This window comes from Serratia sp. 2C06 (assembly GCF_050037615.1).
GTDB lineage: Bacteria > Pseudomonadota > Gammaproteobacteria > Enterobacterales > Enterobacteriaceae > Serratia > Serratia ureilytica.
This window is the reverse complement of the sequence record NZ_CP188299.1, coordinates 1,484,771-1,540,572: the sequence shown is the minus strand read 5'-3', so window position 1 is coordinate 1,540,572 and position 55,802 is coordinate 1,484,771. Positions and strand designations below refer to the sequence as shown.

Here is a 55,802-nt window from a genome sequence, read left to right as displayed (position 1 = left end):
GGCAATAGTGGGCAAAGTCATTTTTGGAAATTACTTGGGTATTTTTTAGGAAATTTAATGGTATTCTTGTTTCCGAATAAGCGTTTCACGTTGTTCAAACGCCTAACCCTGATCCGTTAGTTATACCACTAACGCAACTTTGGCTAATCAGAAAAGGAATGTAAACATGAATTCAAGGAACCCAGATTGGCATCCGGCAGATATCATCGCGGCGTTACGCAAACAGGGCACCACGCTGGCGGCGGTGTCGCGCAAGGCCGGATTAAGCTCATCAACGCTGGCCAACGCGCTGTCGCGTCCCTGGCCGAAGGGGGAATGGCTGATCGCCGAAGCAATCGGCATCCACCCATCGGAGATCTGGCCAAGCCGCTATTATGATCCGCACAGCGATTGCCTGCTAGATCGAAAAGCCCGCATCAAATCGTGAACGCGGGGCAAAAAAAACCGCCGGAACAGCGTCCGGCGGCGTTTATCGGCTGACTATCGGCGACGATCAGTTATTGATGAACTTCTCGCCCAGTTCGATATCTTTGTGCAGCACGTCCAGCATCTCATTCAGCGCTTTCTGTTCGAAGGCGCTCAGCGTGCCGATATCCTTGCGTTCTTCAACGCCGTTTTTACCCAGCACCAGCGGCTGTGCGAAGAAGCGAGCGTATTTGCCGTCGCCTTCAACGTAAGCGCATTCCACAACGCCTTTCTCGCCCTGCAGTGCGCGCACCAGAGACAGACCGAAACGCGCGGCCGCCTGGCCCATGGACAGCGTAGCAGACCCGCCACCGGCTTTGGCTTCCACCACTTCGGTGCCGGCGTTCTGAATGCGTTTGGTCAGATCCGCCACTTCCTGATCGGTGAAGCTCACGCCAGGGATCTGCGACAGCAGAGGCAGGATAGTCACGCCAGAGTGGCCGCCGATGACCGGCACGTTCAACTCTTCCGGCTGCTTGCCTTTCAGCTCGGCCACGAAGGTGTTGGAACGGATGATATCCAGCGAAGTCACGCCGAACAGTTTGTTCTTGTCGTAAACGCCGGCTTTTTTCAACACTTCCGCCGCGATGGCGACCGTGGTGTTAACCGGGTTGGTGATGATGCCGATGCAGGCTTTCGGGCAGGTTTTCGCCACTTGCTCAATCAGGTTACGCACGATGCCGGCGTTAACGTTGAACAGGTCAGAGCGATCCATGCCTGGCTTACGGGCCACGCCGGCGGAAATCAGCACCACGTCCGCACCCTGCAGAGCCGGGGTCGCGTCTTCGCCGCTGAAGCCTTTGATTTTAACTGCGGTTGGGATGTGGCTTAAGTCGACGGCAACGCCTGGGGTAACGGGGGCAATGTCGTAGAGAGAGAGTTCAGAACCTGAAGGAAGCTGGGTTTTGAGTAGAAGGGCGAGGGCCTGGCCGATACCGCCAGCAGCACCGAGAACTGCAACTTTCATCCTATACTCCTTTATTGTCTTAAATATATAAAGCGCCGTGAATGTGTTGGTGACGGACCTTAAATTATTACACCTTTAAAAACAATAAATTAGCTAATTGTTGCCTGCAGGTGCAATAAAATGACCGCTGTCGCGCCCATTTTAGATTAAATCGCTTACGCATGAAGGGCATAGCGCACACTAATCAAAAATAGTGCGAGGTTATTCACGAGCAAGTTAACCGGCCGTTACATTACACCCTTACGCAACATCAGAACAACATCATTTTAATAACATTTTATTTACCAGCGCAGGCCGATTTTCCGACGTCAAAAGGGCATATTCATCACGGCCGGATTTTGTTAAAATGCCGCCCTTTCCTCGCCGCCCGGTCATGTTTATTTTCTTTGGGTCGGCCTTTGTTGCATAAAAATTCATCTATATGCATAATCATGACTTCCATTATCAACATTCCACGGTGCAAAATGCGTAATCCCGCAAAACAGGAAGATCTGATCAAGACGTTCAAAGCGTTATTGAAAGAAGAAAAATTCAGTTCTCAAGGCGAGATCGTTTTGGCGCTGCAAGAAGAAGGCTTCGAAAACATTAACCAATCCAAAGTATCGCGCATGCTGACCAAGTTCGGTGCGGTACGTACGCGCAATGCCAAAATGGAAATGGTGTATTGCCTTCCTGCCGAACTCGGCGTGCCGACCACCACCAGCCCGCTGAAGAACCTGGTGCTGGACGTCGACCATAACGACGCCGTCGTGGTGATCCACACCAGTCCGGGCGCCGCACAGCTGATCGCCCGCCTGCTTGACTCCTTGGGCAAATCCCAGGGCATCCTCGGCACTATCGCCGGCGACGACACGATTTTCGTCACGCCGTCCAGCGGCTTTACCGCTCAGAAGCTGCATGAAGCGATCCTGGGCGTGTTCGAGCAAGAGCTGTGAAACCTGGCGCTAACAAAGTGCGGCTACCGCCCGCATTTTGTTAGCGCTTCTTTAACCCTCGCGTTACCTTTCCGGCCTTCAACCGCGTTTAACACTGCTTTTTTATCCCGCAACAACACATTTCCATGACATATCCATGTAACCAGCAGTACCCACTGTGATCTTCCGCACTTTTGGTCAAAAGCACTTACCTTATTGAAATTACATAAATTTAACATCGAAAGATCGTTTTATGAGCGTTTTTTATTCCTTGTAGTTATAAAAAATAAGGTTCATCGGTTTAAAGTTTCACTAGCAACTGTTAGCGAACTATTAATTTTTCACGTTACTAGCTGTATACTCATTTCCGTGAACTGAATCACAGTTCGTTGGAACTGATAAAAGAATACGATGAGGTGAGATGATGAAAATTAAAGCTACCGTTGCAACCCTGAGCGTTCTGTCCATGCTTTCCTTTGGCGCATTCGCAGCACAATCTGTTGACGCAACCCAGGCCGCAAAACTGCAGCCCGCCGGTGTGATCACCGTGAGCGGCGTCGCCGCTGCGCCTTCCGACATTCGTCAGGCGCTGTCCGATAAAGCCGACGCCAAAGGGGCAACCGCTTACCGCGTGATCGAAGCGCGCAACGACGGCAACTTCCACGCAACCGCTGAAATCTACAAATAAGTACCGGCATTACCCGGCAACGGGCAATACATCTCTGGAATCAAACGCTGTCATAACGGCCTTCAAGAATAAAAATCGCTGCCAAGCCCTTCCAGGCTGTTATGACCAAGGATCGCTATCATGAACATGAAAACTACTCTCGCTGCACTCGGTTTGCTGTCTGTCATCTCCTTTGGCGCGTCTGCCGCCCAGTTGGTGACTAACGATCAGACCGCCAATCTGCAATCTATCGGCACCATTACCGTCAGCGGTATCGACGGCGCACCGACCGACATTCGCCAGGCGCTGTCGGAGAAAGCAGATGCTAAAGGCGCGACCGCCTACCGCGTGATCGAAGCGCGTAACGAAGGCAACTACCACGCCACCGCCGAGATTTACAAATAACAACTCTGGGAACGGCTTTGCAGAGCTGATTACCCTCGTCACTGCCACTGCCGAGTTCTGACGCAAACGCCGATTTCCCAGAGACCCTCTCGTCGTCCTATCCGACGAACCCCGTTGCCCTCGCTCGCGAGGGCTTTTTTATGGGCGTAAAAAAGGCCGCGAATGCGGCCCTTAGGTTGGCTTATGCGGCTGAACAATCAGTAGGTCACCTTCGGTTCCTGCTTTTTCGCCAACGCGTCCAACAGGCGATCGTGAATGCCGCCGAAACCGCCGTTGCTCATCACCAGAATGTGGTCGCCCGGCTGTGCGGTTTTCACCACCATCTCCACCAGCGTGTCGAGATCCGCGCTCCAGTGCGCCGGCTGCACGCAGGCATCCGCCACTTCCGCAACCTGCCACGGAATGTGATGCGGCTGGAACAGGAACACTTCATCGGCACGGCCGAGCGAAGGCGCCAGATCGTTTTTGCTGATGCCCATTTTCATGGTGTTGGATCGCGGCTCCAGCACCGCCAGAATGCGCGCCGTGCCGCCTACCTTGCCGCGCAGCGCGGCCAGAGTGGCCAGGATCGCCGTCGGGTGGTGCGCGAAATCGTCGTAGACCGTGACGCCGTTGGCTTCGCCACGCAGCTCCAGGCGGCGACGGGCGTTGATGAAGTCGCCCAAGGCGCGGCAGGCGTCCGCCGGCTGCACGCCAACGTGACGGGTCGCCGCGATGGCCATCAGGCCGTTATGCATGTTGTGCTCGCCCACCAGCGCCCAGTTCACTTCGCCGACCTGCTCGCCGTCGAGGAACACCGCGTAATGACTGGCGTCCGGCGTCAGCTTCTGCGCGCGCCAGGTGCCCTCTTCGCCCACCAGCTCCTGTTCGCTCCAGCAGCCCATCGCCATCACCTGCTTCAGGTGGCTGTCGTTGTCCGGCAGGATGATCTTGCCTTTGCCCGGCACCAGGCGCACCAGGTGGTGGAATTGTTTCTGAATGGCTTTCAGATCGTCGAAGATATCGGCGTGGTCGAACTCCAGGTTGTTCATGATCAGCGTGCGCGGGCTGTAGTGCACGAACTTGGAGCGCTTGTCGAAGAACGCGCAGTCATACTCGTCGGCCTCGATCACGAAGAACGGGCTGCCGCCGAGGCGAGCCGAGACGTCGAAGTTGCCCGGCACGCCGCCGATGACGAAGCCCGGCTGGTAGCCGCAGGCTTCGAGGATCCAGGTCGCCATGCCGGCGGTGGTGGTTTTGCCGTGGGTGCCGGCGACCGCCAGTACCCAGCGATCGCGCAACACGGCGTCGTGCAGCCACTGCGGGCCGGAAACGTAAGGGATACCACGCTCCAGCACCGCCTCCACGCACGGGTTGCCGCGCGTCATGGCGTTGCCGATGATCACCAGATCCGGCGCCGGATCCAGCTGGGCCGGATCATAACCCTGAATAAGATCGATCCCCTGGTTCTCCAGCAGCGTGCTCATCGGCGGATAGACGTTGGCGTCCGAACCGGTGACGTCATGCCCCAGTGAGCGCGCCAGCATCGCCAGCCCGCCCATAAAGGTGCCACAGATCCCAAGAATGTGAATGCGCATAGGTTTCTCATGTGAGTGCATCGAATGTCGGCATATTCTAACGCTCAGAATCGTCCAGAAGAAATGGATTTGCCTATGAATGGCGCGCATCTTTGGGCTACACTGCTCGCGAAAACGTTGGCGGTTTGTTAACAGGCCGCTATCCATCCGTAGATTCAGGGATTGTGTCATGAAAACGTTAGGCGAATTTATCGTCGAGAAACAGCACGACTTCTCGCACGCCACCGGCGAGCTGACCGCGTTACTTTCTGCCATTAAACTGGGCGCCAAAATCATTCACCGCGACATCAACAAGGCCGGCCTGGTTGATATTCTGGGGACCAGCGGGGTGTCCAACGTACAGGGCGAAGTTCAGATGAAACTGGACCTGTACGCGAACGAAAAACTGAAAGCGGCGTTGAAAGCGCGTGGTGAAGTTGCGGGTATCGCTTCCGAAGAAGAAGATGAAATCGTGATATTCGACGGCGAGCGAGCTGAAAATGCCAAGTATGTCGTATTGATGGATCCGTTGGACGGTTCGTCCAACATCGATGTCAACGTCTCGGTCGGTACGATTTTCTCTATCTATCGTCGCATCACGCCGGTCGGCACGCCGGTGACCGAAGAAGACTTCCTGCAGCCGGGCAGCGCCCAGGTCGCAGCGGGTTACGTGGTTTACGGTTCGTCCACCATGCTGGTGTACACCACCGGTTACGGCGTCCACGCCTTCACGTACGATCCGTCTCTGGGCGTGTTCTGTCTCTCTCACGAGAAAGTGCGTTTCCCGGCGAGCGGCAACATGTATTCCATCAACGAAGGCAACTACATCAAGTTCCCTCTCGGCGTGAAGAAATACATCAAGTACTGCCAGGAGCAGGATGAAGCGACACAGCGCCCTTACACCTCGCGCTACATCGGTTCTCTGGTGGCGGACTTCCACCGCAACCTGCTGAAAGGCGGCATCTACATCTACCCAAGCACCGCCAGCCACCCGCAAGGCAAGCTGCGCCTGCTGTACGAATGCAACCCGATGGCGTTCCTGGCCGAACAGGCCGGCGGCAAGGCCAGCGACGGCAAAAACCGCATTCTGGACATCACGCCGGTGAAACTGCACCAGCGCGCGCCATTCTTCGTCGGCACCAAGTCGATGGTGGAAGACGCAGAACGCTTCATCGCCGAAAACCCGGACGAGTAACGCGTTCTTTGCCAGGGTTCGGCGCCTTGCCGAACCCTTATTGCCTTACAGCTTGAACGCCGCCATGCTCTGCGCCAGCAGCTGAGCCTGATCTTCCAGCGAGCGCGTCGCCGCCGCAGACTCCTCCACCAGCGCCGCATTCTGTTGCGCCACCTGATCCATCTGCGCCACCGCCAGGTTCACCTGTTCGATACCGCTGCTTTGTTCGCGCGTCGCCGCCGAGATCTCACGCATCAACGCCGTCACCCGGCCCACTTCACCGGTGATGCCGCTCATGGTCTGCGCCGCCGACTCCACCATCTGTTCGCCTTCCTGCACCCGGTTTTGCGACGCTTCGATCAGCCCTTTGATCTCTTTCGCCGACTGGGCGCTGCGCTGCGCCAGGTTGCGCACTTCACCGGCCACCACCGCGAAACCGCGGCCCTGTTCGCCGGCGCGCGCGGCTTCCACCGCCGCGTTCAGCGCCAGGATGTTGGTCTGGAAGGCGATGCCGTCCATCACGCTGATGATATCGGCGATGCGGCGCGAGCTGTCGGTGATCGCCTGCATCTTGCTCATCACCTGGCTGACCACCTCACTGCCCTGGTTGGCGATATCGGACACGCTCAGCGCCAGCTGGTTGGCCTGTTCACAGTTCTCGGCGTTCATTTTCACCGTCGAGGTCAGCTGTTCCATGCTGGCGGCGGTCTCTTCCAGCGACGCGGCCGATTCTTCGGTGCGCTGCGCCAGATGCAGGTTGCCGGCCGCCAGTTCGCGCGAACCGGTGTCGATCTGGCTGCTGGCGTCGCGCACTTTGCTGACCGAACTGGCCAGCGCCTGCTGCATGCGCTGCATCGCCCGCACCAGGCGCCCCATCTCGGTATCGCCCTCGCCGCGGATCTCGTGGGTCAGATCGCCGCCGGCGATGTGTTCCAGCTGCGCGATGGACTCATCCAGCGGACGCAAAATGATCACGCGCAGCGCGAACCAGGCCAGCAACGCCAACAGCACGCTGAGCAGGCCCGCCACCACGATCAGCGAGATCTTGGTGCTGGCGTTGCTTTCCGCCTCATACACCTGCTTCTCGCCGAGCTTCATGGCGAAGCTGCGGAAATCGGTGAGATCCTTTTCAAACGCGATGCTCAAGGCGGAAATGCGCGTCTCCTGGATATGGTAATACTCATCGATCTTGCCGGCCTTGATGGCGGCGGCCATCGGCTTCACGCCCTGCTCCAGATAGGCGCGATAGCTGTTTTGCAGGCGGCTGGAGAGTTCGCGGCCGCGCTCGGTCACGGTGCCGACGCCGACAAAGCGCGCCATTTCCTTGTTCGACTGCTCGAGGTAGCCGTAGATGCGGCCCACGGTGGCGTCGGAGACATCAGTCTGGCCGATCTCCCGTTGGCGCACCGCCAGCGAGGCGGCGGTGCGGGCGCGCAGCGTCAGGTTGGAGCTGTTGGCCAGCGAGCCCAGCTCTTCGCCGAGGATCTGGTTTAAGGTATGGATCGAGCGCGATCCTTCGTTAATCGCGTTGACGCCAATAACGCTGACCATGATCAGCAGCATGGTCATCAGGCTCAGCAGGGCGATCAGCCCAGCCTTCACCGTAATCTTTTTTAGCATGAGTTCTTCCCGGCTTCAGAATAGTGAGATCAGACGTAGTAGGGGTGGCAAAACGCGGAGCCAGCTTTGCTGGCTCATTATTGTTAGTTGAAGTTATCGGCAGGCGGAGGCAAAACTTCATGCCGCGGCGGGATTAATCTGGAAATTATCCCTGCGCCGGCACGCTGGGTTTTCAACGATGAAAAGGGCAGGAAATCGCAAAAGAGTCCGCTATAATAGCCGCCACTCCATTTCTGGTTTGATGATTAAAGGAAACCGACATGAGCTTGAATCTGGTCCCTGCTGGCAAAGACCTGCCGGAAGACATCTACGTAGTAATCGAAATCCCGGCCAACGCCGATCCAATCAAATACGAAATCGACAAAGAAACCGGCGCGCTGTTCGTTGACCGTTTCATGTCCACCGCGATGTTCTACCCGTGCAACTACGGCTACATCAACCACACCCTCTCTCTGGACGGTGACCCGGTTGACGTGCTGGTTCCAACCCCATACCCGCTGCAGCCGGGCTCCGTGATCCGCTGCCGTCCGGTTGGCGTGCTGAAAATGACCGACGAAGCCGGTGAAGACGCCAAGCTGGTTGCGGTGCCGCACAGCAAGCTGACCAAAGAGTACGATCACGTGAAAGACGTGAACGACCTGCCGGAACTGCTGAAAGCCCAGATCGCTCACTTCTTCGAGCACTACAAAGATCTGGAAAAAGGCAAATGGGTGAAAGTGGAAGGCTGGGCAGACGCTGCCGCGGCTAAAGCGGAAATCATCGCCTCCTTCGAACGCGCTGCCAAGAAGTAATTCCAGCCGCCGTCCGATGAAAAAACACCGCTCATTGAGCGGTGTTTTTTTTCTTACTGTTCTTCGAGACGCTTCAGCCAGTCACCGCTGGTAATTCGCGGGTAACCGTCCACGCTGTGTTTGTACAGGTAGATCCACGCACTCCCATAAGGCGTCTGAATCAGCTCGCGCTTATAGTCCTTGGTGTTGCTTTTCAGTTCGTCCAGCTCTGCCAGAATCGATGAGTTAATACGATACACCTCGCAATGTATCGTGCCCTCTCCAGGGATCGCCGCCGGGTAATGGCCCAGATTGTAAATCTGATAGCCTTCGAGCTCGTGCTCGCCGAGCCATTGGGCGTTGGTCATCCAATGGCTGTTTCCCTGTTTGCGTCGTAAACTGCCGTAGACAATTATTCGCATCGCTAAAACTCAAACTGATAGAGCAAATCTAATGCCTGGTCGAGACCAGACACCGCTTCAAGATACAACTTAGGCATCAGGCGATAACGCAACGTCAGCGTGGCCAGCGAGTCGAAAATGCCCACCCCATATTTTACTTGTAAGCCTGGGAGGACATAGCCGCTCACGACAACCTGGGAATTGTCGCCAACCCCTTGAGTGTCCAGAGCCAAATTACTCACGCCGAATGCCTCGCCGATTTTACCCACAAGTTGACCACTTTGTGCAACCCCCATGCCGATTAACATCGACGTCATGGCGTTGCCGTCGGCGCCTGAGCTGTTCAAGCCCTGGCCGCGCAGCAGATAAGACAGGGCTTCCTGTTGCGATTTGGCCGGATCGGAGAACACTTCCAGCTTCGGCGCATCCGCCAGGCCGGTCACGCGCACGCCGGCGGTCACGTCGTCCTCGGTGGATTCCGGGTTGCGGATCGCTTCGATATTGAGCAGCGGCTGATCCGGCGGGCCGGAGAACATCAGCTGCCCTTTACGCACGATCAAATCCTGACCATAAGCATGGAAGCGACCGGAAGGGATGTCAATCTGGCCGTTGAGGCCCAGCCCTTTCTTGTCCTGCACCACTTTCAAATCACCCTTCAAGCGGGCTTTGAGGCCGAAGGCGTCCAGCCGCACGTCATTGCCGACGTGGATCATCAGGTTGCTGTTGATCGGAATCGAGGCGGTCTTCGGTTGAATCGGCTTCAGCTGGTCGTCCAGCATCACTTCGTCGGAAGAGACGCCCACCGCGCTTTCCGGCAGCTCCTGCACCGTGATGCGCGCCCAAGGGATGTCGACCTTGCCGTTGAGCGAGAACAGCTGCGGCGTGGCTTCGAACACCAGATCCGGCGACACGTCGATGCGGATCATCGGCGGCACCGTCACCCGCAGCTTGTCGCCCTTGGCGGCAATGCGCGCACGCCAGGCGTTGATGTCACGCCAGTCGGCATCGCCCGCCAGATTCAGCTGGCCGCGCGTGGTGCTGAGCAGCCCTTCCAGCGTCGAGGTCATGCCATTGAAATTCACCGCCAGCCGCGCGTCGGTCATATCGAACGGCATCCAGTGGCCCTGCACCTTCGCCCGATCCAACGCCAGACGCCCGAACACCAGCGGCTTCTGCGCGCTGCCGCCCAGACGCAGGTTGGCGTTCAGCATGCCCGCCGCGCTTTCGCCCTTCATCAGCGCTGGGTTGATCAGCGCCAACGAAATGTTGGTGATATTGACGTTGCCGCTGATGGTGCGCCGCACCTGCGGATCCGCCACCTGGATATTGCCGTCGAACTGGCCGTTGTTGGTCAGTTTGATCCGCCAGTCGGCCTGCGCGCGGCCGTTGTTCAGACCGGCGTTGAGGGTCAGCGTATCGAAGGCGATCGGCAGCGCGTTGCCCTGCACCTGCTGCACCACCTTGACGCCGTTGCCGGCCAACGTGACCTTCGCCTCCGGCAGCGCGCCGCCCGGTTTCCAGCTGACGTCGGCCCGGCCGGTGAACACGCCGCTCAGGGCGGTCTCCGGGCCGAGGAACGGCTTGATCATCGCCAGATCGAACCGGTTGAGCACCACGCTGGCCTGGCCGCTCTGGCCGGCTTCGATGGTCTTCGGCACGCACAGCTCGGCATTCGGGTTCTGCCAACAGTGCGGCCCGATGCTGATTTTCTGCGCGGTGTTCAGGTAGTCCAGCGCGATGGCGCGCGTCAGGCGCCACTCCCCCACCGGCGTATCGAAGCGGGTATTGTTCAGATTGCCGCGCCAGCGCTGCTGCTGACGATCGAAGCTGCCCTGCAGCGCCAGCTGGCCGGAGACCGGCTTACCGTCGATCTTCAACTGCAGCTGATGCTGCTTCTCGCTGCCTTTGGCGTCCAGGGTCAGCAGGCTGACTTCCAGCGCGTCCTGCTTCAGCTGCTCGACGCGAACCGCCAACTGCCCCTGGATCTGATCCGTGGAGCGCACGTCACCGTCGATCTTCACCCGGTTGATGCGCAGCGCCTGCCACTGCAAACCGGAGGCGGTCAAATCCGCCAGCAGCTGAGGCGCCTGCAGATTGCCGCGCAGCTTCAGCAGCCCTTTGGCGGTGCCGCCCAGGCCCGGCAGCGCGCCGTCCAGACGCGGCGCGTCGATGTTGGCGTCCAGGTTCCAGCTCTTCTCGTCCAGCTGTCCTTTGACGTTCAGCTGGTTGCGCCCCAACGTCAGATCGATGCCGGGGATTTTCCACTGCCCGGCGGCGTTGCCGCTCAGCGTGCCGCGCGCCGTGACCTTGTTCTGCTTCACGTTGCCGTCCAGCTGCAGCACCGGCACCTGCAGCTGCCAGCTGCCGCCGTGCAGGCTGCCGCGCGTGGTGATCTTGCCGTCGAGTTTCGCCGGCCATTCCGGCCACTGCTTGGCGGTATTGATGCCGCTCAGCGTCAATTGCGAGTTCCAGCTGATGGCCTTGCTCCAGTCCACCAGCGCGGTGAGATCGGTATTACCCTGCAGCGCCGCCAGCCGCAGGCGCTCCAGCTTGAACTGCTCGACGTTGCCTTTGCCGTCCAGCGTCAGCACCGCCGGCGGCAGATCCTGACCTTTCAGATTAGCGCGCGTCGACAACGCATAGTCGGTCGCCTTGCCGTTAAAGCGCAGGCGGAAATCGTTAACCTGGTACTGCGCCTCGCCGCTCAGCGGCCATTTCAGCTGTTTGCTCTGCAGCGTCAGCGCCAGCGGCAGGCCGGCTTCGGCCAGCCGGGTTTGCACATCAAGCTGGGCACCGACCGGGCCGGACAGGTTCAGCGCGACCTTCAGCTCATCACGCAACCCGCCGCCGATGTTCAGCTTCACCTTCTCGCCCTTCAACGGGTCGATGTTCAACGCGCTGTTGGCGGTCAGGGCCACCGGCCAATCGCCGGTCAGGGTCGCCTGCCCCTGCACCGACAGCGTACCCTGCGGCGACTTCACGTCGAAGTTGTCCAGCTGGATATGCTGATCCTGCGTGCTGGCCTGCAGCAACAGACTCGTGATCAGCACGTCGGTATCGCCGGTCAAGCGCAGCTGTTCGCCGCTGATCTCTTTCACGGTGATATCCAGCGGCAGGCGGATGTCCGGCAGATCCGGCAACAGCGGTTTGGCGAACAGTTCCTTCAGCGTTTCGCCAAGCGGCTTCTCTTCCGGCTGCGGCGCCGGTTTCGCCGCGTCGGTAACCTGCTCACCGACCTTTTTCGCCACCTCGACCGCCGGTTGCACCGCTTCCGGCAACGGATTTTGCGGCGTTTTCGGCAAGGCGATCAGCAACGAGCCGATCTTGGTCGGCATCAGCGTCAGCGCACGCTCTTGCCACTGTGCGCCGGTGCGGAACTCGGCCAGAGAAATGGCGGTGTCGTCGACGGTGACCTTGACGTTGTTCAGCGCCAACAGGCGCAGGGTGATCGGATAAGGCGTACTGAGATTGGTGGTCGGCTCGCTGCTCTCCTCCACCGGCGCGGAGGGCGCCATCTCTTTGGTGTTCACCGCCACGTCCACGTCCTGAGCAGTCAAGGCGTTGACGCACAGCGAGCTGCGTTTAAAGCAGGAGAGATCGAGGGACAGATGGAATTGCCCGGCGTTGACCGTCACGCCCGGCATCTGATACTTCACGCCCTTCAGCGTCAGATCGCGCCAGCCGCCGCTGACGCCGGCGATCTCCAGCCCCGGCACCCAGCGCGCCGCGCCGTTGATGACCATATGCAAACCGGTGGTGGTCCCCACCAGAAAGGCCAGTCCGCCGATCAGCAGCAGCAGAACGACCAGAAATCCGAGACAAATCTTTTTAACCAGGCTCATAGTTCAGGCCCCAAACCGATGTAGAACTGCATCCCGTGAGTGTCCTTGTCTCCCACGGGCGCGGCGATATCCAGCTTCACCGGCCCCACCGGCGACTGCCAGCGCACGCCTACGCCGGCGCCGGTCTTGAAGTTGCTCTGCTTGATATCGTTCACCGCTTCACCGGAATCGACGAACATCGCCCCCCACCATTTGCCGGTCACGTTGTATTGATACTCCAGCGAGCCGGTCAGCATCTTGGAGGCGCCGGTCAGCTTGCCGTCGTCGCCGCGCGGAGAAATGTCTTTGTACTTGTAGCCGCGAATGCTGCGGTCACCGCCGGCGAAGAAGCGCAAATCCGGCGGCACCTTGTCGAAGTCGTTGGTTTCTATCCATCCCACCTGCCCGCGCGCCACGAAACGATGCTTGTCGGCGAGCGTGCGGATCCAGACGTTCTGCGCCTGCATCAGCGCGAAGTCCACGCCCGAGCCCCAGGTGGTGTCGGATACGTCGATGGAGTAGCGCTGGCTGTCGCCCCAGGTCGGCATCAGGCCGCCGCGCGAGCGGGTGCGGTTGAAGCTGACGCCGGGGTACAGCAGCATGGTGGTGTTGCTGACGTTGCCCTGGGTAAAGTTATCCCAGCGCCAGGTCAGGTTGATCGCCCGCTGCCAGCCGCTGGAGAGATCCCAGTTGCGCGAAGCCACCACTTTGGAGGTCACGGATTTGGTGTCGTTAAGGTCGACGTTCTTGAGCCCGCCCTGCAGCAGGTAATACTGCTCCAGCGGATTCTTCAGCAGCGGGATCTTATAGGTCAGATCCAGCTGCTGCTCCGGCGCCGACACGCTGGCGCTGGTTTCCAGGCTGTGGCCGCGATCGTTGAGCCAGGGCTTTTTCCAGGTGCCTTTCACCCGCGGGCCGACGTCGGTGGAGTAACCGATACCGGTTTCGATGGTATTGCGCGTACGCGGCGTTACCAGCGCGTCCAACGGCAAAATCTTGTTCTCTTTGGCATCGTTGAAATCAGGGGACACCACCACCGAGTTGAACCAGTTGGTGGCGGACAAACGGCGGTTCAGCTCGGCCAAATCCTCCGAACTGTAGTAATCCCCCTGATGAAAGGGCACCAGATTTTGCAGATAGTCTTCGCGGATTTGCGAACCGGTGAATTTCACCTTGCCGAAGCGGTAACGTTCGCCGCTGTTGAAATCGATATCCCAAAACGCCTTGTGCAGATCTTCTGCCACGCCGAGTTGGCTTTTGGTCATATCGGCGTCGAAGTAACCCTTGCGCAGCGCCAGGCCGGTCAGCGAGCCTTTGAAACTGTCATACTTGCCGTGGTTGAGGATCTCGCCGATGGTCGGCCGATCCTTCTTTACCAGCGCCAGGTAGTCCTCATCGGTCTTCGCACCGCCTTCCAGCACGATGTTGGCGCCGGCGATGCGCACCGGTTCGCCCGGATTGACCTTGGCATGCAGCACCGGACGCGACATCCCCGGCCGATCGTCCAGCGTAAACTCGATGGTCGGCTGGTAATAGCCGAGCGCGCGCAGCCCCTGGCGCACCGCCTCATCCACCCGTGCGCGGAAGCGACCGTCGGTGCCGACCTCTTCAGGCGTGATCGACGACAGCCGCACCCGGACGTTTTTTTCCAACTCTCCGCTTAACCCCTCCACCTGCAGCCGCACGTTGGCCGCATAGGCTGCAGGTGCCGCAAGCAACACAGATATCAAGCACATGACCGGGTACTTTGGCACGTGTTCTCCTTATTGATTTTACTTTCCTGTTATGGTGTTCGCTCCGGGGCCAGGGCAGACTCCGCGCTATCATGACGGCAGCCCTCTTCAACCTTCTTCCGGACGCCGCCCGCCGCGCTTTGCCGCCGCGCAACAGGCGAATTCTTCACTTTTGGCGCTCAAAATACTGCGTTAAGCTTATACAAAATCCCACTTGCCGCTTATTGTGGGCAAAGACGCGGTGAGATACAACCGAACCGCCGCCATGTAGGGTCAATTCTTACTGTGACAACAGGAGTCAACCGTGGTGCCATTTTTTGATAAATCACAAACCGTCGATAAGGCAAGCGCGCTGCCTGGCCGCACCACGCCAATGCCTGTCGCAACGCTCAACGTCGTCACCGAACACTCGATGACTCAGGTGCCGGCCGGCATGGAAGTGGCGATCTTCGCCATGGGCTGTTTCTGGGGCGTTGAGCGTCTGTTCTGGCAACAGCCGGGCGTCTACAGCACCGCCGCCGGCTACAGCGGCGGCTACACGCCGAACCCGACCTACCGCGAAGTGTGCAGCGGCCAGACCGGCCACGCCGAAGTGGTGCGCGTGGTGTTCGATCCGCAGGTCGTCAGCTACAAGCAGCTGCTGCAGGTGTTCTGGGAAAATCACGATCCGGCGCAGGGCATGCGCCAGGGCGGCGACGTCGGCACGCAGTACCGCTCGGCGATTTACACGCTGAGCCCAGAGCAGCAGGCCGAGGCGGAAAGCAGCCTGCAACGCTTCCAGCAGGCGATGGCGGCGGCGGGCGACAAGCGCGTCATCACCACCGAGATCGCGCCGGCGCTGCCGTTCTATTATGCGGAAGACGATCACCAGCAGTACCTGTTCAAAAACCCGGAAGGTTACTGCGGGCTGGGCGGCATCGGCGTTTGCCTGCCGCCGCAGGGCTGATCCGATGCCGGCCGGCGGCACTTTTTTAACCGCTGGCGGCCCCTGTGGGGCAACTGCTATACTGTACGGGCCGCTTCTGCGGCCCGATAGCTTCTCTTCTGGTTGTTATCGCTGCTTTTTTTACTATGTACTACCCTTCCTCAAGAGCGCCGGCATCCCGTCGGCACGTATGGATAGATTATGTTAAACAGTATTTTACTGATTCTTTTTCTGATCGCGGTGAGTGCGTTTTTCTCACTGTCGGAAATCTCTCTGGCCGCCTCGCGCAAGATCAAACTGAAGCTGATGGCGGACGAAGGCAACATCAACGCCGCCAGAGTGCTTAAACTGCAAGAAACCCCAGGCATCTTCTTCACCGTGGTGCAGATCGGCCTGAACGCCGTGGCCATCCTCGGCGGTATCGTCGGCGACGCGGCGTTTTCCGGCACCTTCCAACAGTTCTTTATTCGCTTCCTGTCGCCCGAACTGGCGGAACAGGTCAGCTTCATCTGCTCCTTCGTGCTGGTGACCAGCCTGTTTATCCTGTTCGCCGATTTGACCCCGAAGCGCATCGGTATGATTGCACCAGAGACGGTCGCCGTCCGGATCATCAACCCGATGCGTTTCTCCATCATGATCTTCCGCCCGCTGGTGTGGTTCTTCAACGGCATGGCCAACCTGATCTTCCGCATGTTCAAGCTGCCGATGGTGCGTAAAGACGACATCACCTCCGATGACATCTACGCGGTGGTAGAAGCCGGCGCCCTGGCGGGCGTGCTGCGCAAGCAGGAGCACGAGCTGATTGAAAACGTGTTCGAACTGGAATCGCGCACCGTGCCGTCTTCGATGACCTCGCGCGAAAGCGTGGTGTACTTCGATCTGCGCGAAAGCGAAGAGAGCATCAAGGAGAAGGTCTCGACCCATCCGCACTCCAAGTTCCTGGTGTGCGACGGCCATATCGATCAGGTGGTGGGTTACGTCGATTCCAAAGACCTGCTGAACCGCGTGCTGGGCAACCAGAGCCTGGTGCTGAGCAGCGGCGTGCAGATCCGCTCGGCGCTGATCGTGCCGGACACGTTGACGCTGTCCGAAGCGCTGGAAAGCTTCAAAACCGCCGGCGAAGACTTCGCGGTGATCCTCAATGAATATGCGTTGGTGGTGGGCATCATCACCCTTAACGACGTGATGACCACGCTGATGGGCGATCTGGTCGGCCAGGGCCAGGAAGAGCAGATCGTGGCGCGCGACGAAAGCTCATGGCTGATTGAAGGCGGCACGCCGATCGACGACGTGATGCGCGTGCTGGATATCGACGAGTTCCCGCAGGCGGGCAACTACGAAACCATTGGCGGCTTTATGATGTACATGCTGCGCAAGATCCCGAAACGCACCGACTTCGTCAAATACGCCGGCTACAAGTTCGAAGTGGTGGATATCGACAGCTACAAGATAGATCAGCTGCTGGTCACCCGACTGAGCGACAAACCGGCGGCGGTGCTGCCGAAAGCGCCGGACGACACGCCTGCGGCCTGACGGCGCGAAGGACAAAAACATCAGCGGCCCCATCGGGGCCGCATTTTTTTACCGCTGTCAGCGCCGTGTTCAGCCGACCTCGGCCTGCAGCAGCAGCACCTGGCGGTTCACTTCGGACATCACGCTGAAATGGCGCTTGTCGCGAATCTTCGGCGGCAGGATTTTCCCCTCGTCGAATTCAAATGCGCCCACGTCCTTGATATACAGCCTTCCGCGAAACAGGGTCTTAACGTACTTCGCCACTTTCAAAGGGTTATAACGCTGGAAGATTCTCATTCTTTTACGCTCCTCCCGTTGATCCATGCGCTCAGCGAGCCGCCAAAGGTGGCAGCCTCGAAATTCAGAACGCAACTTGATTGCATGTAGTAGACCCAGTAAAGACCAGATCGTTCACTTCCGCCCGGTGATCTGCACTGGATTTACACTTTTTGACAGAATTGTATATGATGATTTATAACGTTTTCAGGATATCCCTTCAAAATCTGATGATTAGCGAACCAAGGGAAAAACTGCGATCCGGTTAACAGGACAGACCTCTTATCACATCCTATGCTTTAGGCTGTCGAAGTGCTGTCGCACAAATTCCCCCATTTACAAGGAGAAAGCATGAAAACAAGTCGCATGCTGATGGTATCCCTGCTGCTCGCCCCGCTTTTCGCTTCCGCGCACAACTTCCAGCTCCAGCAGCGCGTGGCGCCGGTTGGCGTCAGCGATAAAGGAGAGCTCAATTACGCTGACGGTAATTTTAGCTACCAGAATTGGAACAGCGCGCAGCTCAGTGGAAAAGTGCGGGTGATACAGCACATTGCCGGTCGCAGCTCCGCCAAAGACATGAACGACCCACTGATTGAAGCGATTAAGAAGGCGAAACTACCACACGATCGTTACCAAACGACGACAATCGTCAACACCGACGATGCCCTGATGGGCACCGCCATGTTCGTGCGCAGCAGCATCGAAGACAGCAAGAAAGAGTTCCCGTGGTCGCAGTTTATCGTCGACAGCGACGGCAACGTGCGCAAAGCCTGGGATCTGCAGCCGAAAGGTTCCGCCATCGTGGTGCTGGATAAGCAAGGGCGCATTCAGTTCGCCAAAGACGGCGCGCTGACGCCGGAAGAGGTGCAGCAGGTGATGTCCAAGCTGCACCAGCTGTTGGCGAACTGACTCAGAACAGCGAAACCCGGAAGCCGGGGTTGAGGAAAGATTCACGCGGGGTATAGAGCAACGGCTTGCCCTGCCAATCGTGAATTTGCGCCCCGGCGGCCACCGCCACCGCGTGTCCTGCGGCGGTATCCCAAATATTGGTTGGCCCGAAGCGCGGATAGAGCTGCGCCTTGCCTTCCGCCACCAGGCAGAACTTCAGTGAGGAACCGACGGACACGGTCTGGTGCTCGCCCAGCTGCTGCAGATAGTCTTTCAATTCGTCGTCGATATGCGAGCGGCTCACCACCACCAGCGGCGGATGCGCGTTGCTGACGCCGATCGCCTGCCGCACGCCCTTCTCTTCTTTCCAGGCCTTGCCGCGCTCCGCCAGATACAACACGTCGATCGCCGGGGCGTACACCACGCCCATCACCGCCTGCCCGTCTTCAATCAGGGCGATATTGACCGTGAACTCGCCATTGCGATGCAAGAACTCTTTGGTGCCGTCCAGCGGATCGACCAGCCAGTAGCGCGTCCAGTTGCGGCGCTCTTCCCACGCCGGCGGATCCTCTTCCGACAGCAGCGGCACCTCCGGCGTCAGGGCCGCCAGGCCGCGCTTGATGATGTGATGCGCCGCCAGATCGGCCGCCGTCACCGGTGAGTCATCTTTTTTCTGTGCGACATCAAGCGGTTGTTCACCGTCGTACACCGCCATGATCGCCGCCCCCGCCTCGCGGGACAGTTGGCAAATTCGCTCTAACATCATGCACCTCAACTCTGCATCTCCGTGGGAAATTTCCCTCTGTCTCTGCTAGCAGACTAGTTTTTTTTACGCCGAATATCCATCTCAACCGGCTAAGCCGCGGGAATTCCTCAGATCTTGTTGGGCACAACTGTGAACTTCCCCGCGTTACCCGCCGCCGTTTTCTGCCACACTTCACAGTTTACTGTGGCAAGCAATGTTAATTACATTTCCCTCTGCGATAACACTCGAATAATGGAATGGAGAGAACCCCAAATGATGAAGCATCCACTGACGCTGTCCGCGCTTGCGCTGCTGGTGTGCGCCTCGGCGCAGGCGGCCACCGTCGATCTGCGCGTGCTGGAAACCACCGATCTGCACAGCAACATGATGGACTTCGATTACTACAAGGACACGCCGACCGACAAGTTCGGCCTGGTGCGCACCGCCAGCCTGATCCAACAGGCGCGCCAGCAGGCCGCCAACGCGGTGTTGGTGGATAACGGCGACATCATTCAGGGCAGCCCGCTCGGCGATTACATGGCGGCCAAAGGGCTGAAACCGGGCGACGTGCACCCGGTCTATAAGGCGATGAACACGCTGGACTATGTGGTCGGCAACATCGGCAACCATGAGTTCAACTACGGGCTGGACTACCTGAAGAACGCCATCGCCGGCGCCAAATTCCCGTACATCAACGCCAACGTCATCGACGCCAAAACGCAAAAACCGCTGTTCACGCCGTACATCATCGTCGATACCCCGGTGAAGGATCGCGACGGCAAGGCGCATACGCTGCGCATCGGCTACATCGGCTTCGTGCCGCCGCAGATCCTGGTGTGGGACAAAGCCAACCTGCAGGGCAAAGTGACGGTGGACGACATCACCGCCACCGCCAAGCGCTACGTGCCGCAGATGCGTAAACAGGGCGCCGATCTGGTGGTGGCGATCCCGCATTCCGGGTTGTCCAGCGAGCCTTACAAGGCGATGGCGGAAAACTCGGTCTATTACCTCAGCCAGGTGCCCGGCATCGACGCCATCATGTTCGGCCACGCCCACGCGGTGTTCCCGAGCAAGGACTTCGCCAACATCAAAGGCGCGGATATCGACAAAGGCCTGCTGAATGGCGTACCGGCGGTGATGCCGGGCCAATGGGGCGACCATCTCGGCGTGGTCGATCTGCAGCTCAACAACGATGGCGGCAGTTGGAAAGTGACCGCCGCCAAAGCGGAAGCGCGGCCGATCTACGACAAAGAGAACAAGAAATCGCTGGCGGCGGAAGATGCCGCGCTGGTGAAGGTGTTGGCGGACGATCACAAAGGCACGCGCGAGTTCGTCAGCCAGCCGATCGGTAAATCCGACGGCAACATGTACAGCTACCTGGCGCTGGTGCAGGACGATCCGACGGTGCAGATCGTCAACAATGCGCAGAAGGCCTACGTCGAACATTACATCCAGGGCGACCCGGACCTGGCCGATCTGCCGGTGCTGTCCGCGGCGGCCCCGTTCAAGGTCGGCGGCCGCAAGAACGACCCCGCCAGCTTCGTCGAAGTGGAAAAAGGCCAGCTCACCTTCCGCAACGCCGCCGATCTCTATCTCTATCCCAATACGCTGGTAGTGGTGAAGGCCAGCGGCAAAGAGGTGAAAGAGTGGCTGGAGTGCTCCGCCGGCCAGTTCAACCAGATCGACGTCAACAGCGCCAAGCCGCAAGGCTTGATCAACTGGGACGGCTTCCGCACCTATAACTTCGACGTGATCGACGGCGTCAACTACCAGATCGACGTCAGCCAACCGGCGCGCTACGACGGCGAATGCCAGCTGATCAACGCTAAGGCGGAGCGCATCAAGCAGCTGACCTTCAACGGCAAGCCGATCGATCCGAACGCCACCTTCCTAGTTGCCACCAACAACTACCGCGCCTACGGCGGCAAGTTTGCCGGCACCGGCGACAAACATATTGCCTTCGCTTCGCCGGATGAAAACCGCTCGGTGCTGGCGGCCTACATCACCGCCGAAACCCAGCGGCATGGCGCGGTGCGCCCGCAGGCGGACAACAATTGGCGTTTGGCTAACTTCAGCAGCAAGCAGCCGCTGGATATCCGCTTCGAGACCTCGCCTTCGGACAAAGCGACGAAGTTTATCAAAGAGCACGCCCAATACCCGATGAGCGCCGCAGGCAGCGACAGCATCGGCTTCGCGGTTTATCGCATCGATTTAAGCGGTAAGTAACTCACTGTCACTGGCCGGCTCGCCCGGCCATTCATCGCCCGTCTGCGAGGCGCATAAAATAAGGGCGCCACGAAGGCGCCCAGAGTAATCCTCGGTGGGATTACAGGATTTCCAGCAGCTCGACGTCGAACACCAGCGCGCTGAACGGCGGGATGGACGCGCCTGCGCCACGCTCGCCGTAGGCCAGGTTGTGCGGGATATACAGCTGCCATTTGGAACCGACCGGCATCAGGGTCAGCGCTTCGATCCAGCCAGGGATCACGCCGCTGACCGGGAATTCTGCCGGCTGGCCGCGTTCAACCGAGCTGTCGAACACGTCGCCGTTGATCAGACGGCCGGTGTAGTGCACACGCACGCGATCCTGACGGGACGGGATTGGGCCGTTGCCCTGCTCCAGTACGGAGAACTGCAGGCCTGACTCGGTCAGCGTCACGTCGTCGCGCTTGGCGTTGTCGTCCAGGAATTTCTGGCCTTCAACGGCCATCGCCTGCTGGCGCTCGCGGCGCACCGCATCCGCACGCTCGTGGATTTCACGCAGCGCACGGTGCACCACGTCTACCGGAACCGCCGGGGCATTCCCTTCCAGCGCGTCGCGCAGACCCGCCAGCAAAGCTTCCGGTTGCAAACCTTCCAGCCCGGACTCTTGCAGCTGCTGGCCGACCTGTAAACCAATCCCGTAACTTGCTTGCGCTTCAACGCTGTCAAAAGAAGGGGTTGTCATGGGGTTTTCCTTAAGTCTGTAAAAAGTCGAAAGCGCAGCATAACAGCGCGTCAATGCCGGGTAAAATCTTGTGTGGAGAATGATGACTTTTGTCGTAGAAAAAGAAACAATAACCTTCTGTTAACGCCCGCAGCCGCAAACCCCGGCCCTGCCGCTCAGCCGCCTTTCACTTCAATCAGTTAGCGGACTATACTGAAAGCAGGATATCGGGCAGGCGACGCGCTTGCCGCGCCGCGCTTATTATTACGCCGTCGAAGAGAGGTCACCATGGGCAGAATCGCGCCCAGGAAAAGGAAAACCACCCGCATCTACCAGCCGCTGCTGCGCACCTGGCTGAACATCAGCCAGCGCCTGAAACCCGGCGCCGCACCCACGCAGGAAGACGCGGAGTCGCCATCGGAACCGCCGTCGGCCAACGACAAGATGCAGCGGGTCAAAGCGCTGCTGGCCAAAGTCTGGCATCTGCCGGACGGTTTCCATTGGATGGAACCACTGCCCTACTTTCACCGCCGCTGGGTGCTGATCTTCGGCATCATCCTGCTGCTGGCGTTGCTGTGGCCCTACTCGCCCGAAAGACAGCCGTTCCCGGTCTCTCAGCAGGAAACCAGCGTGCCGCTGCAGGCTGAGCTGCAAAACGGCGGTGGCGCCGCCACGCCGGCCAACGAACCGACGCCGGCGGGCAACTGGCAGCGTTATCAGATCCAGCCCGGCCAGACGCTGGCCCAGCTGTTTCGCGACAACAATCTGCCGGTGAATGAGGTGTTCGCCATGGCGCAGGTGGAAGGCGGCGACAAGCCGCTGAGCAACATGAAAGCCGGTCAGGAAGTGCGCATCGAACGCGACGCCAACGGCGTGATTAACGCGCTATCGGTCACCACCGTGGACAACAGCCAGGCGCTGTTCCGCCGCCAGGCCGACGGCAGCTACCGCCGGGAACGTTAATCGCTAAAGCTGCGCCAGCAGAAACTCGCGCAGCACTACGCCCTGGTTGTGCGCGGTATCTTTGCTGCCATACAGCAGCGTCAGCGCCTCCCCCTGCCGCAACAGCGCCACCAGCGGCTGCCAGGCGTCGTTGGCCGCCAGCTGTTGGCGGTAACGCGCCTCGAAGGCTTCCCACTGGTCGGTATGCTGATGGAACCACTTGCGCAGCTCGTCATCCGGCGCCACCTGTTTCAACCACTGCACGCCCGCCAGCCTCTCCTTGCTGATGCCGCGCGGCCATAGCCTGTCTATCAGATAGCAATGCGCCGGCGCCGGCGCGCTGAAGTCGTAAACCCGCTGTAGCGTAATCGTTGCCATCACACGCTCTCCCTTTTCATCCCGTCTTCTAGCGTAGCGCGTTTTGCCGGGCGCAGAAAAGCAAAACGCCAGCGCGAGGCTGGCGTTTTAACCGGGTTAACAGCAGCGTAAATTACGCTTCTGCAACCACAACTACATTCAGCTGTGCGAACACGTCGCTGTGTACCTGGAAGTGCACTTCGTGCTCACCAGTGGTACGCAGAACGCCGTTCGGCAGACGAACTTCGCTCTTGGCAACTTCAACGCCTGCCGCAGTCACTGCGTCAGCGATGTCGCGGGTGCCGATAGAGCCGAACAGTTTACCTTCGTCGCCAGATTTGGAAGCGATGGTCACTGAACCCAGTTCGTTGATCTTGGTTGCGCGAGCTTCAGCAGCAGCCAGAACGTCAGCCAGTTTGGCTTCCAGTTCAGCACGGCGTGCTTCGAAGAACTCAACGTTTTTCTTGGTAGCAGGAACAGCTTTGCCCTGTGGTACCAGGAAGTTACGAGCGTAGCCCGCTTTAACGTTAACTTGATCACCCAGGCTGCCCAGGTTTGCTACTTTATCAAGCAGAATAACTTGCATTACCTTATCCTCTCAAAGTCGTTAATGGACAGTGGCCGATTACTGATGACGATCAGTGTACGGCAACAAAGACAGGTAGCGCGCGCGCTTGATAGCACGGGCCAGCTGGCGCTGATATTTTGCACGAGTACCGGTGATACGGCTCGGTACAATTTTACCACTTTCGGTGATGTAGTTTTTCAGCGTAGCGATGTCTTTATAGTCAATCTCTTGAACGCCTTCCGCGGTGAAACGGCAGAACTTGCGACGACGGAAATAACGTGCCATTTGGCTAGTCTCCAGAATCTATCAATTCAATCTGCTCGGCATGCAGAACCAATTTGCTCAGCCCGTTGCGCCCTTGATGGCAGCTTACAAAGCCTTGCACGGTAATCTGACTGCCGACCGTTAATCTTTGAGTTAGTGCTTGTGACTGTTGTCCGCTGACAACCACGGGCATTCGGCACCATGCTTGTCTGCTGAATCCGGCTTCCATCTGCTGCGAACGGTGCTCTAGCACAAATTGGCAGTGCGGTATCCCGGAAGGACTCACTTTTCGAACCGGCGCCTTGCACACAGTGCCCGACAAAACCAGACGATTAGCCGTCACGGCGGCAATTACTCTTCAGAATCCCCAGCATCTGCATCATCTGCGGTTTCGTTAGCGAAGTCTTCGCGGCGATCGCCACGACGTTCGTCTTTCGCTTTAACCATCGGAGATGCTTCAGTTACCGCGTGCTTAACGCGCATAACCATGCTGCGGATAACGGCGTCGTTGAAGCGGAAGTTAGTTTCCAGCTCATCGATCGCTTCCTGCGGCGCTTCAACGTTCAGCAGAACGTAGTGAGCTTTGTGCAGTTTGTTGATCGGATAAGCCAGCTGACGGCGGCCCCAGTCTTCCAGACGGTGAATCTGACCTTGCGCGTTAGTGATGGTAGCACTGTAACGCTCGATCATGCCCGGAACCTGTTCGCTTTGGTCAGGATGGACCATAAAAACGATTTCGTAATGACGCATCGAATTGCTCCTTACGGATTATTCAGCCTCCTGTCAGGGTCAACCGCGGCCCATGGAAGCAAGGAACGTGTTTAGTGTGCGGCTGAAAAATGACGCGTAATCATACTGACGCAGGGCGGAAAACTCAAGGACTGCGTGGGTTTTATTCGCGTTATTGAGAGGGGGTATGGGAAATAGCACGATTTGCTGGCGGGGAAACCTATGTACGCCAATCCATCAGTTTCAAAAATCTTTCAATGAAATCAGCGCTGAGTCACAAATCTATTTCATTTTTTTTGAAAGAGGCCATCAAAACGCCCCGCTTTTTAATCCGCCGCAACCGACTAAAATTAACCTTATCCGCCGCAGACAGCGCGACGAAAAAGATTCCAGGTTATTCAATGCAGATAAATGACTTTTTGCCGCAGCGACACTCGCTGTCAGGCCGTAACGGCAAAAAGTAAGAGAGGCACTATGAAACGCATCATTCTCGCGACGGCGCTTGCCGCCCTGTTCTCCGCCAACGTGATGGCCGCGACGGAGATCTCCTCGCACCAGGCCGATCAACGCCAGAGCGTTGGCTTCGTCACCCTGAACCAGAACGTGGTCTCGCCGGATGACGCCAGCAGCCAGGTCAGTAAAATCGCCGATCAACGCGGTGCAAGCTCTTATCGCATCATCGCCCTGCATGAACCGGGCGACAACAGCACGATGCACGTCAGCGCCGAGCTGTACCGTTAAAAAGACGCGCCACGCCAGGGAAATCCCCAGGGCTTCATCAGAAAGCCCGTTCAGTCCGCATCGGAGCGCCGCCTGTCGGGCGCTCCACTTCCTCACCCATCACAGTTTGAGCAACGTCGGCGCGCTGAACGCCTTGCCCGGATTGTGCAATTGCAGCGCCATCCGCAGATAGTTTGTCCGTACCTGCAGCAGTTCGGCGCTTTCCTCCAGCGTCGCCCGCTGCTCGAAGGAGAGCGAGCCGGCCTTCGCGGTTTGCGCGGCCGCCGCTTTCGGCGCGGAGGCGAACAGCGCCGTCATGTTTTGCACCGTATGCGCGGTGATGCGCGACAGCGGATTCGCCTTGTTTTGCCGCGCCTTGCCGTCGGCTGCCCCCAGCATCTCACTGAAGGCCATTGAGTTAAGATCGGCGCGCGCTTTCATCGTTCCCGCCAGCCCGCGCGCTGTCTCGGCCGTATTGCTGATACCCTTTATCATGCTCTCCGCTCCTTGCCGCCCCTGAAAGAATTCACGCTGACATTCTCCTCCGCCATGCGTCAAACAATGACCGAAACAGCCTGCAGAGAGCACCGCAATTCCACGCATCGCGCCCGGAGGCGCATTACAATTCGCGGCGAAAGAAATCGGTGGTGGCGGACAGCGCCAGCGGCGTGATGCGATGCTTCACGCCCGGCTCGACGAGCGATGTCAAACGGCCGTCCGCACCTTGCTGCCTCAGTTCAGCCGCCAAACGCAGGCTGTCCGCCGCCGGCACCACGTCGTCCGTCTCGCCGTGCCACAGCAGCAGCGGCCGCCCTGCAATCTGCGCCAAACGTCCTTCCAGCTCATACTCCGCCAGCACGGCGGTGCGCGCCGCAAACGCCGTCGGCGAGAGCGCCTCGCCCGTCTCGCCCAACGGCGGATACAGCGTTTGCGCCAGCGCACGGTAATAGCCGGAACCCATCAGGCTGGCGGCCGCACGGATCCACGGAAAGCGCGCGAAGGCGCCAAGCGCGGTCATGCCGCCCATTGAGGCGCCGGCGACGCCGATGCGGCCGTCGGCGATCAGGCCAAGCCGCTCAAAATGCGCGTTGATCTGCGGCAGTTCATCGATATTGCTGCGCAGGATCTCCCAGAATGACGCCAGGCGCCGCGCCTCATCGCCGTCGAATCGCTCGCCGTGCCGATCGGCATCCGGCAACACCGCCCGAAAACCGGCGCGCGCCAGCGCATAGGCGAAATAAGCGTACACCTCTTTCGACGAGGTATAGCCATGGCAGAAGAACACCGTCGGCAGCGGCCGATGATACTGCCCCGCCGGCACAGCATGGATCACCGCGATATCGCCAACCCGCTCGTCATGAATTTCGATCATCCGTTCATCCTCAACTCACCTGTTGGCATTCATCATGACAAACTTGCGCGAAGCAGCGTTAGCTCAATCTGTTACAGCTTATATTGCGTTACACTGAAGCCATCGCACCGGCGCTTACGAGGTCACCATGACGATTGCCCGCACACTCATTACCCTGACGCTGGCCGCACAGCTTTCCGCCTGCGGCATCATGACCACCACGCCGAAACCGCCGCCGCCCCCCACCGCTCAGGCGCAGGAGATCGTCCGCGCGCAGACCGCCGAGCTGGTGAAAATGGGCACCGTCACCGCCGTGGTGCGCGGCAGCCCGATGGACGTGGAAGCGGAGATCCAACGCAAGGCCACCGCCGCCGGCGCCCGTTATTACATGATCATCATGAACAGCGAAACCGTCGTGCCGGGCCAATGGTATTCCCAGGCGATCCTGTATCGCTAAGGCGGGGATTTTTTAAGCAGTTTTACACTGGCTTTGCACTGGCTGAAGAAGGGTGTTGCACACTGAGGGACAGCATGCCGCATGTTGCGGGTGTCGATTCAGGATCTGACGAAGGGGAACGCCATGAAACGCTCCACCGCACTCACCTCCCTCTTGCTTTCCATGGGATTGCTCAGCACCGGCGCACAGTCCGCCGAGCTGGCGCCCGCCGATCGCGTGACGCCGCTCAGTGAAATCGCCGAGATCACCTTCAACGATTTGCCCGGCTCACCGCAGGAGGCGGAACTGGCCATCGCCCGCACCGCCGACCAACACGGCGCCAGCTATTACCGCATCCTGCGGATGGAAGAGCAGGCGCACCCACTTGGCTGGCGCGCCTCGGCCATCTTATACCTTTAGTAGCTCATGCAAGCCGCATTCAACACCCCGCCGCTGACGGAGACGCCCCCCAGGAAAATCCCGGCGGCCAGGTGATTCGCTTCTATCTTGTCGCTGATGCGCGGCATGTAGATCTTCACGGCGGCGAACAGCAGCAGTTGCACCACCAGCGCCACCACGCCCCACAGCAGGTAATCCAGCAGGCTGATCGAGTTGATCGCCGCGCTGGCCAACGGGATCACATACCCCAGGCAAGCGCCGATAAAAGCGAAGGCGGCGGATTGATTATCGGCCTTGATCAGCGCCCATTCGTCGTGCGGGGTGATGCGGGTATAGACGAACAGAAACACCAAAATCATGGCGAAGCCGCTGAAGAAGTAAGAGGCGAACGCCGCCAACGCGCTGAGAATATCCATGTGCATTTTCCTGTCAGAGTGAGGCTGAATTAAAAAGGTTTTCGCCGCCGCGCGCCACCCTTTTCCCTAACCGCCGATGGCGCGGTTCAGCAGCAGTTCGCACGCCTCGGCCGACAGCAGGCTCTCGCCGCGGTGATCCAGCTTCAGATGACACCAGGCGTCGGCGATCTGCGGGCTGGCGTGCTGCAGCAGCTGCGCGGCGCAGCACAGGTTGAACAGCTGTTGAGTCAGTAGCCGCCCCATCTCCTCGCTCGGTTGCCGGGCACGCTGCTGCCACTGCCGCCAGGCGTGATCGAACAACCGATTCTGGCCGCGCACCGGCTGCAGCTCGAACTGCAACATCTCGAGCGCGCCCGGCAGTTTATGCAGACTGCGCAACACGTCCAGACACATGATGTTGCCGGAGCCCTCCCAGATGCTGTTCACCGGCATTTCACGGTACAGGCGCGGCAGCTCGCTCTCCTCGCAGTAACCGATGCCGCCCAGCACCTCCATCGCCTCGGCGATGAACGGCATGCCCTGACGGCAAATGCTGTATTTGGCCGCCGGGGTCAGCAGCCGGCTGTAGATCAGTTCGCCTTCATTGCTGCGGCTCTCCCAGGCGCGGGCCAGCCGGAACAGCAACGCGGTATGCCCTTCCAGCCGCAGCGCCATGCGCGCCAAGACCTGGCGCATCAGCGGTTGTTCTATCAACAACTTGCCGAACGCCTGCCGCTGCAGCGCATGATACAGCGCCACCGACAGCCCGCGGCGCATCAGGCCGTGGCTGCCCAGCGAACAGTCGAAACGGGTCAGGCCGCCCATCTTCAGGATATGCCGCACCCCGTCGCCCTCATCGCCCAGCAGCCAGGCAGTGGCGTCCTGAAACTCCACCTCGCTGCTGGCATTGGAGCGGTTGCCCAGCTTGTCTTTCAACCGCTCAAGGCGAATGGCGTTGCGGCTGCCGTCCGGCAAAATGCGCGGCAGGAAGAAACAGGACAGCCCGCCTTCGGCCTGCGCCAGCACCAGGTGCGCATCGCTTTGCGGCACCGAGAAAAACCACTTGTGCCCCACCAGCCGGTAGGCTTCGCCCGGCCCGCGCGCGCCGAGCGGCGTGGCGGTGGTGGTATTGCTCAAGACATCGGAGCCGCCCTGCTTCTCTGTCATGCCCATGCCGATCAGCAGGCCGCGCTTTTGCCCGCCCGGCAGCAGATGAGCGTCATAACGATCCGACAGCAGCGGCGTCAGCCAGGCGCGAAACTCGGCCGGTAACGCCTGCAGCAGCAGCGGCGTGGCGCCGAAGGTCATGGTCACCGGGCAGAGCGTGCCGGCCTCGACCTGCGCATGCAGCATAAAACGCGCGGCGCGCGCCACGAAGGAACCGATGCGCGCATCCTCCTGCCAGGGCAGGTTGTGCACCCGGTTGGCGATCAGCCCCTGCATCAGGATATGCCAGGCCGGGTGAAAGCGAACGTCGTCCAGCCGCTGGCCGGTGGCGTCGTAGCGCAGCAGCTCCGGCGGGTTGGCGTTGGCCAGCCGCCCCAGTTCCAGCGACTCCTGCGTGCCGAGCTGCTGGCCCAGCGAAGCCAATACCTCGGCGTCCCAACCGCCTTGCTCGCGCTGCAACGCTTCGCGCAGCGGCGTATCGGAGAGAAACAGGTTGCTGTTGCCCAGCGGCTTGGGTTGGTTAAAAACGGTGTGCGTAGTCCAGACCATGAGAGTGCTCCCTGAAAAAAGCGTCAGGGGTAAGTATGGTCGGCGCAGAGATTTCTGCCGCAGGCGGGATCACAAGAGGGGGAATTAACGGGAGCACGGCGCCCCCGTCAGAAGAATCAGCCGCGCTGGCGCACCGCTTCGAACAGGCAGATGCCGGTGGCGACCGACACGTTCAGTGAAGAGACGGTACCGGCCATCGGGATGCTGATCAGCTCATCGCAGTGTTCGCGGGTCAAGCGGCGCATGCCTTCGCCTTCCGCGCCCATCACCAGCGCCATCGGGCCGGTCATTTTGCTTTGATACAGCGTATGGTCGGCTTCGCCGGCGGTGCCGACGACCCAGACATTCATCTCTTGCAGCAGACGCAGCGTGCGCGCCAGATTGGTCACGCGGATCAACGGCACGTTTTCGGCGGCGCCGCAGGCCACTTTCTTGGCGGTGGCGTTCAACTGGGCGGAACGATCGCGGGGCACGATCACCGCGTGCACGCCGGCCGCGTCGGCGCTGCGCAGGCAGGCGCCGAGGTTATGCGGGTCGGTCACGCCGTCCAGCACCAGCAGGAATGGCGTTTCCACGCTCTCCAACAGGCCCGGCAGATCGTTCTCCTGATACTGACGCCCTTCGCGCACCCGGGCGATGATCCCCTGGTGCACCGCGCCTTCAACCTTGTCATCCAGCCATTGGCGGTTCGCCACCTGGATCACGATGCCGGTCGCTTCCAGCTCGGCGATCAGCGGTTGCAGACGGCGATCTTCGCGGCCTTTCAGGATAAACACTTCCAGGAAGCGTTGCGGGTCGCGCTCTAACAGGGCTTTGACGGCGTGGATGCCGTAAATAATTTCGCTCATGATGCTCTTTTAAATTCGTGCGGCCGGCGATAACCGGCCGATGATAACGATGTGCGGCAGGTTAAGCCTGCTCGGCACCTTTCTTCTTGGCTGCGCGTTTGGCTTTGGTCGCCGCCGCGATTTTCCGCGTTTTGTCGGACGCTTTCTTGGCTTTCTTCTTCGCCTTCTTCACGTTGTCCGCGGGCTTGGCGTCATCCTGCTTGCGGAAGGCGCTGTCCGGCTCGAAGTTGGCCGGCGGTTTGCCGCCGCGGCGCTTGCCGCGCCCCGCGTTGCCATTGTCGCGCAACGTGCGCTGGCCGCCCTTCTTGGCGCGATCGCGCTCGGTTTTGCCTTCACCGCGCGCTTTGCGGGTGCTGGACACCAGCGCGAAGTCGATCTTGCGCTCGTCCATATGCACCGCATCCACGCGGATCTCCACCGTATCCCCCAGGCGATAGACCGTGCCGGAAGACTCGCCGATCAGGCGCTGGCCGATATTATCGTAGCGATAGTAATCATTATCCAGCGTTGATACGTGCACCAGCCCGTCGATGAACAGATCGTTCAGGCGCACGAAGAAGCCGAAGCCGGTCACGCTGGAGATGATGCCGCTGAACACTTCACCGACGTGATCCTGCATGAAGTCGCACTTCAGCCAGTCGGCGACGTTGCGCGTCGCTTCGTCCGCGCGGCGCTCGGTCATCGAACAGTGTTCGCCCAGCTGCAGCATCTCTTCGAATTCGCTGTGCCAGCCGCCGGTCGGCGTCCAGCGCTCTTTCGGCTCGCCATGCTCTTTGGCCAACTGGTATTTGATCGCGCGGTGCAACGCCAGATCCGGATAACGGCGGATCGGCGAGGTGAAGTGGCCGTAAGAGGCCAGCGCCAGGCCGAAGTGGCCGCGGTTTTCCGGATCGTAAATCGCCTGCTTCATCGAGCGCAGCAACATGGTTTGCAGCATTTCGTGGTCAGGGCGCTCGGACACTTCATCCATCAGCACCGCATAGTCCTTCGGCTGCGGCTTGTTGCCGCCGCCAAGCGTCAGCCCCAGCTCGCTCAGCACGCTGCGCAGCGCGGAGATGTGGTCATCGCTCGGACGATCGTGCACGCGGTACAGCGCCGGCTCGTTGCGTTTCTCGACGAAGCGCGCGGCCGCCACGTTGGCCATGATCATGCACTCTTCGATCAGCTTGTGGGCGTCGTTGCGCACCGTCGGCTCCACGCGCTCGATGCGGCGTTCGGCGTTGAAGATGAATTTGGCTTCTTCGGTTTCAAACGCGATGCCGCCGCGCTCGGCGCGCGCCTTATCCAGCACCTTGTACATGGCGTGCAGCTCTTCCAGGTGCTTGACCAGCGGGTGGTAATGCTCGCGCAGCTCCTGATCGCCCTGCAGAATGTGCCACACCTTGTTGTAGGTCAGGCGGGCGTGGGAGCTCATCACCGCCTCGTAGAACTTGGCCGTGGACAGGCGCCCCTGGGCGGAGATGGTCATCTCGCACACCATGCACAGGCGATCGACCTGCGGGTTCAGGGAGCACAGCCCGTTGGACAGCACTTCCGGCAGCATCGGGATCACCTGCGACGGGAAATACACCGAGTTGCCGCGGCTGCGCGCTTCGTCGTCCAGCGCGGTGCGTGGACGCACATAGTAGCTGACGTCGGCGATCGCTACCCACAGGCGCCAGCCGCCGCCGCGTTTTTTCTCGCAGTACACGGCATCATCGAAGTCGCGCGCGTCTTCACCGTCGATGGTGACCAACGGCAGCTTGCGCAGATCGACGCGGCCCTTCTTGGCCGCTTCCGGCACCTGTTCGCTGAGATCGGCCACCTGCTTTTCCACCTGCGGTGGCCAGGTATGCGGGATCTCATGGGTGCGCAGCGCGATATCCACCGCCATGCTGGTGCCCATTTTGTCGCCGAGGATCTCGACGATCTTGCCGACCGCTTTGGTGCGGCGGGTTGGGCGTTGAGTCAGCTCCACCACCACCATGTAGCCCATGCGCGCACCGCTGACGCTGTCCGCCGGGATCAGAATATCGAAGCTCAGACGGCTGTCGTCCGGCACCACGAAGCCGGTACCGGCATCCATGAAGAAGCGGCCGACAATCTGGCTGGTTTTCGGCACCAGCACGCGCACGATGCGCGCTTCGCGGCGCCCTTTACGGTCCGCGCCCAGCGCCTGCGCCAACACCACGTCACCGTGGATCGCCATTTTCATCTGTTCGGCAGACAGATACAGATCGTCTTTGCTGCCTTCAACGCGCAGGAAGCCGTAGCCGTCGCGGTGGCCGATCACCGTGCCGCGCAGCAGATCCAAACGCTCCGGCAGCGCGTAGCACTGGCGGCGGGTAAACACTAACTGGCCATCGCGCTCCATGGCGCGCAGGCGGCGGCGCAGCGCTTCCAGCTGTTCTTCGCCGCTGAGGCCCAATTCGTTGCCCAGTTCTTCGCGGCTGGCCGGCGTTTCTCGTTTCGCCAAATGGGCCAGGATATATTCACGGCTGGGGATGGGAGATTCGTATTTTTCTGCTTCTCGTTCCAGGAATGGATCTTGTGACATTGCGGTTCCTCCGTTGTCATCAGCAGGATGACGTTGAGCCTTGTCTTCTCAACGTCGTTTTATTCGACAAGCAATAGCTTGTAGAGCGGCGGATTGTCTTCGACCATGTCGGCCAACGTATGCTTATCCAGCTCTTCAAGGAAATTCTGTACGCCCTGTTGGAGCACCTGCTTCAATCGGCAGGCAGGGGTGATGTGGCAAAACTCGCTGCTGCAGTTAACCAGCGCAAGCGGCTCCAGCGCCCGCACGACATCGCCGAGGCGAATGCTCTCGGCCGGTTTTCCCAAACGGATGCCGCCATGCTTGCCGCGCACCGCCGTGACAAAACCGACCCGGCTCAACTGATTGATGATCTTCACCATATGGTTGCGAGACACGCCATACACCTCGGTCACTTCCGAGATACTGGTCATCTTGTCCTGCGGCAACGAGGCCATGTAGATCAACGCCCGCAGACCATAATCAGTAAAACTTGTTAACTGCACATCTTACCTCTGGGTATGACTTTACCCGTCTGATACGCCGCTTTTCGGCGCTATTCAAAAGATTACTCATTGGATAATAAACCAGCCGGAGAGTTCGTCGCTAATTATTTAGCGAATCCCGCGCCCTAAGGCGGGTTTATGAAAGGATTTTTTGACGTGAAACCGCAATCGGAGGGAGTCAGGATAAAAACAAACCGGGACGCGCCCGGTTTGTTTAATGCCGCAAAGCCTGATTATGCGTCGAACGGGTCGCGCAGGATCATGGTTTCGCTGCGATCCGGGCCGGTAGAGATGATGTCTACCGGTACGCCGGTCACTTCTTCGATGCGCTTGATGTAGTTCAGCGCAGCCTGAGGCAGCTTGCTGTGCTCTTTCACGCCAAAGGTGGTTTCGCTCCAGCCCGGCATGGTTTCGTAGATAGGCTCAATGCCTTCCCAGCCTTCAGCCGCCAGCGGAGTGGTGTCCACTTCACGGCCGTCCGGCATGCGGTAACCCACGCAGATCTTCACTTCTTTCAGGCCGTCCAAGACGTCCAGTTTGGTCAGGCAGAAGCCGGACAGGGAGTTGATCTGCACCGCGCGACGCACCGCTACCGCGTCCAGCCAGCCGGTACGACGACGACGGCCGGTGGTGGCGCCGAACTCGTTACCCTGCTTGCACAGGTACTCGCCGGTTTCATCGAACAGTTCGGTTGGGAACGGGCCTGCACCCACGCGAGTGGAGTAGGCTTTCACGATGCCCAGCACGTAGTCCACATAACGCGGGCCGATGCCGGAACCGGTAGCCACGCCGCCGGCGGTGGTGTTGGAAGAGGTCACATACGGGTAAGTACCGTGGTCGATATCCAGCAGGGTGCCCTGAGCGCCTTCGAACATGATCAGATCGCCACGCTTGCGCGCGCCGTCCAGCAGTTCGGAAACGTCAACCACCATCGCGGTCAGGATATCGGCGATAGACAGCACGTAGTCCAGCGTCGCCTGATAATCGACGGCTTCAACTTTGTAGTAGTTGACCAGTTGGAAGTTGTGGTAATCGACGATCTCTTTCAGCTTAACGGCGAAGGTTTCTTTGTTGAACAGATCGCCGACGCGCAGACCGCGACGAGCCACTTTATCTTCGTAAGCCGGGCCGATGCCGCGACCGGTGGTGCCGATCGCTTTCGCGCCGCGCGCTTTCTCACGCGCGTTATCCAACGCAACGTGGTAAGGCAGGATCAACGGGCAAGCTTCAGAGAGTAACAGACGTTCGCGTACCGGGATGCCACGCGCTTCGAGTTCACCCATTTCTTTCATCAACGCGTCCGGCGCCAGAACAACACCGTTGCCGATGATGCTGGTGACGTTTTCACGCAGAATGCCTGAAGGAATTAAATGAAGAACGGTTTTTTCACCGTTGATTACCAGAGTGTGGCCAGCGTTATGGCCACCTTGGTAGCGCACAACATATTGAGCCCGTTCAGTCAGCAGGTCTACAACCTTGCCTTTACCTTCGTCACCCCATTGGGTGCCCAGTACGACGACGTTCTTACCCATTTTTCAAAATCACCGATTGCTTAAAAATGGATTCTACCACCGTAATTTTCGATTTTCAGCACTTTTAGCATACGATTGCATAAATTTTGGGCTAGACTTTAAAGACCCGTGCGGCCGCTCAACATGTAGTAGATCACGCAGCCCGCCACCACTATTCCACCGCCAAATCGCCGCAGCGTCGCGTCCGGCAACTGCGACATCGCCACAATCATTTTGCGCCAGGCCTGCGGAAACAGCATCGGCCCCAGTCCTTCCAGCACCAGGACCAGCCCGAGCGCCAGCCAAATCGTTGAGTTCATGCATCCCCCAAAAACGAGAAAGGGCCCGCGAAAACGGGCCCTCGATCAGATTGCCTGCCGCGCTTATTTGCGCAGGGTATCAGGCGACTTCATGTAGCGGAAGAAATCACTGTCCGGGCTCAGTACCAGCACGTCCTGGTTGTCCTTGAAGCTGGCTTCATAGGCACGCAGGCTGCGGATAAAGGCATAGAAGTCCGGATCCTGGCTGAACGCATTGGCGAACAGCTTGGCTGCTTCAGCATCGCCTTCACCACGGGTGATACGCGCCTGACGCTCGGCTTCCGCCAGGGTACGGGTCACTTCGTAGTCCGCGCTGGCGCGCAGTTTCTCGGCTTCTTCCTGGCCCTGCGAGCGCAGGCGACGGGCTACCGCTTCACGCTCGGCGCGCATACGCTGGTAGATGGCGTCGGAGACTTCGGCCGGCAGGTTGATCTGCTTGATACGCACGTCGATCACTTCGATGCCCAACGCCGCCATGCTGTTCGGGTTCACCTGCGGCTGTTTGCCGGTGGTTTCCCGCTCAACGCGCGCCGCCGCAGAGGCGATAGCGTCATCGGCTTCGGTGGTCGCCACTTCTTCGCCGTCACCCACGGTGCCGGTGTTCAGCGCGTCACGCACGTCAGACATCAGCTTGCCGCGCGAGTCGGTCACGATGTCTTTCACGTCCAGACGGCCGATTTCGGAACGCAGACGGTCGCTGAACTTACGCTTCAGCAGCACTTCGGCCTGGGAGACGTCGCCGCCGCCGGTCGCCAGATAGTAGCGGCTGAAGTCGCTGATGCGCCACTTCAGATAGGAGTCAACGATCAGGTCTTTCTTCTCGCTGGTCACGAAGCGATCGGCCTGGTTGTCCATGGTCTGGATACGCGCATCCAGGTTCTTCACGGTCTCAATGAACGGGATCTTGAGGTGCAGACCCGGCGCATACACCAGCGGCTTGTTTTCGCCGTCGCGCAGCACTTTGCCGAAGCGCAGCACAATGCCGCGCTGGCCTTCCTGCACCACGAACAGCGAAGCGTACAGCACCACCAGCACCGCGAGGACAATAACTACAAAAGACTTACGCATTGATTACTCTCTCCCTACGCGAGTGGTGTCGTCACGCTGCGCATTCGCCCGGCGCTGATCCATAACCGATCCGCTGCTGGTGCGCGGGGTGCTGCTGTTGGCAGCCGGTGCTGGATTCGGATTGAGGCGAATCAGGCTGGTATCCTTGTTGCCGCTCTCCGTCGCCGCGCCTTGGCCGCGCAGCATCTGATCCAGCGGCAGCACCATCAGGTTGTTGCCTTTGTCGCTCACCAACACCTTACGGGTATGGCCCAGCACTTTTTCCATGGTTTCGATATACAGACGCTCGCGGGTGATCTGCGGGGCGGACTTGTATTCCGGCAACAGCTTGGCAAAGCGCGCCACCTCACCCTGAGCTTCCAGGACGGTGCGGTCTTTATAAGCCTTGGAGTCTTCCAGCAGACGCTGCGCCTGGCCGTTCGCACGCGGCTGAACTTCGTTGGCGTAAGCTTCCGCTTCACGGATGTATTGCTGCTCGTTCTCACGCGCGGCGATCGCATCGTCGAACGACGCCTTCACCTCTTCCGGCGGACGCGCCGCCTGGAAGTTGACGTCCAGCAGCGTGATGCCCATGTTGTAAGGACGAATGGTCTCTTCCAGCATGCGCTGCGTATCGTTACGCACCACGGTACGGCCTTCGGTCAGGATGCGATCCATCGAGTATTTGCCGATCACGCCGCGCAGGGCGCTGTCGGTCGCCTGGCTCAGGCTGTCGTCGGCATTGACGACGCTGAACAGGTACGCTTCCGGGTTGGTCACGCGGTACTGCACGTTCATTTCCACGCGCACCACGTTTTCATCGGAGGTCAGCATCACGCCGGACGCCGCCAGCTCACGCACGGATTCCACGTTCACCGGACGCACGTCGTCGATGAAGGTCGGCTTCCAGTTCAGGCCCGGCTGCACCAGGTGGCTGAACTTACCGAAACGCGTCACAACGCCGCGCTCGGCTTCCTTGATGGTGTAGAAGCCGCTGGCGGCCCAGATCACCACCACGGCAACCGCCGCGATACCGATAATGCGGCCGCTGAAGCCCGGACCGGAGGCCCCGGTGCCGCCGCTATTGCTGTTGGAGCCTTTGCCCCCGCCAAAACCGCTCAATTTCTTGCTCAGTTTGCGGAAGATATCATCCAAATCAGGTGGCCCTTGATCACGACCGCCTTTGTTGTTACCGCCAGAGTTGCCGCCATTGTTATTGCTGCTCCCCCACGGGTCGCGGTCCTGTCCGTTATTACCGGGCTGATTCCACGCCATGTTTTAGCTCCATATTCTGTGATTGGGTACTTCAGGCTTTCGCGAAGCATAAATGTAACAGGATATGATCATACGATAAAGTCAATCAGGTCCTGTTCTTGCTTGCAGAGACGACGCCATTCGACGATCGGCATTCGCACCACCACGCCAATGCTGCCGTCCTCTTCGTTCCACTCTTTTTCAATCGCCTGAAGCTGGTAAAAACGGCTGCGAAGACGGCCTGCCCGTGGCGGTAAGCGCAATTCGTAATGCGCGATCTCCCCCGATAAGCGCTCCGTCAACGCCTGATACAGCAACGGAATACCCTCTCCGCTGGCGGCGGACAGCCACACCCGGATCGGCAGGTTTTCATCGTTGCGGTCGATACGCGGCACAAAATCGTCCAGCATATCTATTTTGTTCATCACTAACAGTGTAGGGATTTCATCCGAGTCTATCTCCGCCAGCACGGTGTTCACCGCGTCGATGTTCTCGTCGACGCGCGGATCCGCCGCGTCGATGACGTGCAGCAGCAAAGAGGCCTGGCGCGTCTCCTGCAGCGTCGCCTTGAAGGCGGCCACCAGATCGTGCGGCAGGTGCCGGATAAAGCCTACGGTATCCGCCAACACGGTATCCCCCACGTCCGGCACATCAATGCGCCGCAACGTAGGATCCAGGGTGGCAAATAGCTGGTCCGCCGCATACACCTCGGCAGACGTTATTCGGTTAAACAGGGTGGATTTGCCGGCGTTGGTATAGCCCACCAGCGATACGGTCGGCACATCGGCGCGGGTCCGCGCACGTCGGCCTTGTTCACGCTGCTTCTCTACCCGCTCCAGGCGGCGCAGAATCAAGCTGATGCGATCGCGTAACAGGCGACGGTCGGTCTCAAGCTGGGTTTCCCCCGGCCCGCGCAGGCCTATCCCCCCTTTTTGCCGCTCCAGGTGCGTCCAGCCGCGTACCAGACGCGTGGCGATGTGACGCAGCTGCGCCAGCTCCACCTGCAGCTTACCTTCATGGGTGCGGGCACGCTGGGCGAAAATGTCTAAAATCAGCCCGGTGCGATCGATCACCCGGCATTCGCACAGGCGCTCGAGGTTTCTTTCCTGCGCCGGGGAAAGGGAATGATCAAACAGGACAACAGACGCGCCGCTGGCTTTCACCGCATCTGCAATTTCTTCGGCCTTTCCTTCGCCGACAAAGTACTTCGGATGCGGGGCTTTGCGGCTACCAGTCACCACTTGCAAAGCTTCGACACCGGCTGAGGAGACCAGCGATTCGAACTCGCTGAGATCTTCCGTATCTTTGTCTTGCGAGAAATAGATATGAACCAGTACGGCCTGCTCACCGGCTTCATAACGGTCAAACAAGCGTGCAACCTCTCAAACGGACACTCACCGTGAGTTTGGGGGACATAAACAGCACGCGGCTGCTTATGCTCCCCGTCATGGTTGACTTGCAACGCGCTTTATTCAGCGTCATCGCTTTCCTGCTGCGGCTGTTGCTGCGCAGACGGATTGTTACCATGGTGATAGTTGCTTGAACCGCCGCTCGGATTGTTGCTGTGATGCGAGACCGGGCGTGACGGGACAACGGTAGAGATAGCGTGCTTGTACACCATCTGGCTAACCGTGTTCTTCAACAGGATGACAAACTGGTCAAAAGACTCAATCTGGCCTTGCAGCTTAATACCATTCACCAAATAAATAGAAACCGGAACACGTTCACGACGCAATGCGTTCAGGAACGGATCTTGCAAAGATTGCCCCTTAGCCATTCTATCTTTTCCTTATTTGCTTGTTGTTTGTAACTAAGAACCTGTCGGCTCTAAAATAAACGACGTAAAAAATTTGCGCGCTGAATACTCAGCAATTGTACACAATCACCCAACCTATGCACTAACAACCTGTGTCACCGAGTCCAAAGCCTCTCCCGGCTTTTCACTGTCCAACCAATGGACCGACTCCCAACCCCGTAACCAGGTCATCTGGCGTTTAGCCAACTGACGTGTTGCGCAAATACCACGATAAACCATCTCATCGTAACTAATTTCACCAGACAAGTATGACCACATCTGGCGGTAACCGACACAGCGAATGGAGGGCAAGTCCGTATGCAAATCACCCCGTGCGAAAAGTGCACGCGCTTCCGTCTCAAAACCCGCCGCCAACATTTGATGGTACCGCAGCTCGATGCGTTGATGGATCAACTCACGGCTGGTCGGCGCTATCGCAAATTGGTGAACTTGATACGGTAACGATTCACCCGAAATTTTAGTCAGTTCCGTTAAAGTTTTACCCGAAATAAAAAAAACTTCCAGTGCTCTGGACAGTCTCTGCGGATCATTCGGATGAATTCTCACTGCCGCGACCGGATCGATCGCCTGTAACTGACGGTGCAACGCCTCCCAGCCCTGCTCCGCCGCTTGCCGTTCGATGCGCTCGCGCACCGCGGGATCGGCGGACGGCAACGGCGACAATCCTTCCAGCAACGCCTTGAAATACAACATGGTGCCACCCACCAACAGCGGAATGCGGCCGGCGGCGGTGATATCGGCCATCTCTTTCAGCGCATCGGCGCGGAACTCCGCAGCCGAGTAAGCTTCGGCGGGATCGCGAATATCGATCAGCCGATGCGGCGCCTGCGCCAATTCTTCGGCGCTCGGCTTGGCGGTGCCGATATCCATGCCGCGATAAATCAGCGCGGAATCGACGCTGATCAGTTCCACCGGCAGGCGCTCGCGCAGCGCGATCGCCAGCGCGGTCTTGCCCGAGGCGGTCGGCCCCATAATGAAAATAGCCGGGGGACGTGATGTCATTTCAGTTTCAGTCATGCTTGAGGGCCGCCAGTGCGGCCTGTAAATCAACGGGTTGTAAAAGTCCGCTCGGTGGCGATTTGACCAGCTGCGGGCAAAGTCGTTCAACGTCGGTCAGCAATTGTATCGCTTGCGAGGTGTTCCACTGTTCATGTTCGCTGCCGAGACGGCGAGCGAGCCAGGTGGCCAACACCGCGGGCGACATCTCCTGATGCTCGGCCAGATAGCCTAACAGTTCGGGTATCAGTTTTTGTAAATTTTGTTGGCGTAATGGTAAAGGCACTGCGCGCAGCGTCACACGGCCGTGATCCGTCTGCAAATCCAGCCCCATCATCGTCAGCAGCGCCTGATGCCGCGCGATGGCCGCCGCTTCGTTCTTGTCCAACGTCAGCTTGACTGGGATCAGCAGCGGCTGCGGCCGCAGCCCTTCCGTCGGCGGATTGAGCTGCGCCTGGCGCAGCCAGCGCTCGGCCACCGTCAGGTTGAGCAACGCCGGCTGCTGGCGCTGTTCAATCAGCGCGTAGCACGGCGGATGGATCATAAGCACCCGGCCAAAGCTGTGTTGCCCGCTCGCCAACGGCGTTTCCACGGCGGCTTTCACCGGTGGGAACAGCGGCGGCCGACTCGGGGCTTCCGGCGCGGCCTCAGCCTGCGGCTCGGCGGCAGGCCGCATCAGTTTGCCGTACAGCTCGCCTTCGCGTTTCTGGTAACCGCCCGCCGTTTGCCAACCGGGCTGCGGCGCGCGCTCGCGGGCAGCGCCGGCCGGTGGCGGCGTTTCGCGACGCGGCGCCGGCTGTGAAAAATGGTTGCCGCCGGCGGCGACGCGGTTTTCCTGCTGCCAGACCGGCGCAGGCGCCTCGTCAGGCGCTTCCGCCAGCGGCAGCGACGGCGTCTGCCCGGCCTGTTGCAGCACCGTGGTCACCGCCTGGTAGATAAAATCGTGCACCAGCCGCGCCTGATGGAAACGCACCTCGTGCTTGGCGGGATGAACGTTGACGTCCACCTGGTGCGGATCCACCTCCAGATACAACACGTAAGCGGGCTGCTGATCGTCTTTCAGCTGATCCTGATAGGCCTGACGAATGGCGTGGTTGATCAAGCGATCGCGCATCATGCGGCTGTTGACGTAGCAATACTGCATTTCACCCAGCTGGCGCGCCCCGTCCGGATCCGCCACCCAACCGCGGATGCTCAGATCGCCATGCTGCCAGTCGATGTTCAGCGCATGCTGCAAAAACGCCGGGCCGCAGATGCTGCCCAAACGGCGCTCGTGCTGGCTTTCTTCCTTCGCCGCCCGATATTGGCGGATCAGTTTGCCGTTGTGGCTGAGGTTGATCGCCACATCGAAGCGCGCCAGCGCGATGCGCCGCACCACTTCATCGATATGGCCGAATTCGGTTTTCTCGGTGCGCATGAATTTGCGGCGCGCCGGGGTGTTGTAAAACAGATCCAGCACTTCCAGCGTGCTGCCGACCGGGTGCGCGGCGGGTTTGACCGTCACCGCCTGTTCGCGCCCTTCGGCATAGGCTTGCCACGCTTCGCTCTGGTCTGCGGTGCGCGACGTCAGGGCCAAACGGGAAACCGAGCTGATGCTGGCCAGCGCTTCGCCGCGAAAACCGAGGCTGACGATCGCTTCCAGGTCGTCGAGCGTGCTGATTTTACTGGTGGCGTGCCGCGCCAGCGCCAGCGCCAGATCGTCCTTGCCGATGCCGCAGCCGTTGTCGCGAATGCGGATCAACTTGGCGCCGCCGCGTTCGATATCGATATCGATGCGCGTCGCACCGGCGTCCAGGCTGTTTTCCACCAGCTCTTTGACGACCGACGCGGGGCGTTCGACCACCTCTCCGGCGGCGATCTGGTTGGCGAGCTGTGGCGGTAACACCTGGATAGGCATGCTGACTCCTGTAGCGGTGGCGCTAGGCCTGCGGAATGGTCAGCGTCCGATCCAGCGGCGCGACGTCCGACTTCAGATTATTGACCCGTTTCAAATCGCCGACGCTGACCCCGTAGCGAGAAGCGATGGAGGACAGCGTGTCCCCGCGGGCCACTTTATGTTTAGACGGCTTCTTCGCCGGCGTTTTCGCTTTGGCGACGGCGGTGACGGCGGCGGTTTTCCCCGCCGGCACCTTCAGGCGTTGCCCGACCCACACGCCGTCTTTCTTCAGTTTGTTCAGATCCCGCAGCGCCGCCATGGTCGTGCCGTAGCTGTCGGCGATGCCGGACAGCGTCTCCGCCCGTTTCACCACGTGGATCTGGGTCTTGCCGCTTACGCTGCGGCTCGCGCCGGCCGAGCTGACGATAGGCTCAGGCTGGCGCACGTCTGGTGTTGAGGTGTTAACCGCCGCTGCGACGTCCAGCGGTCGGTTTTCCACCTTTGGGTCGGCTTGCAGCGGATGCGCCAGGAAGTAGCTGCGCAGGCCGTTATGAATGGCCTTGGCAATCTTCTCCTGATACGCGCTACTGCCCAGCAGCCGCTCCTCCGTGCTATTACTGATAAATCCTGTTTCCACCAGCAGCGATGGAATATCCGGCGAACGCAGCACGCCCAGGCTGGCGTGTTCCGGCCGGCGTTTATGCAACGATCCGACGCTCTGCAGCTGCTGCAGCACCTTCACCGCCACATCGTAGCCAACGCGCTGCGAGTGGCCGAACTGCAGATCCAGCACCGCCTGGCTCAGATAAGGATCGGCCTGGCTGTTGGCCAGCAAGTCGCCGGCGCCGCCGAGCAGCTCGGACTGCTTCTCATGCTGTTCGAGCCAACCGGCCATTTCGCTGTTGGCGCGGCGATTGGACAGCACCCAGACGGAAGCCCCGCTGGCGCTGCGGTTTGGCGCGGCGTCGGCGTGGATGGAGACCAGCACGTTGGCGCCCTGTTTACGCGCAACGTCGGAACGCCCCATCACCGAAATAAAATAGTCGCCGTTACGTGTCAGCACCGGCTTGAACTGCGGATCGGCGTCCAGCATCGCCTGCAGGCGGCGCGCGATGGCGATAGTGACATTCTTTTCTTTCAACCCGCTCGGGCCGATGGCGCCCGGATCCTGGCCGCCGTGGCCGGCGTCAATCGCCACTACCACCCGATCGCCGGAACCGGCGGAAACGCGGCTGCTGCGCGGCGTCACCTCAGTGGCGGTGCCCGCGACAACGCTCTGTTTATTGGTAAAGGGATTCGATCCCGTCGGCGCTTTGCGCAGCGGCGGCTCCGGCGCTTCACGCACCGCGACCGGCGCCTGACGCGGCGGTTGGCTGACGGCGACCGGCGCAGGCGTTTGGACCGGCGCTTTACGCGCCACGGTATTGACGCCGCCTTCGGCCGTAAGGGTGAATACCACGGTGTGCACGCCGCCGTTCTGGCGGGTGGAGACGCGGGTTTTAGCGCGCTGAGTCAGATCAAACACCAGGCGCACGCTCTGAGCGTCTTTCGGCGCGCTGGAGCGAATGCTTTTCACCAGGTTTTGGCCGCTGAAATTGAGCGGCAGCCCGCCGACCTTGCCTTTCTGGTTGACGTCCAGCACCACGCGCTCCGGGCCGTGCAGCGGGAAAAACGCGTAGTCCGGCGGGCCATTGAAGCTCACCGACACCGTCGCTTCGCGCTGGGCGTTGGACACTTTGATATCGGACAGCGAGGACGCCGCCAGCGCGCTCAACGCGCCGAGCGGCCCCAGCACGGCGATCAGCATGATGACCGCAAATTTTTTCAACGCATGCGTCATTGCAGCATCATCCCTGTGATCCATGAATACGGTCTAACAGCTGGCTGCCGTAAGCAGAAATCGCCTCGATCTTCGCCTCTCGCCCCTCGCCCTGATAGCTGAGGTGCAGCGCCAGATCCGGCTCCGGCAGCACGCCGGTGCCCTGCTGTGGCCATTCGACCAGGCAGATGGCGTCTTGCGCGAAGTAATCGCGAATGCCCATAAATTCAAGCTCTTCCGGATCGGCCAGGCGATACAGATCGAAGTGATATACCGCCAAGGGCTGCAAGGCATAGGGCTCCACTAGCGTGTAGGTCGGGCTTTTGACATTGCCCTGATGCCCCAACGCCTGCAGGAAGCCACGGCTGAAGGTGGTTTTACCGGCGCCCAGGTCGCCGTAGAGATAGATGACGCTGGCGCGATCGCAGGCCTTGGCCAAAGTGGTGCCCAAAGCGACAGTCGCTGCCTCGTCCGGCAGAGGTAAAACGAGTTCTTTCATTCGATAAAGTCTATTTTGCCCACTCAGGGTTAACGAAATGAAGGATGTCCGGCAGTAAATCGGTCGCCAACATGCCTCTTGTTCCTTGTCTTTCCGCTACGCGATCGCCGGCCGCGCCGTGTACGACGCAGCCCGCACAGGCGGCATCATACAGCGAGAGCTTTTGCGCCAGCAAACCGCCGATGATGCCCGACAGCACATCGCCCATGCCGCCGGAGGCCATGCCGGCATTGCCGACGTCGGCGATCGCCATCTGGCCCTGCTCATCGGCGATCAGCGTGCCGGCGCCTTTCAGCACCGCCACGCCGCCGTAGCGCGCCGTCAGGTTACGCACGGCAAGTAAGCGATCACTCTCGATGTCGGCAGTGCTGCAGCTCAACAGCCGCGCCGCCTCTCCGGGATGCGGAGTCATCACGCGATTCTGCCGTTTCTCGGGATTTAATGCCAGCAAGTTCAGCGCATCGGCGTCCCACAAGGCCGGTTTATCGCTGGTTTGCAGCACGTTCAAGGCGTTTTTGCCCCACTCAGCCTGGCCCAGCCCCGGGCCAATCACCAGCACGTCCGCCCATTGCATCGCCTGCCGCAAGGCCGTCTCGTCCAGCGCCTGCGCCATCAACTCCGGCCTGGCCGCCAGCAGCGGCGCGACGTGCTCAATGTGAGTAAGCACTCGCACCAATCCAGCCCCGCTGCGCAGCGCCGCTTCCGCCGCCATGCGAATGGCGCCGCCGAATCCGCGGTCGCCGCCCACCAGCAGCAGACGGCCATGCTCGCCCTTATGGGCGCAGGGGCGCCGCGGATGCAGCCAGCGCGGCAACGCCTCGGCGGTAAGCCGCTGAATCTGTTCCGGTTGCTTCGCCAACCAATCCGATAAGCCTAGCGTATTCTGATGAAGTTGCCCGACCCAGTCGCGCGCCTGCCCGGTCAGCAAGCCCGGCTTGAGGCCAATGAACGTGACGGTATGCGCGGCACGCACGACCGCGCCCGGCGCCGCGCCGCTTTCCGCCAGCAGCCCGGACGGAATATCGAGCGCCACCACCGGCGCCGAATGGCGGTTGGCGGCCTCGATCAGCGCATCGTAAGGCGCACGCGGCGCACTGCCCAGGCCGGTGCCTAACAGACCGTCGATAATAAGAGAGACGGATGCCGGCCAGCGGCTGTTCGCCGGCAGAATATCGCCGCCGGCGGCCAGCCAGGCCTCGCGGGCCGCTGCGGCCTCCGGCGGCAAAGGGCGTGCGCCTTCGCAGGCGATCACCGTCACCTGCACGCCCGCCGCCTTCGCCAAACGCGCCACCACATAGCCGTCGCCGCCGTTGTTGCCGTGGCCACAGAGCACCAGCCAGTGGTTGCAGCAGGGATAAGTGTCGCGCGCCAGTACGTAGGCCGCCTGACCGGCGCGCAGCATTAAATCGTAAAGAGAAAGACCGAGCGAGGCCGCCGCCGCAGGTTCCGAACGACGGATCCAATCCGCAGGCCAGACAGAGTGTGGTAAACTGTCAGCGTATGCTTTTTCACTGTGGCCCGTCATGACGCACCCCCTCGATCTCCATCAACTCGCCCAACATATCAAGCAATGGGGGCAATCGCTAGGATTCCAGCAGGTTGGCATCTGCGATACCGATCTCAGCCTGGAAGAGCCGAAGCTGCAGGCCTGGCTCGACAAACAGTACCACGGCGAGATGGAGTGGATGGCGCGCCACGGCATGCTGCGCGCACGCCCTCACGAGCTGTTGCCAGGCACGCTGCGGGTGATCAGCGTGCGCATGAACTATCTGCCGGCCAAGGCGGCGTTCGCCAGCACCCTGCAGAACCCGCAATTGGGCTACGTCAGCCGCTATGCGCTGGGGCGCGATTATCACAAGCTGTTGCGTCAGCGCCTGAAAAAGTTGGGCGATCAGATCCAGGCCTACTGCGGCGAACTGAATTTCCGCCCCTTTGTCGACTCGGCGCCGGTCATGGAGCGCGCGCTGGCCGCCAAGGCGGGCATCGGCTGGGTTGGTAAACACTCACTAATTCTTAACCGCGAAGCCGGATCCTGGTTTTTCCTCGGCGAACTGCTGATCGACCTGCCGCTGCCGGTGGATCAGCCGCAGGAAGAGCAGTGCGGCCGCTGCGTCGCCTGCATCACCACTTGCCCGACCGGGGCCATCGTCGCGCCCTACACCGTCGATGCCCGGCGCTGCATTTCCTATCTGACCATCGAACTGGAAGGCGCGATCCCGGAGGAATTCCGGCCGCTTCTCGGCAACCGTATCTACGGCTGCGACGACTGCCAGCTGATCTGCCCGTGGAACCGATTTTCGCAACTCACCGACGAAGACGATTTCAGCCCGCGCGCCGCGCTGCATGCGCCGCAGCTGATCGATCTGTTCAGTTGGACGGAAGAAAAATTCCTGCGCATCACCGAAGGCTCGGCGATACGCCGCATCGGTCACCTGCGCTGGCTGCGCAATATCGCCGTGGCGCTGGGCAATGCGCCTTATGAGGACAGCATCGTGCTCGCGCTGCGCACGCGTTTGGGCCAGGACGCCATGCTGGACGAACATATCCACTGGGCACTGGCGCAACAGCTCGCTCGCCGTGAAGCACAGGGCATCGAGGTGCAAACGGCGCAGAAAAAACGGTTGATACGGGCTGTGGAAAAAGGTTTGCCAAGGGATGCCTGACGGGGTGCGCCGCGCGGGCGTATCGCCCGAAATCTCACTCTGTGGATTTGTGCATAAAAATAAAAACACGTTGTCTTTCAACTGCAACAAAAAGAGCAAGTGATCGGCATAACGTTTTGGGATAAATAAATAAGCTTATAAATCAAATATATAAATATTTAATTTGTATGACGTTGATTTTTCAGGCTGGCGGGTTTATGTACAGAGGCTGTGGATAACTCTGTTCACAACGTTTTTAGCAGGTGTGTAAAACGGGACAAAAACCCGCGCCGGAGAAGGCGTTGGATTTGAGTTTGAAACGAAGAGAAAATTGGAGCGGGAAACGAGACTCGAACTCGCGACCCCGACCTTGGCAAGGTCGTGCTCTACCAACTGAGCTATTCCCGCATTGAGATGCTTTTGGCATCCGGTCACCAAACACTGGCGTGACCTTTGAATTTTTGGAGCGGGAAACGAGGCTCGAACTCGCGACCTCAACCTTGGCAAGGTTGCGCTCTACCAACTGAGCTATTCCCGCGTCGCATAGGTACTGCTTGATACTGCTTTATTTATTCATCATGCCGCATCGCGACATTGTTGAATTTGGAGCGGGAAACGAGACTCGAACTCGCGACCCCGACCTTGGCAAGGTCGTGCTCTACCAACTGAGCTATTCCCGCCCGGCGTATCGATGGTGGAACGTTACGAAATTCTTCATCGGTACGGGGTGCGCATTATACGAGAAATCCTTTTTGTCGCAAGCCCCTGAAAGCAAAAAAACGCGATTTTTGTTTGATTGCCGATTAAAGCGCCAGATTGGCGAATTAAGCGGCTAAAAACGGCGTTTTTTCCCCGCAGAGGCCGCCATCGCCTTAAAGCTGAATGAAATGTTCGCGGTAATAAGCCAGTTCGGCCACCGATTCGCGGATGTCATCCAGCGCCTGATGGGTGCCCTGCTTCTTAAAGCCGCCGAGAATTTCCGGCTTCCAACGGCGCGCCAGTTCTTTCAGCGTGCTGACGTCCAGGTAGCGGTAATGGAAGTAGGCCTCCAGCTCCGGCATGTAGCGGAACAGGAAACGGCGATCCTGGCCCACGCTGTTGCCGCAGATCGGTGATTTGCCGGCCGGCACCCATTGCTGCAGGAAGGCGATGGTTTCCAGCTCGGCGGCGCGATCGTCCTGCCGGCTGGCTTTCACCCGCTCCACCAGCCCGCTGCCGGTATGGGTGCGCACGTTCCACTCGTCCATCAAGGCCAGCTGCTCGTCGGATTGGTGCACGGCGATCACCGGCCCTTCCGCCAGGATGTTCAGATTGGCGTCGGTGACCAGCGTGGCGATCTCGATAATGCGGTCACGCTCGGGATCCAGCCCGGTCATCTCCAAATCGATCCAAATCAGGTTATTTTCGTTTGCTGTCATGATGTTTCCTGCCTAAAAGCCGAGAGAAAAACGCTGTGCGGACGAGACGACGGCCGCCGCCGATGGCGACGCGCCGCAGCCGGCGGCTAACAACGGTTATTTAATATAAAATAGCGTGTATCATAGTCTTTTTGGTCGCCATGGGCGACATATACCCTGACGGGTTCAAGGCTGCGCCCGGGGCAAGTCCCCCGCCGCGGCTGTGCGTATACGTAAAGGTATAAAACCGATTCAAGTGAGGCGCAGTGAGTAAGAACAAACTGTCCAAAGGTCAGCAACGCCGCGTGCAGGCGAACCATCAGCGCCGTCTGAAGCGCGCCGATAACAAACCGGAACCGGATGATTCCCAGCTGGGCGAGCCGCAGGAAGGCGTCGTCATCAGCCGTTTCGGCATGCACGCCGACGTTGAGGCGCCGGATGGCACTCAGCACCGCTGCAACATCCGCCGCACGCTGCGTTCGCTGGTGACCGGCGATCGCGTGGTGTGGCGCCCCGGCCTGGGCGCCCATGAAGGGGTAAAAGGCATTGTGGAAGCGGTGCACGAACGCACCTCGGTGCTGACGCGCCCGGACTTCTATGACGGCGTGAAGCCGATCGCCGCCAATATCAATCAGATCGTCATCGTGTCGGCGATCCTGCCCGAGCTGTCACTGAACATCATCGACCGTTATCTGGTGGCCTGCGAAACGCTCGAAGTCGAGCCGCTGATCGTGCTCAACAAAATTGACCTGCTGGACGCCGAAGCGCGCAAGCTGGTCGACGGCATGATGGATATCTATCGCAAGATTGGCTACCGGGTGCTGGAAGTCTCCAGCCAAACGCGGGAAGGCATGGCGGAGTTCGAACAGGCGCTGGCCGGGCGCATCAGCATCTTCGCCGGTCAGTCCGGGGTCGGCAAGTCCAGCTTGCTGAACGCGCTGCTGCCGCCGTCTGAAGAGCAAATTCTGGTAAATCAGGTTTCCGACGTCTCGGGCCTCGGGCAACATACCACCACCGCCGCGCGGCTGTACCATTTCCAGCACGGCGGCGACGTGATCGACTCCCCGGGGGTGCGCGAGTTTGGCCTGTGGCACCTGGAGCCGGAACAAATCACCCGCGGCTTTGTCGAATTCCGTGATTATTTAGGCGGTTGCAAATTCCGCGACTGCCGCCACGATACCGATCCCGGCTGCGCCATTCGCGCGGCGATGGAGAAAGGCGATATCGCGCAAGAGCGGTTCGACAACTATCACCGTATTCTGGAAAGCATGGCGCAGGTGAAGGTTCGCAAGAACTTCACGGACGCCGCAGACTGACACTGACGAGCGAGCATTGACGACGGCGGAGCCCTCGTTACAATGCGCGCCCTTTACCCTGATTCACGAGGTTAACGTGCTGGATAGCATCAAGATTAAACTGCAATATTGGCTGCCGAAGCTGGCGCTGACCCGCCTGGCGGGCTGGGGCGCCGACAAACGGGCCGGCTGGCTGACCCAACTGGTGGTCAAAACCTTCGCCCGCTTCTACCGCGTGGACATGCAGGAAGCGCAAAATCCGGACCTGGCGTCTTACGCCACCTTCAACGATTTCTTCGTGCGCCCGCTGCGCGACGGCGCGCGCCCCATCGTCGCCGACGCCAACTGGCTGGCGCTGCCTGCCGATGGTGCCATCAGCCAGCTCGGCCCGATCCGCGACGATCAAATCTTCCAGGCCAAAGGCCACCACTACAGCCTCGAAGCGCTGCTGGCCGGCAACTATCTGTTGGCCGAGCCGTTCCGCAACGGCCTGTTCGCCACCACCTATCTGGCGCCGCGCGACTATCACCGCGTACACATGCCGTGCGCCGGCGTGCTGCGCGAAATGATCTATGTGCCGGGCGATTTGTTCTCGGTCAACCCGCTCACCGCCGCCAACGTGCCTAATCTGTTCGCGCGCAACGAGCGCGTGATCTGCGTATTCGACACCGACATTGGGCCGATGGTGCAAATCCTGGTCGGCGCCACCATCGTCGGCAGCATCGAAACCGTCTGGGCCGGCACCGTCACGCCGCCGCGCGAAGGCATCATCAAGCGCTGGACCTACCCGGCCGCCGGCGAAGAAGGCGCCATCGCGCTGGAAAAAGGCGCCGAGATGGGCCGTTTCAAACTCGGCTCCACGGTGATCAACCTGTTTACCGCAGGCAGCGTGCAGTTTGCGCCGCAGCTGCATAACGGCACCGTCACCCGCATGGGTGAAGCCTTCGCCGAAATCCCGGCCGCCGCTGAAACGCCACAGACCCCGCTCTAAAGGAATCGACGCCGTGCGCCTTTTCATCACGCTTTTGCTCGGTTGCCTGCTGTGGCAACCGGCGCTGGCCGCCCCCGTGCCGACCGAGACCCAGCTCAAACAGGAGCTGAAGCAGGCGGAAAGCAGCAAAAACGCGCCGAATCAGGCGGAAACCACCGAGGCGCTGCAAAGCGCCCTCAACTGGCTGACGGAGCGCAAAGAGTCGCAGACTCGCTCCGAGCAGTATCAGAGGGTGATCGACGATTTTCCGAAGATGACGCAGGAGCTGCGCCGTCAGCTGGTGCTGGAAAGCAACAAGATCCTGCCTAACGGCGACGATCTGCCGGCCGCCGAGCTGGAACAGCAGATCCTGCAAACCAGCAGCCTGCTGCTGGAACAGGCGCGCCTGCTGCAGCAAGAACAGGATCGCACGCGGGAGATCAGCGATTCGCTCGGCCAGCTGCCGCAGCAGCAGACCGACGCCCGCCGTGCGCTGACGGAAGTGCAGCGCCGCCTGCAGGCGCAGCCCGCCAACCCGACCACGCCGTATGCGCAGGCCGCCCTGGCCCTGCTGCAGACCGAAGCCGCGGCGCGCAAAGCCAAAGTGGACGAGCTGGAGCTGGCGCAGCTGTCGGCCAACAACCGTCAGGAGCTGGCGCGCATGCGCGCCGAGGTCTATAAAAAGCGCCACGAGAAAATAGACGTTCAGCTGCAGGCGCTGCGCAATAACCTCAACGCCCAACGCCAACGCGAAGCAGAGCTGGCGCTGGAAAAAACCGAGCAGTTAGCCGAGCAGAACGGCGATTTGCCAAAAAGCATCAGCCAGCAGCTGCAGATCAACCGCGAACTGTCCGCCGCGCTGAACAGCCAGGCGCAGCGCATGGATCTGATTTCATCGCAGCAGCGGCAGGCGGCGGCGCAGACGCTGCAGGTGCGCCAGGCGCTGAGCACCATCATCGAGCAGGCCCAGTGGCTCGGTTCGTCGTCGGCGCTGGGGGAAACCCTGCGCGCCCAGGTGGCGACACTGCCGGAAATGCCCAAGCCGCAACAGCTGGACGGCGACATGGCCCAACTGCGCGTGCAGCGCCTGCAGTTTGAAAACCAGCTGGAAAAACTGTCGCAGCGCGAATTCAAACGCGACGACGGCAGCGCGCTGACCAACCAGGAGCAACGCATCGTCGATGCCCAGCTGCGCACCCAGCGCGAGCTGCTCAATTCGCTGCTGTCCGGTTGCGACACCCAAATCCTCGAGCTGACCAAGCTGAAGGTGGCCAACACCCAGCTGATCGAAGCCTTGAACGAAATTCGCGATGCCACCCACCGCTATCTGTTCTGGGTGCCGGACGTCAATCCGATCAACTTCTCCTACCCGCTCAACGTGGCGCACGATCTGACGCGCGTCCTGTCGCTGGACACGCTGTCTCAACTCGGCGGCGCCTTCATGATGATGGTGACCAGCCGCGAAACGCTGATCCCGATCTTCGGCGCCCTGCTGCTGGTGATTTTCAGCATCAGCTCGCGCAAGCACTACCACGCCTTCCTCGAGCGCGCGAGCAGCCGCGTCGGCAAGGTGACGCAGGACGAATTCTTCCTGACGGTGCGCACCGTGTTCTGGTCGATTCTGGTGGCGATGCCGCTGCCGGTGCTGTGGGCCGCGCTCGGTTACGGCCTGCAAAGCGCCTGGAACTACCCGGTGGCGGAAGCGATCGGCAAAGGGGTAACCGCCACGCTGCCGATCCTGTGGATCTGCATGATCTGCGCCGCCTTCGCCCACCCGCAGGGGCTGTTCATCGTGCACTTCCGCTGGCCGGCGAAGCAGGTTTCGCGCGCCATGCGCTACTACAAGATGTCGATCTGGCTGATCGTGCCGCTGATCATGGCGCTGATCACCTTCGATAGCCTGAAAGAACGCGAGTTCGCCAACACCCTGGGGCGGCTGTGCTTCATCCTGCTGTGTCTGGCGCTGGCGCTGGTCACCCACAGCCTGAAACGCGCCGGCATTCCGCTGTATCTGGATAAAAACGGCTCCGGCGACAACATGCTCAACAGCGCCTTCTGGGGGCTGCTGCTGTCGGCGCCGCTGCTGGCGGCGCTGGCCTCGACCGTCGGTTACCTCACCACCGCGCAGGCGCTGTTGGCGCGTCTGGAAACTTCGGTGGCGATCTGGTTCCTGCTGCTGGTCGTCTACCACATCATCCGCCGTTGGATGTTGATCCAGCGGCGGCGCATCGCCTTCGATCGCGCCAAGCAGCGCCGCGCCGACATTCTGGCCCAGCGCGCCCGCGGCGAAGACGAAACTTCACATACCCCGAACAGCACCGAAGGCGCCATCGATCCGGACGATTCGGACTTCGATCTGGACACCATCAGCGCCCAGTCGCTGCGGCTGGTGCGTTCGATCCTGACGCTGATCGCGCTGGTGTCGGTGATCGTACTGTGGTCGGAGATCCACTCCGCGTTCGCCTTCCTGGAAAACATCTCGCTGTGGGACGTAACCTCGACGGTGAACGGCGTGGAAACCGCCCATCCGATCACCCTCGGCGCGGTTCTGATCGCCATTCTGGTGTTGATCATCACCATGCAGCTGGTGCGCAACCTGCCGGCGCTGCTGGAGCTGGCGGTGCTGCAGCACCTGGATCTGTCCCCGGGCACCGGCTACGCCATCACCACCATCACCAAGTACCTGCTGCTGCTGTTCGGCGCGGTGCTCAGCTTTGCCTGGATCGGCATCGAATGGTCGAAACTGCAGTGGGTGGTTACCGCGCTCAGTCTGGGGTTGGGCTTCGGCATGCAGGAGATCTTCTCCAACTTCATCTCCGGCTTGATCATCCTGTTCGAGAAACCGATCCGCATCGGCGACACCGTGACGATCCGCAATCTGACCGGCACCGTCACCAAGATCAATACCCGCGCCACCACCATCTCGGACTGGGACCGCAAAGAGATCATCGTGCCGAACAAAGCGTTTATCACCGAGCAGTTCGTCAACTGGTCGCTGTCGGATACCCTGACCCGTGTGGTGCTGACCGTACCGGCGCCGGGCGAGGCCAACAGCGAAGAAGTGACCAAGATCCTGATGAACGCCGCCGAGCGCTGCGCGCTGGTGCTGGATAACCCGGCGCCGGAGGTCTATCTGGTCGATCTGCAACAAGGCATTCAGATCTTCGAGATGCGTATTTACGCCGCCGAGATGGGCCACCGTATGCCGCTGCGCCATGAGATCCACCAACTGATCCTGGCGGGCTACCGCGAGCACGGCATCACGCTGCCGTACCCGCCGTTCCAGGTGCGTACCGAGACGCTGTCGCGGCTAACCAACAACGGCCGCACGCCGCCGTCCACGCCGGCGCCGAACACCAAGCGCGACGCCGGGGGGCTATAAGCGCTTCTCGCGATAAAAAAGGGGGTCGGCAAATGCCGACCCCCTTTTTGCTTTTTCGCCGCCTGAAACGTCAGGCGATCCCGACCGGGAAGGCTAATACGTCGCTCAGGCTCTCGGCGCCCAGCGCCAGCATCACCAGACGATCCACGCCCAGCGCCACGCCGGAACACTCCGGCATGCCGTGCTGCAATGCCGCCAACAGGTTGTAGTCGATCGGTTGCTGCGGCAGGCCGCGCTCCGCGCGTTTGCGGTTGTCCTGCTCGAAGCGCTGCTGTTGTTCACGGCCGTCGGTCAGCTCGCGGAAACCGTTCGCCAGCTCGATACCCTTGAAGTACACCTCGAAACGCTCCGCCACGCGGTGGTCTTCGGTGCTGATCTCCGCCAACGCCGCCTGGCTGGCCGGGAAGTGGTACACGAACGCCGGTTTTTCACGGCCGATATGCGGTTCCACGCCCACGGTGAACAGCAGCTGCAGCAGCGTATCGCGATCTTCTTCGGTATCGGCGATGTTGCTCAGATCGAGTTTGGCCGCCGCTTCGCGCAGCTGCGCCTTCTCCGCCGACAGCGGATCGATGTCCAGATGGCGCAGGAACGCCTGCTGATAGGACAGGGTCTCCGCGCTCTCGCAGTCCAGCACCTGTTGCAGCAGATCGTCCACCTCATTCATCAGGCGGTACATGTCGTAGTGCGGACGGTACCACTCCAGCATGGTGAATTCCGGGTTGTGATGCCGCCCGGCTTCTTCATTGCGGAAGCTGCGCCCCATTTGGTAGATCGGGCCGCTGCCCGCCGCCAACAGGCGCTTCATGTGATATTCCGGGCTGGTCATCATGTATAGCGTCAGGCCCTCTGCCGCTCCCGGCCCGACGAAACGCGTCTCGAACGGGAACAGGTGAACGTCGGTGACCGTCGCCTGGCTCATGGTGGGCGTCTCAACTTCCAGCACGCCACGATCGGCGAAGAAACGCCGGATCTCAGCCAGAATCGCTGCGCGTTTCAACAAATTGGCGATGGGTGCACTAGGCTGCCAGCTTGCCGTTTCGCTCATGGTAATTAACTCCGAAATCAAACAGGGGATGCAGTCTACTCGCATCCTTGCAGCCAAACAAATTCTTCACGATGCGCAACCGGCGATAACGCCAATTTCCGATAAAAGGGCGGCAAAAGCGCGTTAAAAAGGGTAAAGCCGGCCGAACGCGCAAAAAAACAGACAAGCCTGCCGGGCAAGCGTTAATCGACAAAACAATCGATCACATCAAATTTCGACTACTTAACTTTAGGTATAGTTAATTCCCCATTAGTGGTGGGAGATATCTATCCTTAACCTTTAAGCAACATTAATCGGTTCAATTAGTTAGCACCCGAAGAGTTCGCTAAATTTTAAGCATAGATATTTAACTTGCCGTTCTTAACAAGAACATTGGAGGAATGCAGTGCAAACCTTTAACGCCGATCTTGCCATTATTG

At 59.9% G+C, this 55,802-nt stretch carries 54 protein-coding genes and 3 tRNA genes (1 of these 57 cut by a window edge); 20 read left to right on the top strand and 37 right to left on the bottom strand.

Features of this window, described 5'->3' with window-relative positions; all coding sequences use genetic code 11:
* Positions 1-166 precede the first annotated feature (166 nt).
* Positions 167-427 carry a helix-turn-helix domain-containing protein gene (locus ACP3TA_RS07695; protein WP_004933567.1) on the top strand — a complete coding sequence of 87 codons (261 nt, stop codon included), beginning with the start codon at positions 167-169 and terminating at the stop codon, positions 425-427.
* A gap of 66 nt (positions 428-493) precedes the next feature.
* On the opposite strand, the gene mdh is transcribed toward ACP3TA_RS07695, so the two are convergent.
* Positions 494-1,432, bottom strand: coding sequence for a malate dehydrogenase (mdh, locus tag ACP3TA_RS07690; RefSeq protein ID WP_033636811.1), 939 nt, complete (start codon positions 1,430-1,432; stop codon positions 494-496).
* A gap of 464 nt (positions 1,433-1,896) precedes the next feature.
* Between mdh and argR the strand changes: the two genes are divergently transcribed.
* The 3 genes from argR (at position 1,897) to yhcN (ACP3TA_RS07675) (ending at position 3,418) form a co-directional block, all read left to right on the top strand.
* Positions 1,897-2,367: a transcriptional regulator ArgR gene (gene argR, locus ACP3TA_RS07685; RefSeq protein WP_016929335.1), complete on the top strand. Its 471-nt coding sequence runs from the start codon at positions 1,897-1,899 to the stop codon at positions 2,365-2,367.
* Positions 2,368-2,770: 403 nt separating this feature from the next.
* Positions 2,771-3,034, top strand: coding sequence for a peroxide/acid stress response protein YhcN (gene yhcN, locus ACP3TA_RS07680; RefSeq protein ID WP_004933574.1), 264 nt, complete (start codon positions 2,771-2,773; stop codon positions 3,032-3,034).
* Between the two features lie 120 nt (positions 3,035-3,154).
* Entirely contained in the window at positions 3,155-3,418 is a 264-nt protein-coding gene (gene yhcN, locus ACP3TA_RS07675) for a peroxide/acid stress response protein YhcN (RefSeq protein ID WP_025305042.1), read from the top strand.
* Positions 3,419-3,615: 197 nt separating this feature from the next.
* Here the strand turns inward: yhcN (ACP3TA_RS07675) and mpl are convergent, their stop codons facing one another.
* A complete protein-coding gene (gene mpl, locus ACP3TA_RS07670) occupies positions 3,616-4,995 on the bottom strand; it encodes a UDP-N-acetylmuramate:L-alanyl-gamma-D-glutamyl-meso-diaminopimelate ligase (protein ID WP_033651482.1) in 1,380 nt (459 codons plus the stop codon).
* Positions 4,996-5,164: 169 nt separating this feature from the next.
* Between mpl and fbp the strand changes: the two genes are divergently transcribed.
* A complete protein-coding gene (gene fbp / locus ACP3TA_RS07665; RefSeq protein ID WP_004933587.1) occupies positions 5,165-6,169 on the top strand; it encodes a class 1 fructose-bisphosphatase in 1,005 nt (334 codons plus the stop codon).
* Positions 6,170-6,214: 45 nt separating this feature from the next.
* On the opposite strand, the gene ACP3TA_RS07660 is transcribed toward fbp, so the two are convergent.
* The gene (locus ACP3TA_RS07660) at positions 6,215-7,768 is read right to left on the bottom strand and encodes a methyl-accepting chemotaxis protein (protein WP_033651483.1); all 1,554 of its coding nucleotides are present in this window, start codon (positions 7,766-7,768) and stop codon (positions 6,215-6,217) included.
* A 260-nt stretch (positions 7,769-8,028) separates the two neighbouring features.
* Here ACP3TA_RS07660 and ppa point away from each other — a divergent pair, with 260 nt between their 5' ends.
* Positions 8,029-8,559: an inorganic diphosphatase gene (gene ppa / locus ACP3TA_RS07655; protein WP_004933594.1), complete on the top strand. Its 531-nt coding sequence runs from the start codon at positions 8,029-8,031 to the stop codon at positions 8,557-8,559.
* 53 nt (positions 8,560-8,612) lie between these two features.
* Here ppa and ACP3TA_RS07650 read toward each other — a convergent pair whose 3' ends face one another.
* From ACP3TA_RS07650 to tamA, 3 genes are read right to left on the bottom strand one after another with little or no spacing between them, the layout of a single operon-like run.
* Positions 8,613-8,960, bottom strand: a complete 348-nt coding sequence (locus tag ACP3TA_RS07650; protein WP_025159589.1) for a gamma-glutamylcyclotransferase family protein — start codon at positions 8,958-8,960, stop codon at positions 8,613-8,615.
* 2 nt (positions 8,961-8,962) lie between these two features.
* Positions 8,963-12,781 (bottom strand): autotransporter assembly complex protein TamB, encoded by a 3,819-nt coding sequence (gene tamB / locus ACP3TA_RS07645; protein ID WP_033641644.1) that lies wholly within the window; start codon positions 12,779-12,781, stop codon positions 8,963-8,965.
* Entirely contained in the window at positions 12,778-14,496 is a 1,719-nt protein-coding gene (gene tamA / locus ACP3TA_RS07640; protein ID WP_169539905.1) for an autotransporter assembly complex protein TamA, read from the bottom strand. The genes tamB and tamA overlap by 4 nt, the downstream gene beginning before the upstream one ends.
* 304 nt (positions 14,497-14,800) lie before the next feature.
* Here tamA and msrA point away from each other — a divergent pair, with 304 nt between their 5' ends.
* Together msrA and ACP3TA_RS07630 are read left to right on the top strand one after the other, a co-directional pair.
* Positions 14,801-15,439 carry a peptide-methionine (S)-S-oxide reductase MsrA gene (msrA, locus tag ACP3TA_RS07635; protein WP_089195519.1) on the top strand — a complete coding sequence of 213 codons (639 nt, stop codon included), beginning with the start codon at positions 14,801-14,803 and terminating at the stop codon, positions 15,437-15,439.
* A gap of 180 nt (positions 15,440-15,619) precedes the next feature.
* A complete protein-coding gene (locus ACP3TA_RS07630; RefSeq protein ID WP_033641641.1) occupies positions 15,620-16,951 on the top strand; it encodes a hemolysin family protein in 1,332 nt (443 codons plus the stop codon).
* A gap of 69 nt (positions 16,952-17,020) precedes the next feature.
* On the opposite strand, the gene ACP3TA_RS07625 is transcribed toward ACP3TA_RS07630, so the two are convergent.
* Complete coding sequence (locus ACP3TA_RS07625) at positions 17,021-17,227, bottom strand: DUF1107 domain-containing protein (RefSeq protein WP_033641639.1); 207 nt, start codon at positions 17,225-17,227, stop codon at positions 17,021-17,023.
* 330 nt (positions 17,228-17,557) lie between these two features.
* Here ACP3TA_RS07625 and ACP3TA_RS07620 point away from each other — a divergent pair, with 330 nt between their 5' ends.
* Positions 17,558-18,115, top strand: a complete 558-nt coding sequence (locus ACP3TA_RS07620; protein ID WP_025159587.1) for a YtfJ family protein — start codon at positions 17,558-17,560, stop codon at positions 18,113-18,115.
* Between the two features lies 1 nt (position 18,116).
* On the opposite strand, the gene cysQ is transcribed toward ACP3TA_RS07620, so the two are convergent.
* Positions 18,117-18,857, bottom strand: coding sequence for a 3'(2'),5'-bisphosphate nucleotidase CysQ (gene cysQ, locus ACP3TA_RS07615; protein ID WP_033644177.1), 741 nt, complete (start codon positions 18,855-18,857; stop codon positions 18,117-18,119).
* 255 nt (positions 18,858-19,112) lie between these two features.
* On the opposite strand from cysQ, the gene ACP3TA_RS07610 reads away from it, so the two are divergent.
* Positions 19,113-21,065, top strand: coding sequence for a bifunctional 2',3'-cyclic-nucleotide 2'-phosphodiesterase/3'-nucleotidase (locus tag ACP3TA_RS07610; protein ID WP_033651488.1), 1,953 nt, complete (start codon positions 19,113-19,115; stop codon positions 21,063-21,065).
* Between the two features lie 100 nt (positions 21,066-21,165).
* Here ACP3TA_RS07610 and fklB read toward each other — a convergent pair whose 3' ends face one another.
* Positions 21,166-21,786, bottom strand: coding sequence for an FKBP-type peptidyl-prolyl cis-trans isomerase (gene fklB, locus ACP3TA_RS07605; protein WP_004933618.1), 621 nt, complete (start codon positions 21,784-21,786; stop codon positions 21,166-21,168).
* 267 nt (positions 21,787-22,053) lie between these two features.
* On the opposite strand from fklB, the gene ACP3TA_RS07600 reads away from it, so the two are divergent.
* On the top strand, positions 22,054-22,728 hold the full coding sequence (locus ACP3TA_RS07600; protein WP_046688104.1) for an OapA family protein: 675 nt from the start codon (positions 22,054-22,056) through the stop codon (positions 22,726-22,728).
* 3 nt (positions 22,729-22,731) lie between these two features.
* Here the strand turns inward: ACP3TA_RS07600 and ACP3TA_RS07595 are convergent, their stop codons facing one another.
* The 5 genes from ACP3TA_RS07595 to rpsF form a co-directional block, all read right to left on the bottom strand.
* Complete coding sequence (locus ACP3TA_RS07595) at positions 22,732-23,085, bottom strand: DUF488 domain-containing protein (RefSeq protein ID WP_033641634.1); 354 nt, start codon at positions 23,083-23,085, stop codon at positions 22,732-22,734.
* A 112-nt stretch (positions 23,086-23,197) separates the two neighbouring features.
* Complete coding sequence (gene rplI, locus ACP3TA_RS07590; protein ID WP_004933629.1) at positions 23,198-23,650, bottom strand: 50S ribosomal protein L9; 453 nt, start codon at positions 23,648-23,650, stop codon at positions 23,198-23,200.
* 39 nt (positions 23,651-23,689) lie between these two features.
* Positions 23,690-23,917, bottom strand: coding sequence for a 30S ribosomal protein S18 (gene rpsR / locus ACP3TA_RS07585; protein WP_000135199.1), 228 nt, complete (start codon positions 23,915-23,917; stop codon positions 23,690-23,692).
* A gap of 4 nt (positions 23,918-23,921) precedes the next feature.
* Positions 23,922-24,239, bottom strand: a complete 318-nt coding sequence (priB, locus tag ACP3TA_RS07580) for a primosomal replication protein N (protein ID WP_049233092.1) — start codon at positions 24,237-24,239, stop codon at positions 23,922-23,924.
* 8 nt (positions 24,240-24,247) lie between these two features.
* A complete protein-coding gene (gene rpsF / locus ACP3TA_RS07575; RefSeq protein WP_004933634.1) occupies positions 24,248-24,646 on the bottom strand; it encodes a 30S ribosomal protein S6 in 399 nt (132 codons plus the stop codon).
* A 236-nt stretch (positions 24,647-24,882) separates the two neighbouring features.
* On the opposite strand from rpsF, the gene ACP3TA_RS07570 reads away from it, so the two are divergent.
* Positions 24,883-25,089 carry a hypothetical protein gene (locus tag ACP3TA_RS07570; protein WP_127897167.1) on the top strand — a complete coding sequence of 69 codons (207 nt, stop codon included), beginning with the start codon at positions 24,883-24,885 and terminating at the stop codon, positions 25,087-25,089.
* Between the two features lie 10 nt (positions 25,090-25,099).
* Positions 25,100-25,366 (top strand): DUF1471 domain-containing protein, encoded by a 267-nt coding sequence (locus ACP3TA_RS07565; RefSeq protein ID WP_033638913.1) that lies wholly within the window; start codon positions 25,100-25,102, stop codon positions 25,364-25,366.
* Between the two features lie 99 nt (positions 25,367-25,465).
* Here the strand turns inward: ACP3TA_RS07565 and ACP3TA_RS07560 are convergent, their stop codons facing one another.
* Both ACP3TA_RS07560 and yjfP read right to left on the bottom strand, forming a co-directional pair.
* Positions 25,466-25,840 carry a hypothetical protein gene (locus ACP3TA_RS07560; RefSeq protein ID WP_206196390.1) on the bottom strand — a complete coding sequence of 125 codons (375 nt, stop codon included), beginning with the start codon at positions 25,838-25,840 and terminating at the stop codon, positions 25,466-25,468.
* Between the two features lie 124 nt (positions 25,841-25,964).
* Positions 25,965-26,717 (bottom strand): esterase, encoded by a 753-nt coding sequence (gene yjfP / locus ACP3TA_RS07555; RefSeq protein WP_033651491.1) that lies wholly within the window; start codon positions 26,715-26,717, stop codon positions 25,965-25,967.
* Between the two features lie 127 nt (positions 26,718-26,844).
* Between yjfP and bsmA the strand changes: the two genes are divergently transcribed.
* Both bsmA and ACP3TA_RS07545 read left to right on the top strand, forming a co-directional pair.
* Positions 26,845-27,153, top strand: coding sequence for a biofilm peroxide resistance protein BsmA (bsmA, locus tag ACP3TA_RS07550; protein ID WP_046688102.1), 309 nt, complete (start codon positions 26,845-26,847; stop codon positions 27,151-27,153).
* A 123-nt stretch (positions 27,154-27,276) separates the two neighbouring features.
* Positions 27,277-27,552: a DUF1471 domain-containing protein gene (locus tag ACP3TA_RS07545; protein WP_025305027.1), complete on the top strand. Its 276-nt coding sequence runs from the start codon at positions 27,277-27,279 to the stop codon at positions 27,550-27,552.
* Here the strand turns inward: ACP3TA_RS07545 and ACP3TA_RS07540 are convergent.
* From ACP3TA_RS07540 to nnr, 16 genes are all read right to left on the bottom strand, one after another.
* The gene (locus ACP3TA_RS07540) at positions 27,549-27,947 is read right to left on the bottom strand and encodes a DUF350 domain-containing protein (RefSeq protein WP_015376394.1); all 399 of its coding nucleotides are present in this window, start codon (positions 27,945-27,947) and stop codon (positions 27,549-27,551) included. The genes ACP3TA_RS07545 and ACP3TA_RS07540 overlap by 4 nt on opposite strands.
* A gap of 66 nt (positions 27,948-28,013) precedes the next feature.
* A complete protein-coding gene (locus ACP3TA_RS07535) occupies positions 28,014-29,642 on the bottom strand; it encodes an isovaleryl-CoA dehydrogenase (RefSeq protein ID WP_426784575.1) in 1,629 nt (542 codons plus the stop codon).
* Between the two features lie 116 nt (positions 29,643-29,758).
* Positions 29,759-30,490 (bottom strand): 23S rRNA (guanosine(2251)-2'-O)-methyltransferase RlmB, encoded by a 732-nt coding sequence (gene rlmB, locus ACP3TA_RS07530; protein WP_004933653.1) that lies wholly within the window; start codon positions 30,488-30,490, stop codon positions 29,759-29,761.
* Between the two features lie 61 nt (positions 30,491-30,551).
* Positions 30,552-33,026 carry a ribonuclease R gene (gene rnr, locus ACP3TA_RS07525; RefSeq protein ID WP_033641627.1) on the bottom strand — a complete coding sequence of 825 codons (2,475 nt, stop codon included), beginning with the start codon at positions 33,024-33,026 and terminating at the stop codon, positions 30,552-30,554.
* A gap of 59 nt (positions 33,027-33,085) precedes the next feature.
* Positions 33,086-33,511, bottom strand: a complete 426-nt coding sequence (gene nsrR, locus ACP3TA_RS07520; protein WP_015376391.1) for a nitric oxide-sensing transcriptional repressor NsrR — start codon at positions 33,509-33,511, stop codon at positions 33,086-33,088.
* Between the two features lie 233 nt (positions 33,512-33,744).
* Positions 33,745-35,043 (bottom strand): adenylosuccinate synthase, encoded by a 1,299-nt coding sequence (locus tag ACP3TA_RS07515; protein ID WP_025159583.1) that lies wholly within the window; start codon positions 35,041-35,043, stop codon positions 33,745-33,747.
* A 98-nt stretch (positions 35,044-35,141) separates the two neighbouring features.
* Entirely contained in the window at positions 35,142-35,342 is a 201-nt protein-coding gene (locus tag ACP3TA_RS07510; protein WP_004933666.1) for a DUF2065 domain-containing protein, read from the bottom strand.
* A gap of 63 nt (positions 35,343-35,405) precedes the next feature.
* A complete protein-coding gene (gene hflC / locus ACP3TA_RS07505; RefSeq protein WP_004933669.1) occupies positions 35,406-36,410 on the bottom strand; it encodes a protease modulator HflC in 1,005 nt (334 codons plus the stop codon).
* A gap of 3 nt (positions 36,411-36,413) precedes the next feature.
* Positions 36,414-37,664: an FtsH protease activity modulator HflK gene (gene hflK / locus ACP3TA_RS07500; protein WP_033641626.1), complete on the bottom strand. Its 1,251-nt coding sequence runs from the start codon at positions 37,662-37,664 to the stop codon at positions 36,414-36,416.
* Positions 37,665-37,732: 68 nt separating this feature from the next.
* Complete coding sequence (gene hflX / locus ACP3TA_RS07495) at positions 37,733-39,013, bottom strand: ribosome rescue GTPase HflX (protein WP_033641625.1); 1,281 nt, start codon at positions 39,011-39,013, stop codon at positions 37,733-37,735.
* Between the two features lie 98 nt (positions 39,014-39,111).
* The gene (gene hfq, locus ACP3TA_RS07490; protein ID WP_004933678.1) at positions 39,112-39,420 is read right to left on the bottom strand and encodes an RNA chaperone Hfq; all 309 of its coding nucleotides are present in this window, start codon (positions 39,418-39,420) and stop codon (positions 39,112-39,114) included.
* 114 nt (positions 39,421-39,534) lie between these two features.
* Positions 39,535-40,476: a tRNA (adenosine(37)-N6)-dimethylallyltransferase MiaA gene (gene miaA / locus ACP3TA_RS07485; RefSeq protein ID WP_047025079.1), complete on the bottom strand. Its 942-nt coding sequence runs from the start codon at positions 40,474-40,476 to the stop codon at positions 39,535-39,537.
* Positions 40,469-42,352: a DNA mismatch repair endonuclease MutL gene (gene mutL, locus ACP3TA_RS07480; RefSeq protein WP_089197607.1), complete on the bottom strand. Its 1,884-nt coding sequence runs from the start codon at positions 42,350-42,352 to the stop codon at positions 40,469-40,471. The genes miaA and mutL overlap by 8 nt, the downstream gene beginning before the upstream one ends.
* Before the next feature lie 22 nt (positions 42,353-42,374).
* Positions 42,375-44,171 carry an N-acetylmuramoyl-L-alanine amidase AmiB gene (amiB, locus tag ACP3TA_RS07475; protein WP_123062087.1) on the bottom strand — a complete coding sequence of 599 codons (1,797 nt, stop codon included), beginning with the start codon at positions 44,169-44,171 and terminating at the stop codon, positions 42,375-42,377.
* A 7-nt stretch (positions 44,172-44,178) separates the two neighbouring features.
* Entirely contained in the window at positions 44,179-44,649 is a 471-nt protein-coding gene (gene tsaE / locus ACP3TA_RS07470) for a tRNA (adenosine(37)-N6)-threonylcarbamoyltransferase complex ATPase subunit type 1 TsaE (RefSeq protein WP_025305017.1), read from the bottom strand.
* Between the two features lie 10 nt (positions 44,650-44,659).
* Complete coding sequence (gene nnr, locus ACP3TA_RS07465) at positions 44,660-46,174, bottom strand: bifunctional ADP-dependent NAD(P)H-hydrate dehydratase/NAD(P)H-hydrate epimerase (protein ID WP_060660039.1); 1,515 nt, start codon at positions 46,172-46,174, stop codon at positions 44,660-44,662.
* On the opposite strand from nnr, the gene queG reads away from it, so the two are divergent.
* Positions 46,173-47,312, top strand: a complete 1,140-nt coding sequence (gene queG / locus ACP3TA_RS07460; protein ID WP_046688096.1) for a tRNA epoxyqueuosine(34) reductase QueG — start codon at positions 46,173-46,175, stop codon at positions 47,310-47,312. The two genes, nnr and queG, sit on opposite strands and share 2 nt — an antisense overlap.
* 311 nt (positions 47,313-47,623) lie before the next feature.
* Here queG and ACP3TA_RS07455 read toward each other — a convergent pair.
* The 4 genes from ACP3TA_RS07455 to orn all read right to left on the bottom strand — a co-directional run bounded on the left by ACP3TA_RS07455 (position 47,624) and on the right by orn (position 48,709).
* Positions 47,624-47,699, bottom strand: a tRNA-Gly gene (locus ACP3TA_RS07455).
* 54 nt (positions 47,700-47,753) lie between these two features.
* A tRNA-Gly gene (locus ACP3TA_RS07450) sits at positions 47,754-47,829 on the bottom strand.
* 66 nt (positions 47,830-47,895) lie between these two features.
* Positions 47,896-47,971, bottom strand: a tRNA-Gly gene (locus ACP3TA_RS07445).
* 192 nt (positions 47,972-48,163) lie between these two features.
* Positions 48,164-48,709 carry an oligoribonuclease gene (orn, locus tag ACP3TA_RS07440; protein WP_033641618.1) on the bottom strand — a complete coding sequence of 182 codons (546 nt, stop codon included), beginning with the start codon at positions 48,707-48,709 and terminating at the stop codon, positions 48,164-48,166.
* A gap of 245 nt (positions 48,710-48,954) precedes the next feature.
* Here orn and rsgA point away from each other — a divergent pair, with 245 nt between their 5' ends.
* From rsgA to mscM, 3 genes are all read left to right on the top strand, one after another.
* Complete coding sequence (gene rsgA / locus ACP3TA_RS07435) at positions 48,955-50,004, top strand: small ribosomal subunit biogenesis GTPase RsgA (protein WP_033641617.1); 1,050 nt, start codon at positions 48,955-48,957, stop codon at positions 50,002-50,004.
* A gap of 76 nt (positions 50,005-50,080) precedes the next feature.
* Positions 50,081-50,974, top strand: coding sequence for an archaetidylserine decarboxylase (gene asd / locus ACP3TA_RS07430; protein ID WP_033641616.1), 894 nt, complete (start codon positions 50,081-50,083; stop codon positions 50,972-50,974).
* Between the two features lie 13 nt (positions 50,975-50,987).
* Positions 50,988-54,335: a miniconductance mechanosensitive channel MscM gene (mscM, locus tag ACP3TA_RS07425; RefSeq protein WP_033641615.1), complete on the top strand. Its 3,348-nt coding sequence runs from the start codon at positions 50,988-50,990 to the stop codon at positions 54,333-54,335.
* A gap of 70 nt (positions 54,336-54,405) precedes the next feature.
* On the opposite strand, the gene epmA is transcribed toward mscM, so the two are convergent.
* Positions 54,406-55,383 (bottom strand): elongation factor P--(R)-beta-lysine ligase, encoded by a 978-nt coding sequence (gene epmA / locus ACP3TA_RS07420; RefSeq protein ID WP_004929681.1) that lies wholly within the window; start codon positions 55,381-55,383, stop codon positions 54,406-54,408.
* 385 nt (positions 55,384-55,768) lie between these two features.
* On the opposite strand from epmA, the gene frdA reads away from it, so the two are divergent.
* Positions 55,769-55,802: the 5' portion of a fumarate reductase (quinol) flavoprotein subunit gene (frdA, locus tag ACP3TA_RS07415; RefSeq protein ID WP_047573004.1), read on the top strand. It continues 1,763 nt past the right edge of the window; the window shows 34 of its 1,797 coding nt (coding positions 1-34); the start codon lies at positions 55,769-55,771; the stop codon falls past the right edge of the window.

Excerpts from the sequence above, each read along its gene's own strand:
- rlmB (WP_004933653.1), bottom strand. The coding sequence starts at position 30,490 with ATGAGCGAAATTATTTACGGCATCCACGCCGTCAAAGCCCTGTTAGAG.
- fbp (WP_004933587.1), top strand. The coding sequence starts at position 5,165 with ATGAAAACGTTAGGCGAATTTATCGTCGAGAAACAGCACGACTTCTCG.
- ACP3TA_RS07660 (WP_033651483.1), bottom strand. The coding sequence starts at position 7,768 with ATGCTAAAAAAGATTACGGTGAAGGCTGGGCTGATCGCCCTGCTGAGC.
- tamB (WP_033641644.1), bottom strand. The coding sequence starts at position 12,781 with ATGAGCCTGGTTAAAAAGATTTGTCTCGGATTTCTGGTCGTTCTGCTG.
- hflC (WP_004933669.1), bottom strand. The coding sequence starts at position 36,410 with ATGCGTAAGTCTTTTGTAGTTATTGTCCTCGCGGTGCTGGTGGTGCTG.
- cysQ (WP_033644177.1), bottom strand. The coding sequence starts at position 18,857 with ATGTTAGAGCGAATTTGCCAACTGTCCCGCGAGGCGGGGGCGGCGATC.
- ACP3TA_RS07570 (WP_127897167.1), top strand. The coding sequence starts at position 24,883 with ATGAAATCAGCGCTGAGTCACAAATCTATTTCATTTTTTTTGAAAGAG.
- ACP3TA_RS07510 (WP_004933666.1), bottom strand. The coding sequence starts at position 35,342 with ATGAACTCAACGATTTGGCTGGCGCTCGGGCTGGTCCTGGTGCTGGAA.
- queG (WP_046688096.1), top strand. The coding sequence starts at position 46,173 with ATGACGCACCCCCTCGATCTCCATCAACTCGCCCAACATATCAAGCAA.
- ACP3TA_RS07610 (WP_033651488.1), top strand. The coding sequence starts at position 19,113 with ATGATGAAGCATCCACTGACGCTGTCCGCGCTTGCGCTGCTGGTGTGC.
- tamA (WP_169539905.1), bottom strand. The coding sequence starts at position 14,496 with ATGTGCTTGATATCTGTGTTGCTTGCGGCACCTGCAGCCTATGCGGCC.
- ACP3TA_RS07600 (WP_046688104.1), top strand. The coding sequence starts at position 22,054 with ATGGGCAGAATCGCGCCCAGGAAAAGGAAAACCACCCGCATCTACCAG.
- tsaE (WP_025305017.1), bottom strand. The coding sequence starts at position 44,649 with ATGAAAGAACTCGTTTTACCTCTGCCGGACGAGGCAGCGACTGTCGCT.
- miaA (WP_047025079.1), bottom strand. The coding sequence starts at position 40,476 with ATGACTGAAACTGAAATGACATCACGTCCCCCGGCTATTTTCATTATG.
- ACP3TA_RS07630 (WP_033641641.1), top strand. The coding sequence starts at position 15,620 with ATGTTAAACAGTATTTTACTGATTCTTTTTCTGATCGCGGTGAGTGCG.
- mutL (WP_089197607.1), bottom strand. The coding sequence starts at position 42,352 with ATGCCTATCCAGGTGTTACCGCCACAGCTCGCCAACCAGATCGCCGCC.
- rplI (WP_004933629.1), bottom strand. The coding sequence starts at position 23,650 with ATGCAAGTTATTCTGCTTGATAAAGTAGCAAACCTGGGCAGCCTGGGT.
- ACP3TA_RS07540 (WP_015376394.1), bottom strand. The coding sequence starts at position 27,947 with ATGGATATTCTCAGCGCGTTGGCGGCGTTCGCCTCTTACTTCTTCAGC.
- ACP3TA_RS07545 (WP_025305027.1), top strand. The coding sequence starts at position 27,277 with ATGAAACGCTCCACCGCACTCACCTCCCTCTTGCTTTCCATGGGATTG.
- yjfP (WP_033651491.1), bottom strand. The coding sequence starts at position 26,717 with ATGATCGAAATTCATGACGAGCGGGTTGGCGATATCGCGGTGATCCAT.
- nnr (WP_060660039.1), bottom strand. The coding sequence starts at position 46,174 with ATGACGGGCCACAGTGAAAAAGCATACGCTGACAGTTTACCACACTCT.
- ACP3TA_RS07535 (WP_426784575.1), bottom strand. The coding sequence starts at position 29,642 with ATGGTCTGGACTACGCACACCGTTTTTAACCAACCCAAGCCGCTGGGC.
- mdh (WP_033636811.1), bottom strand. The coding sequence starts at position 1,432 with ATGAAAGTTGCAGTTCTCGGTGCTGCTGGCGGTATCGGCCAGGCCCTC.
- fklB (WP_004933618.1), bottom strand. The coding sequence starts at position 21,786 with ATGACAACCCCTTCTTTTGACAGCGTTGAAGCGCAAGCAAGTTACGGG.
- yhcN (WP_004933574.1), top strand. The coding sequence starts at position 2,771 with ATGAAAATTAAAGCTACCGTTGCAACCCTGAGCGTTCTGTCCATGCTT.
- hflK (WP_033641626.1), bottom strand. The coding sequence starts at position 37,664 with ATGGCGTGGAATCAGCCCGGTAATAACGGACAGGACCGCGACCCGTGG.
- rpsF (WP_004933634.1), bottom strand. The coding sequence starts at position 24,646 with ATGCGTCATTACGAAATCGTTTTTATGGTCCATCCTGACCAAAGCGAA.
- ACP3TA_RS07620 (WP_025159587.1), top strand. The coding sequence starts at position 17,558 with ATGAAAACAAGTCGCATGCTGATGGTATCCCTGCTGCTCGCCCCGCTT.
- rpsR (WP_000135199.1), bottom strand. The coding sequence starts at position 23,917 with ATGGCACGTTATTTCCGTCGTCGCAAGTTCTGCCGTTTCACCGCGGAA.
- ACP3TA_RS07695 (WP_004933567.1), top strand. The coding sequence starts at position 167 with ATGAATTCAAGGAACCCAGATTGGCATCCGGCAGATATCATCGCGGCG.
- ACP3TA_RS07650 (WP_025159589.1), bottom strand. The coding sequence starts at position 8,960 with ATGCGAATAATTGTCTACGGCAGTTTACGACGCAAACAGGGAAACAGC.
- ACP3TA_RS07625 (WP_033641639.1), bottom strand. The coding sequence starts at position 17,227 with ATGAGAATCTTCCAGCGTTATAACCCTTTGAAAGTGGCGAAGTACGTT.
- argR (WP_016929335.1), top strand. The coding sequence starts at position 1,897 with ATGCGTAATCCCGCAAAACAGGAAGATCTGATCAAGACGTTCAAAGCG.
- ACP3TA_RS07595 (WP_033641634.1), bottom strand. The coding sequence starts at position 23,085 with ATGGCAACGATTACGCTACAGCGGGTTTACGACTTCAGCGCGCCGGCG.
- hfq (WP_004933678.1), bottom strand. The coding sequence starts at position 39,420 with ATGGCTAAGGGGCAATCTTTGCAAGATCCGTTCCTGAACGCATTGCGT.
- ppa (WP_004933594.1), top strand. The coding sequence starts at position 8,029 with ATGAGCTTGAATCTGGTCCCTGCTGGCAAAGACCTGCCGGAAGACATC.
- rnr (WP_033641627.1), bottom strand. The coding sequence starts at position 33,026 with ATGTCACAAGATCCATTCCTGGAACGAGAAGCAGAAAAATACGAATCT.
- ACP3TA_RS07565 (WP_033638913.1), top strand. The coding sequence starts at position 25,100 with ATGAAACGCATCATTCTCGCGACGGCGCTTGCCGCCCTGTTCTCCGCC.
- orn (WP_033641618.1), bottom strand. The coding sequence starts at position 48,709 with ATGACAGCAAACGAAAATAACCTGATTTGGATCGATTTGGAGATGACC.
- amiB (WP_123062087.1), bottom strand. The coding sequence starts at position 44,171 with ATGACGCATGCGTTGAAAAAATTTGCGGTCATCATGCTGATCGCCGTG.
- mpl (WP_033651482.1), bottom strand. The coding sequence starts at position 4,995 with ATGCGCATTCACATTCTTGGGATCTGTGGCACCTTTATGGGCGGGCTG.
- ACP3TA_RS07560 (WP_206196390.1), bottom strand. The coding sequence starts at position 25,840 with ATGATAAAGGGTATCAGCAATACGGCCGAGACAGCGCGCGGGCTGGCG.
- ACP3TA_RS07515 (WP_025159583.1), bottom strand. The coding sequence starts at position 35,043 with ATGGGTAAGAACGTCGTCGTACTGGGCACCCAATGGGGTGACGAAGGT.
- bsmA (WP_046688102.1), top strand. The coding sequence starts at position 26,845 with ATGACGATTGCCCGCACACTCATTACCCTGACGCTGGCCGCACAGCTT.
- epmA (WP_004929681.1), bottom strand. The coding sequence starts at position 55,383 with ATGAGCGAAACGGCAAGCTGGCAGCCTAGTGCACCCATCGCCAATTTG.
- yhcN (WP_025305042.1), top strand. The coding sequence starts at position 3,155 with ATGAACATGAAAACTACTCTCGCTGCACTCGGTTTGCTGTCTGTCATC.